This is a genomic window from Nostoc sp. FACHB-110, from assembly GCF_014697425.1.
Classification (GTDB): Bacteria; Cyanobacteriota; Cyanobacteriia; order Cyanobacteriales; family Nostocaceae; genus Nostoc_B.
This window is the reverse complement of record NZ_JACJRU010000003.1, coordinates 115,344-173,014: the sequence shown is the minus strand read 5'-3', so window position 1 is coordinate 173,014 and position 57,671 is coordinate 115,344. Positions and strand designations below refer to the sequence as shown.

The following is a 57,671-nucleotide window of genomic DNA, read 5'->3' as shown; positions in this document are numbered from 1 at the left end:
ATTCCAATTCTTTATGCTAGATGTGCTAACCGCGAAACTATACAGAGTGCTTGGAATCGAGGTATTGAGCTTGCTCGTGCGCCATACTTGACATTTCTTGGTGTTGATGAAACTATATTGCCTGAGTGTTTGGAAATTTTGGCAGCAGAACTCGATGCAGATCCAACTTTAGATTGGGTACAAGCTAATAGTTTAGTTACTAATGTTGACGAAAACGGCTCATGGGTAAACGATATTATGATTTATGACCGCAAAGGTTATAAACAAGACCTTGTTTACTTAGAAACCTGTTACTTGTCGTGGGTTGGCGCGCTTTATCGCCGTTCTATCCATGACAGATTTGGCTTTTACGATGCTACCTTTAAAGCCGCAGGAGATACAGAATTTAAGAGTCGTATATTGCCGTTTATTAAAACAAAAGCTATTCCCCAAACTTTAGGGGTTTTTCGTAATTACCCAGATGAACGTACAACACAACATCCTAGAGCAGAAATAGAAGATTTACGAGCTTGGTATTTGCATCGGACTTTAGCGGGGGTTGAGTATGCTTTTGCTACCCGCGATCCTAAAGAAGCTGAAGGATTATTTTATAACTGTTTACGATATCGTAAGTCTTATTGTCAACACTGGAGTACAGATATAGAGTATGCCTATAATATTGGCTGTTTTTTACAACAAAAAGTACCAAATTCACTGGCTTTAAAATTCTTACCAGGAATTAAGAAGTTGCTTGATACTTATAGAAGTTTAGATTGGATACCTCAAATATCTAAGCTTTCACCTGTTGCTGCTGTTAATCATACAAATCGTACTATCAAAGAAATTGAACAAGAACATAGAGCTATCAATAGTCAATTGATTGAACCTATTTATAAAATTTTTAATGATAATCGTCATGAACAACACTCATATTTATGGTTTACTAATGTTTGAGGATAAAGTATAGCTTTTTCCAAGCAACTGAAGTATAATTAAACCTTTTATTTCAGAACAAGCAGCTTTAAAAATGTACCTCACTCGATTAAGAAACGCTATAATTTCCAAACATTTAGGGGTACAAGGAACTGCTAATTACAAATTAGTACTAAATAGAATTTTAGACAGATAATTTTTTCCTATGAAGATTGTAAAAAACTGGCTTAAGTTCCAACTTCGTAAAACCCTAGCTATTCCAGTATTAGAAGATTCTGTAAATCTGCTCCGTAGTAAAATTCCTAGGGATGATCAAGGGTTATTTGGTATTTCGTACTGGTATGAAGGTAATTTATGGGAGCCTCCCGTACAAATTGCATTACGAGACCTTTGTAAACCAGGTGATGTAGTTTTTGACGTAGGTGCTAACTTTGGTGGACTTACAACTGTTATGTCCCGAATGGTAGGGCCAAGAGGTGTTGTCTGTGCTTTTGAGGCAAGTCCCAGAATTATAGATAAGTGTCAACGGAATATAGTCCTGAGTGGATGTAATAATGTCCAGGTTTATCACGTTGCCATTTATAGTAAATCTCATGAGAAAGTACCAATTTATTTAGGTAGTCATCTTAATGACAGTATTTATGCCAGCAACAGCAATACAGATATCCCAGCTTTTAACATATCAACCCTGGCTCTCGATGATTTCATAAATTTTACAGGTTTAGTACCAAACTTGGTAAAGATGGATATTGAAGGAGCAGAGTTTGATGCCATCAAAGGTATGTTGAATACTATTGTTACTGCTAAACCTCACTTAATATTAGAAACGCAACCACAAGATACTCAGTGTCTTGATTTGTTAAGGGAAAAAGGTTATATCGCTATAGATTTAAATACATATCATGAAATTAAAAGTTTTCATGATTATCCTCAAGGTGTTGCTATAAGGAATAACCTTTATATTCATCAAGATAGATTATCAGAGACTCCCTATAAACCTTCCTTTACTTTTAATGAAATAACTACTTTAAATCCGGAAAATTTCACTAAGACTGATGGTAGTTTAATTAGCTTAAAATCTCCTCTCAGGCTAGGTAAAGGTCGATATTTAATAGATATGGATTTTACGGCTCAAGGCACAGAAAATGAAATGATGTGCGGAGTAAAGGTAGGGGAAACTGTGATTTTTAGATATCATGCTTACACAAAATTGCTTGCTCAGAGTTATCGGGATTGGGTAATTAACTTAGAAGACACTTCAGACATCAATCTTTACTTTGAGTTTTTGAATGGTACATATGATCAAACATTTTTAATAAAACAGGTAAAAATATGCAGAATTGCGGAGTTTGATAACTTAATTACCTCTCTGTATATTTAATTGTATTTTATGTAGTTAACAATAAATAATAAATATGGATATCAAAAATTGGTTGAAAATTAAAATCCGTAAAGCATTAAACTTACCAGAACTTGAAGAATATGTTCGCCAGATTCGTTTAGATACTTTGACTTTACGCAGTTCAATCCATAATTTACGCAATTCAAATAATTTAGTACCAAATAATGATGAACAGCTTGCAGATACAATGCGTGCATTTTTACTAGAGTTGATGGATACTAGTAGACCAGGTTCGGTATTTACTTGCCAAATCAATGGGATGAGCCTATTAGCACCTGTGGAACTGTTGCGTTTATATCCGCATTGCTTACATCCTCAAGCAGCGCAAAAACTAACTTATTGGGTTGAGTCTCAGCAGTCTGACTGGTTATGTTCTCATTTAGAACCTGGTGATGTTGCTCTTGATATTGGTGCAGCTTTTGGAGTTATAACTATAGCTTTGTCGAAAGCAGTTGGAGAAGAAGGTTCTGTTCATGCTTTTGAACCGTCTCGGACAGCACACAATGGGTTAGTAAAATTAGTAGAACTAAATGAAGTGCAAAATGTAACTATAGTGAAATCTGCTATAGCAGATTTATCTGGTTCTACAGAGTTTATTGAATATACAGCAGATGGTGATTTATCTTGGGCTTCTGATGCTTCTACCTTAGCATCACCCAGCATCAATCCAAGCATGAATCATGTGCGCTATGTAGTTGATGTAACTACTCTTGATGAATACGTTACTGCTACAGGTATACAGCCTAAAGTTATCAAAATAGATATTGAAGGTTTTGAACTGTATGCTTTATATGGTGGCAAAAACACACTAGAAAAATTCTTACCATACCTTTGTATTGATATTCACAAGGATGTGAAAACAGGAGAATCTGCTTTACTGGGAGTTCAGCCTTATTTATCTAATCTAGGTTACAAAATGAAAATGGAAGGTCATGCCCTTTACTGCACACCTAAATAAAGGTACAAAAACTTAATTTGATTAATAAATATCTTTAAGAAAGGAATATAGTAAACAGCAATAATTTAAAGATGTACTTATCTTCGGACAAGTCAAATATAGCCTTATATACAATTAAAAAAAACTCATTTCACAATTGTCAAGATAAGAATACTTAATTATAAAAAATAATTTTATCAAGTAATAGGTGCATATTTAATGTATTGTCGTGTCTGTGATTCAACGAACTTAGAACTTGCCATTGACCTGGGTTCTCAACCTTGGTGCAATCACTTTTTAAAAGCGGAAGAAATTGGCAAGGAACCTTTTTATCCTTTGCGCGTTTTATATTGTCACGATTGTGGTACTGTTCAGCTAGACTACACTGTTAAAAAAGAAATTATGTTTGGCGACCACACCTATTTATCAGGTGTAACTCGTTCTTTGAGTGAACATTTCAAAAATGTAGCCGAGGAAGTAGACAATAACTTTTTTAAAGATACTCTAGGTAAATCAGTGCTTGATATTGGTTCTAATGATGGAACTCAACTCAAGCATTTTCAAGCTCTTGGTTATGAGGTTTTGGGGGTTGAATCTTCAAAAACTACGGCAAAGATAGCTAATGATGCAGGTATTACAACTTTAAATGAGTTTTTTAATCTAGATGTAGTTAACCGTCTGCAGCGCAAATTTCATGTGATTAATGCGGCGGGGGTGTTTTTTCATTTAGAAGAACTGCATTCTGTCACTGAGGGTATTAGAGAAGCTTTGCGGGATGATGGGGTTTTTGTGGTGCAGTTTCTCTATATGAAACGGATTGTAGAGAATCTAGCGTTTGACCAGATTTATCATGAGCATTTATTGTATTACAATCTCAATACTATTGAAGTGCTATTAAATCGACATGGTTTATCCATGTTTGATGCTTACTTGTCTCCAATTCATGGTGGTTCTATTATTGGGTTTGTAACACATAAAGGTAAAAAAGAACAGAGCGATCGCCTGCAAAATCTCCGTCAATCAGAAGTCGAGCAAAAAAGCAATGAATTATCAACCTATTTAGAATTCGCCCAAAGAATTCAACAAATGAAAACTGAAAATCTTACCTATCTAAAACAAGCTAAACAGCAAGGTAAGAAAATTTTTGGTTTTGGCGCACCCGTAAAAGGTAATACAATGTTGAATTACTTTGGTGTGGGGACTAACTATATTGATTGCTTGGTGGAAAAAAATGAACTGCGTCGTGGGCTTTATTCCCCAGGAATGCACATTCCCCTTGTGATTGAAAAAGAAATTCAAGAACTACCAGATATTTATTACGTCTTAGCGTGGAACTTTAAAAAAGAAATTTTATCGAATAATCAACACTTAATTGCAAAAGGAGTTGAATTCTACTTTCCTGTAAATCCTCAGGACGTTTAATCATGAAAATCCTAGTTACTGGTGCTACAGGTTTTTTAGGCACAATACTTTGCTCTGCGTTAGAAGGTCAAGGTCATGAACTGGTTCGCTTGAATTCTCAAAATTGCGATCTAACTCAGCCAGATGCCTTACTGAAATTTAATCATGATTACGACCAAATATATCATCTAGCTGCGTGGACTCAAGCTGGTGACTTTTGTTTATATCACCCTGGTGAACAGTGGATTATTAATCAGCAGATGAACACTAATGTTCTGGCTTGGTGGCAAAAATATCAACCACAAGCAAAGCTGATTAGTATGGGGACTAGTTGTGCTTACGCCCCTGATTTAGAACTAACAGAAGAGAATTATCTGACAGGATTACCTATTGAAAGCCTGTTTACTTATGCTATGACTAAGCGAATGCTTTATGCAGGGCAATTAGCATTAAATAAACAGTATGGCTTGAAATACCTGTGTTTGGTTCCTTCTACTCTTTACGGCCCTGGCTACCACACTGATGGGCGGCAGATGCACTTTATTTTCGACCTCATGCGGAAGATTATTCGCGGTAAACTTTATGGCGAGCCTGTCATCCTGTGGGGAGATGGTTATCAATCCCGCGAACTTGTGTTTGTCGATGATTTTGTCAAAGTGGCGATTCAACTAGCAACCAATATAGATAACGAACTAATAAATATTGGTGCGGGAGAAGAGTTTACTATCAGACACTTTGCTAAACTGATTTGTGAAAAAGTAGACTACGATTTTAATTTAATTCAATTTGACACTGGGCGCTATGTTGGTGCTAAATCTAAGTGTTTAGCAGTAGACAAACTCAAACAATATGTTCCTGATTTAACTTTGACTTCTTTAGAAGTTGGTTTAACTCGAACAATTGAATGGTTTGAAACGCAAAAAGAAAAACTGTTACCCAAAAATAAGTGAGGAAGAACTTTGGATTACTGGGTGCTAGATAAACTCAAAAGCTTAGAAGCTGCCTTTACGGCAGAGTATTGCCAGGCGATAGATCAAGTGGTTAGTCTGCTGGTCAATGCTTTTCGGCAGGGGAACACCTTATTTATTTGTGGAAATGGTGGTTCTGCCTCGGATGCACAGCACATAGCGGCTGAGTTTATTGGGCGCTTCTTAATCAATCGTCAAGGATTGCCCGCGATCGCACTTTCCACTAATCCTGCTACCCTTACAGCATGGACAAATGACCACGAATTTGAAACTATTTTTGCCCGACAGGTGGAATCTCTCGGTAAACCGGGAGATATCCTCTGGGGAATTTCTACATCCGGTAAATCCCAAAATGTGATTCGTGCTTTAAAAACCGCTCAACAAAGAGGCCTTTTGACTATAGGAATGGCAGGTAACAATGGAGGAATGCTGCCAAATTTTGTGGATTATCCTTTATTTGTCAGCGAACAACACACCCCCATAGTTCAAGAAATTCATGTTATTACCTATCATCGCATCTGCGAACAAGTAGAATCTCAACTATTCATCAAAACAACTAGCTAAAATTAATTTTTGTAAATATCTAGTTTAGCTGTTTTTTCAATATTTAATATGCACAGTGTGAATAGTCAAGATACTAATCTAGCCCAGTCGCGTAAAGCCTTATTTCTTGATCGAGACGGTGTTTTAATAGAATACATCCCATATCTCAGCCATCCTCATCAAGTTGCGTTGCCTTTAGGTGCGGCTGAAACTTTTAAACAGTGGCAAGATGCCGGATATTTACTAATAGTAATTACCAATCAATCTGGTATTGCCAGAGGCTATTTTACTGCCAATGATGTTGATGCTGTGCATACTAAAATGCGCCAAGCTTATGCGAGTTTTGGCGTATATTTTCAAGATATCTTTATCTGTTCACATCAACCATCTGATAATTGCGGTTGTCGCAAGCCGTCGCCCTATATGCTCAAGGAAGCTGCAAAAAAATATTCCTTAAACCTGAGAGAATGTTTTTTTATTGGAGATGCAGTCAGCGATATGGAGTGTGCTGTTAATGCTGGTTGTAATCCTATATTTCTCCTGACAAATAGAACTTTAGCTGAAGCTAGTACATTAGCCCAAAAACATTCTGCACTGCGTATGATTAATCAACTGTCTGAAACAATTAACTTTATTGAAGACAGATATATTTTAAAGCAATTATGAATACAGATGATATGCAAACTCCTCCGATTTTAGTTTCTGTTATTCCCAATCTTATGGGCGGAGAAGGTCATATTATTCCTTATCATAATGCTGTAAATAAAGCAGCTAAATGTCTTGATTGGCAACATATTGTCGTCTTTTCACCAGACGCAAAATTTACTGATATACCTCCTACTTGGCTTCCTTCCTTAAGTCCAGAAGATTTAGAGGCCACGCTTCATCCAATAGTAAGAATCTTTAAATTTACAGATATATTAAAACTAAGCTTTAGTATTTCTAATACGTTAAAAAAAGATATTTTTCCTAAATCCAAAACATCCATTCTTTTTTTAGAAAGATTTATCCATGTGCAACTTTTAGCGTTGCTTATAGCCTTATGTATAACTCCGCGCAAAAATGTCTCAGTTTGGCTACTTTATCGCAGAGATACACACAAAGATAAAACACGCTGGATTTATAAACTGCTAAATAAATCTATTAAAAAAATTTTAGCACCCGGTAAATTTCATTTGCTGACAGATAGTGAAATTTTAAGCAAATCTATCTCAAATTATTTTCATGAACCTGTAGCAGTCATGCCCATACCTCATACAGAATTTATGGGTATTGGGGCTACGCACCACTCAACACAAGAAATTATCTGTTGGTGGCCTGGAACTCCGCGCCCAGAAAAAGGATGGGATGTTGTTAAATCTCTTATAAATGATATTTCTGAAAATGCTAGACAGATTTGTATTGTTGCGGCGCAAAGTTCAGAACTTATACCTACAATTAATAGTGCTAAAGTTAAGCTGGTTTCTAATTATTTAACGGAATTAGAATATTTAAATTGGCTGAAAGAGTCTGATATTATCCTACTGCCATACGATGCTGTTGCTTATCAAGAACGGACTTCAGGAATTTTCACCGAATGTATCATGGCAGGTAAGATTCCCCTTGTTACCGCAGGTACTTGGATGGCAACAGAGCTTGCTAAATATGATCTGACAGAATTAATTATAGAAGATTGGAGTCAGTCAACAATAATTGTAAATTTAATTATTAATTCAGCTAAATCTTTATCTTTAAAAGCAAAAATTAAATTTATGCAGACTTCTTATCATAATTTTCATTGTGTAGAAAGTTATGCTAAACACATGTATAGATTATTTGAGAATTCATATAATTAACTTTAATGTTGACAATCGCTATTGATACAACTTGCTTAACTTCGCAACCTAGTGGTATTGGGTTATATGTTTATAATTTAGTTCACGCTTTATATTCACTTCAAGCAAGCCAAAATTTTCAATTAAGAACTATACGACAAACTAGGTTAAAAAATATTTTTAAACGTGATGTAGATCAGCTTGATTACTTGAATTTAAATATTCCAGTATCTACTATCCCTATTCCCGTAAGTGTTATAAACACTTTAGTTAAATTTCCTAATCCTCTAATTCCTTATTACGAGCAATTTTTAGGCTCTCCTAATATCGTTCATGGTACAGATTATTTTGTTTATCCTTGCGCTAAAAGTCTTAATATCATGAGTCTTCATGATTTAACTTTTATTAAATATCCCAGTTTTACAAATTTTATCGTTAGAACATATACGAGTCGCATTCAACAGTCATTAAAATGGACAGATTTAGTAATAACAATTTCAGAAAATACTAAAAAAGATATTATAAACTATTTGAATATTCCTGAAGAAAAAGTATATGTAACTCCTTTGGCTAGTCGCTATAATGCTAGTTCCTTTACACTAGAATTGAGTGAAAAATTAGCAAAAAGTAAACTTTATGATTTTAGCAAACCGTACTTACTTTTTGTCAGCACTATCGAACCAAGAAAAAATATTAATACACTAATTACTGCATTTAATTACTTAAAAGAAACTTATAAAATCGCACATCAGCTTATACTAATTGGTAAAAAAGGCTGGAGCTACGAGCCAATATTTGCAGCTATTAAAAATTCTCCGTGGAGAAACGAAATTCATCATCTTGATTACTTATCTGATGATTTAGTAGCATTTTTTTATTCCAAAGCTGATGTGTTTGTTTATCCATCTTATTATGAAGGATTTGGTATGCCTGTGTTGGAAGCGATGACATTAGGCGCACCCGTAGTAACTTCTAATAGTTCTTCAATTCCTGAAGTTACAGGCGATGCTGCTATATTAATTGACCCTAATGAGCCAATGCAATTAGCAGAAGCAATTTTGCAAGTCATTAGTGATTCCCAATTGCGACAAGAGTTAATTGCTCAAGGTAAAGAAAGAGCTAAACTATTTTCTTGGGAAAAAACAGCAAAATTAACTTTAGAGGCTTACAGAAGCATTGTTTAATGAAACAAAATTCTTTAATTGTTAATTTATCGATACTGTTATCTCAACCCACAGGTATCAGTAACTATGCTTATAATATTTTTCCTTATTTAAAAGTTCTTGAACCGACTTTACTAACTGCTCAAAAATATCAGAATTTTAACTGTTATTTGATACCTGATAATCTTACACCTGCTTATGGTACAAAAGGGCATTTTAACCGTCTGATATGGACGCAATTGCAATTACCTAAAATTTATCAGGAATTAAAATCGCCACTTTTATTCTCACCTTTACCAGAAGCACCACTGTATAGTAACTGTCGGTTTGTCGTGATGTCTCATGACTTGATACCGTTGCGCTTTCCTAAACGTTTCTCGCCGCTAACGCCATATCATCGGTACTATGTTCCACAAGTTTTGCAGCAAGCGCAGCACGTTGTCTGTAACTCTCAAGCTACGGCTGACGATATTATTGATTTTTACCAAATTCCCGCTAATAAAATTACGCCTATTCCTTTAGCGCACGATCGCACCCACTTTCTTCATCTCAATCTACCAACTCGCAACTACTTTCTCTACATCGGCAGGCAAGACCCTTATAAAAATTTACAATGCCTGATTAGTGCCTTTGCTCTACTCTCTCAAGAATATGAACTCTGGTTAGCAGGCCCAACAGATAAACGCTATACTCCAATTTTACAAATGCAAGTGGCAGAATTGGGAATTTCTCACCGGGTAAAGTTTCTCAATTATGTAGATTATCAAGAACTACCTACTATTATTAATCAAGCGATCGCCCTTGTGTTTCCCAGTCTTTGGGAAGGCTTTGGTTTTCCTGTTTTAGAAGCAATGGCTTGCGGAACACCAGCCATCACTTCTAACCTGTCTTCTTTACCCGAAGTTGCTGGGGATGCGGCTATTTTGGTTAATCCCTACAACACTGAGGAAATTACCGCAGCTATGAAGATGATAGCGTCAGATGCTCAATTGCGATCGCAACTTCGAGAGCAAGGTCTCGCCAGAGCGAATTTATTTAGTTGGGAAAAAACAGGAAAAGCTACTGCTGAAGTTTTATCACACTATTTGTAAATAGCATTAAAATTTGGTTCTTCACTACTAACAGCAGCGGCTCGAATATATTCTCTGGTTTCTAAATATTTGATAACTTTAGTAATACTCTCGGCAATACTTTCTTGTTGAGTATCACAAACAATTTCTGGATTTACAGGTTCTTCATAAGGACTATCAATCCCTGTAAATTCTGGGATTTTTCCGGCTCTAGCTAAAGCATATAATCTTTTGACATCTCTTTGTTCGCATACTTCCAAAGATGCTTTGACATAAACTTCCACAAAATTTTTGTGCATTTGTCGAACTTGTTCTCGCGCATCTTGAAAAGGACTAATTGCTGCCACAATAGTAATTACTTGATTCCGACTCAATAAACTAGCGACAAAACCAATCCGACAGACATTTATATCTCGGTCTTGTTTGCTAAAACCCAAACCTTGAGATAGATTCGTTCTAACTACATCCCCATCTAATATTTCAACACGATAACCTCTTACTTTTAACTGTGAAGCTACGCCTTTTGAAATTGTGGTTTTGCCAGCACCAGAAAGTCCGGTAAACCATAAAGTCAATCCTGAATTTTCCATTTTCACGCTGCAAGAGAGTTACAAAATAAGTTTTTAAACTGCGAAAAATGTAATCATTACAATTTTTTTAGCAGTTTATCAACATGATTACTTCTTACTTAAGGCGTAGAACGTAACTGATTATCATGTAATTGACCAAGGTAATAGGGATAAGTGTTACCTATTACCTTTATCTGTTAGTTACTCCGCCGCCTTATTTGCGGCACGATGAGCGCGTGCTTCGGCCGAACTCATTACTTCATTCATGTTTTCTAACACTTCACCAGGAAAATTTTCTAAAATTCTTGTAGAAAGTGCTACTCTACCTTTGCCTTCATCCAAATCAATAATTACAGCTTTAATTGTTTGCCCGACTTGGAAGACTTTTTCGAGAGATTCAATAAATTTTTGGCTGATTTGCTTAATATGTAACAAAGCACTTGTGCCATTTAAATCAACAAACACGCCAAATGGTTTAATGCCAGTGATTTTACCTTCAACTAACTGACCAATTTCTAACAAACTGAAGTTACTAGAACGCGTTGCTAAACGTTGAGAAAGGATTAATTTTTTATTGTTAGGGTCTACTTCCAAAAAGCCAGCAGTTACACTTTTTCCTTTAAGTGCTTCTAAGTTATCACGTTCTGCTAAATGCGATCGCGGAATAAACCCCCGCAAAGATTGAAAATCAACGGTGACACCACCCTTATTCACACCTGTCACCCGCACTTCTACCGTTTGGGAATTTTCCTGCATTTGCGCTACTCTTGCCCAAATATGCTGAATTTCTAACTGCCGTCGTGAAAGAGTTACTTGACCCTCTGCATCCTGTTCCCGGATAATCAAAAACTCTAAATCTTCATGCAACGGTAGCACTTCCGATAAATCGGTTACTGCTCTCAAAGAAGCCTCATCGCGGGGAATGTAAGCAGACGACTTGCCACCGATATCGACATAAGCACCATCCGGGTCAAGTTGGAACACTTTGCCGTGAACCACCTGTCCCTTTTGAAACTGGTAGTCGTGTTTTTCTAAGGCTTTGGCAAAATCATCCATCGTAAAAGACGAATTGGCTTTTTGAGATAAATTCGATTCGGAATTCATGACTAATGAAAATTAATTGTTATTTAGCTAAGACCACTGGATGTTTAATGGTCATCAGTAATTTGTCCTTGGTAATTAAGAATGACCAAGGACAAATAATGTTCAGCTTAACTGACTAAACAATTGTTGTACCTGAACCCAAGCATCAGCAGCAGCTTCTGGATTATAGCTGGCACGCTGATCGCAAAAAAATCCGTGGTCAGCTCCATCGTAGCGGAAGACACGATGCGGAATTTTATATTTTTCTAACTCTGCTTCAATCTGGTTAGTCTGTTCTAAGGGAATGCTGGCATCTTTCATACCAAAGAAAATGTAGAGTTGGCCTTGAATTTGGGGAGTCAGTGTGACAGTCGCTTCTCCACCTCCAGGTCTGGTGGTAGTGATTCTCGCACCATAAAAAGACGCAGTAGCTTTGATATCTGGTAAAGACGCGGCAAGATAAGCAACATGACCACCAAAGCAAAAGCCAATACAACCAATGGCATTGGCTTTGGCTTGAGGCAAAGTTTTGAGATAATCAACTGCTGATTGAATATCGCTGAGTAATTCTGGTGCTTGAGTTTGTTCCCAAGCATATTTTCGACCAACTTCAATATCTGCTGGAGTGTAGCCAGTTTCAAATCCAGGTGCGACACGTTCAAATAATGCTGGTGCTATGACTACATAACCTAGCTTGGCAATGCGTTCTGTCACATCTCGAATGTGGCTATTCACACCAAAAATCTCTTGTAAGACCACAACCCCTGGGTAACTACCTGGTTGTTGCGGCTGTGCTAGATATGCTGAGATTTGTAAATCGTTTTGCGAAATCTTAACCCATGAAGTGTCAATTGCTAGCTCTGTCATAATAGTTTTTACCAATGCTGTGTGATTGTTTGATATAACTATGCCAGTATGTTTAGGCTATTTTTCAGGCAGGAATCAACTACCAAAAGTGAGTAAGCGAGAAACTGCTTAACGAAGAGTATTGTAAAAAGTCAAAAAAATACAAGTAGTCAATTTAGCTGGTTGCTTGTCGCTACTTGATTCAGGAGTTTTGGTGATGATTCAATTTCGTATTCAGCCAGACAGTGAAATTCCCGCATCTACCCAGTTATTTAATCAAATTCGGTTTGCGATCGCATCTCGCCAGTATCCCCCTGCTTATAAGTTGCCTAGCACACGGGCGCTGGCTATGCAAACAGGATTACATCGTAATACCATTAGCAAAGTTTATCGACAACTAGAAGATGAAGGCTTGGTAGAAAGTTTGGCAGGTTCGGGAATTTATGTCCGCGCCCAAGGCCATGAAGGCGGAAGCAGATTGCCATCACCAATTATGCAAGAACACCCGCAAGCCTACAAAGTTGTGCAGCAAGCCCTCGACCAACTTTTAGCTCAAGGCTGCTCTTTAAATCAAGCGCGGGAGTTATTTTTAGCCGAAATGGATTGGCGCTTGCGTTGTAGTTCTCAAGTGCTGGTAGCCGTCCCTTCACAAGATATTGGGGCTGGAGAATTGATGGTGTATGAATTAGAACAATGCCTCAAAATCCCCATTCAGTTGATTCCAATGGAAGAATTAGCAGCTGTCTTAGATAAAACCAACTCGGCCACAGTTGTCACCAGCCGCTATTTTATCGGTGAAGTCGAACAAATTGCGGCCCCCAAAGCTGTCAGAGTAATTCCTTTGGATATTTATGATTACAGTAAAGAATTAAATTTAGTTAAGAATTTGCCCAAAGATAATTGTATAGGTATAGTCAGCCTGAGTACAGGAATTGCCCGGGCGGCGGAAGTTATTCTCCACGGTTTACGCGGTGATGAACTATTAGTGATGACAGCACAACCCCAAGATAATTACAAACTTCAGGCGATTGTCAAGCGCGCTGAAGTCATAGTTAGTGATGCAGCTAGTTTTAAAGCAGTGCAAACAGCAGTACAAACCGCCGCCGAAGATATCATCCGCTTACCAAAACTGATTAAAGTAGAAAATTACATTGGCTTAAATTCAATTAACTTACTCAAACGAGAATTAGGTTTAATTTAAAGCTTTGGGGAAGGGTGTAGGGGTGTAGGTCTTGAAAACCCATTCATCCCTACACCCATTTTTAACAGACAATCTTGGTTTATATTGAGTATTTGCGTTTACGATTCATCGACAATGCGATCGCACCGACAACAACTATACCACCAACACTTAAGGGTTCAGGTACGACAACTCTAGTCGCTGCAAAACTAAAATCTATTCCATATCTCCCTTGAGAATCCTGCTCCGAATATCCAGGGAAACCCAAAGTAGAATTTGAGTACAAATTCACAGACTCATCACCTTCTACTTTGTACGAAAAGCCACTGATACTCAGCAAAGGCTCGCCAGCATATAACAAATTATCGCTACCACCAAATTCAAACGCTGGAAGCAAACCGACAATTTGTTGGGTAACGTCACCAACTGTTCTTGTGCCAGTAATGCTGGTAATTGTATAAGTATTATTGATTGGATCTAAATCACTAGTAATTAAAGTTCCACTAGCTACTACTGGTACAGAACTATTTCCAGAATATTGAAAATTCCATAACTGTGCGGCTTGTGCCATAGAAGGTAAACCAATATTAGCTAAACCTACTATTAAACTCACAATAGTAAACTGCCAGTTTGGGGTTAATTTCAGCATAAAACTTTTCATGATGGTAAATAAATAATCACAAAGTAAACATTAGTACTTTCAATGTTTTGGCAAGCCACTCTGATCATTTTTTGATTGCTATTAACAGGACTTACGCCTGCTAAGTCAATTCACCTTTTTCACGCGTAAGTCCTATTTATTCAACCTAAGGCACGCAGGCTGCGGCTGGATCTACAACAGTATCCACGCAACGTCCAACAACATCGACAACTCTAGTCTTGATGCTATCGGGCAGAGGTGCGTATCCTCTAGCTGTAGCTATAGTGTTGGGGCTAGGAGTTGCAGGTACAGGTGGTACTCCTACCGCCCAGCGAATAAAGCCTTTAATTCCATTAGCTACACTCACGTTTGCATATCTGTCATAAAACAACAGATATGTTGCCGTGACGATGGGATAAGCAGTGGTAGCAGTGGGATTTGTGACTTCGATTTTAATTCTTCGATCAGAAGAATCTGTATCAACTACACCAGTGAAAGCGGCTGTAATTGAAGCGGGTGAAGGGCTAACGTATTGACCGGAACGATTTCTTAACACAGCCGCAGGCAGATTCTTAGATAAGCGGGTAGCACTATCAACATAACCGATAGTACCAGGGGTAGCGTTAATCAAGTCAGCTACAGCACCTCCTCCTGAGGCTTTGAGGAAGCGAGTTGGCCAGCAGACTGTGTTAGCCGGTGTGGGTGGACACGCAGGTAAAGGCGCACTGTTAGGGCCAACTCCCCGAGTCCAGACAGAAGCAGCAGGAACAGTAGGAGATTGGCAGATGGTATTAAGATGGTTGCTTAATGCAAAAGTACTGCCACTAGAATCTTCCCGACGGACAACGTTCAAAGGCTGGTTGGCAGCAATGACCACACCACCGTTATCGTTTCTGATTCTGCTATCGTTCCAGTTTGTGATGTTGCCATTGAGAATTGCACAGTAAGTGCTTTGTGAAAGTCTAATTCCTGCTGCGGGTACAGTTAAGCCAGTGGAATTGTAAGCTAGGGTGATTGCACCACCAGCGACAGGTACTTGGATGAATGGGCCACCATTGGGGCCACCTGTAACTACTTCTGTACCTATTAAAGGATCATCAGTAGCACCAAAAGAAACAGGCGCAGGGATGGTAGTAGTACCAGGTGGTGGGGTTTGAGTTAAGAAAGCAGTTACGCCTCTACCGCTACCAACTGCTGCATATCGGAATGTGACAGTTGAGTTGATGGGGCCGGGAGGATTTAAGCTGCTAGGATTACCAACACCGTAAGTATTGAACCATGAGCCTTTAGGAGCAAATGCAGGTAAGCCAGCAGGAACACCTACATATAAAGGAGCTGCAAAGGAGGAACCTGCACCGTTGATGGAAGTTACTTGAGCGAGAGATTTTTGTGTAGTAGCTTGAGCCAAGGTTAAACCAGCGGCGATGGCAACTACAGATATAGAACTCGTCAAAGAATTTAAGTGACGCTGAAGATTAAAAGCCACGTCAAACTCCTTTAATTAAAAGTTAAAAGTTCAACACTTTAACCACGCTAAATTCAGCAAAAACTCGCCATAGAAGTTTTTGCTTTACCCTCAAGAATGTATAGTGAATCTCAATGCAAACAATATAAAATTTTGCTAATATTAAGGCTAGTTAGAAAAGTGCTAATCAACCTTAATTGCCAAGTTGCACTGCGGTATTTACATTCTTCAAGTAGGTCGCACTAGATAAATTTGCTATCAACAATTAAGTGATAGAGATGCCAAAAACGCTTATTTAATAAGCAATTGTGGCTACTAGTCTATGTCCTTCGCTACTAGCAGCCTATATGTAATTTACACACCTACAAGCTGGAGATAATTAATAGCCGTTAATTAGTGTTGACGCAATTAGATTATGGTATGCAAGTAAAGATTCAGCAATGATTTGATTATGAGTTCATTAAAATAACAATCAATTTAATTAATCAAAAACTCAAAAATCAAATATTTTTCAATACGATTAAAAATTAACCTCAACTTATACCAACCTTAAACAAGAGCATTTTGCTAAAAAATCTTTTGCCTTATTATGAGCATCGGGATTATCTATGTGTGCTGGTGTAGGTCGAATTATCCCAGCAAACAAATCATCTAAACCATAAGGTGTAAAAAATTCCCATTCTCCTTGGGGGTTTAGCCTCACACCAACAGCTGTTGCTGTGTGCAACCAATCTTGTACACCATCCTCTGTACTAGCGTAAGGGCGCTTACCAGGCCGCCATCGAGCAAAACTCGCTTGGTTTTTGACATCAAATAGCTGGTCAGGAAATTTGTCTGTGAGTTGCGCTTTCGCTGTCAATTCTTGGTTACGGTCTCCATTGAGGTCAAAAAAGGCAATATCAAAATCTTTAATCACTAAAGAGCAAGTTTCGCCAAATAAGGCACGCCAAACGCTATTCCGCACTGCACCCCCAGCCAGCCACCAGTTGGGGAGATTGAGTTGCGCGATCGCTGGTAGTACAGTACCAATAGATGTGTCTGCTAAAACTGTTTGTAAACGTGCATTACTATTCATCCATCTATCACCCAGCTAAGAAAATTTGGATGGAACTAAAAATTAACCAGGAAAGATTTAAATTTAATCACAATTTAATTGCTGTGAAATTCTGACTTGTGACACCAATTCCCTAAAATAATCAAACAGATTTAAACCTCCAAAGCCTTGATTAATTAGGTTTTCTTAATTGCGTTAGCGCAGCGTCCGCCGCGAATTGCGAATTGCCTTGCTCAATCAGTGACCATAGTCTTAATTACTTAGTCTACCACCCCGATTTTGCCTACCTTTCATCATCTGTGTATTGTTCTCCGGCTATCTACGGATAAGTGTGCATAGGTTCAGTAATTTACTCAAAACACTCAAAATTACACCTGCTGATTCACCGTGTATTTCCCGATTACAACTATGCTATGCCTGAGTGTAGTCTTAAATTGACAGATCAGGTTCATCAACTTTTTGATGCAGTAAAGAGTAATTTGTTTATTCTTTTCGTATAAAAAATATAGTCGCAATTGTGCTAGACTTGACGAAATTACTGACTAATCAGGGTTATTTAAAAAAAACGTGCAAATGCTCCACATCAACCTCAATAAAATTGCGGGTAATCACGTAGAGCAGAGCTTCCTTACTGATAATTTAAACCAGTATCAATTGCGATCGCTCACCGATGAGAAAATTCCCTCATTGATTCTTCAAATCAAGCATAACCACATAGTAACTATGCATAGGTTATCTGACAATCAACCAGAGAATTTAGGCGAGCAATGTATAAAAATTAGCTGTCAACCCAATAAAAAACATCTACTATCCTCATTGACAACTGTTGCACAATTACACTAGTTTTCTAGTGCAGTACAAACCTAGGTGATCCGGGCGCAATGCAGATGCCTCAAAAAACTTTTAGCCTATCTCGCAGTTATCTCAACAGCAAGGACATATATAATGTTACAAATTTTGTTGTTAATAACTACAGTCGAAGTTAACAGTTGTGATCTGGGCAATTCAGGAGCAATAGATGAAGTTAAAAATCAGTTTTGTCATGAAAAACTTGAGCGGAGATTCTAGAATACTCATGAGTTAACTCAAAGTTAAGAATTGATTAACCAAGTCTTAATAATTCATAACAAAATGAATACATAATATACTTTTGACACATAATTATTATTAAATGAATAATTATTTGGCTGAGAATTACCAGACTCTTCCAAAAGTAAAACTAAATTTTTTGAGAAAAAACTAAGGAACCTGACAGATGTCTAGACAGGGTTATCGCGCAAGCATCATTCGTAAAATTGACAATCATCCCGCCGAAAAATCATCCCAAAAACCAAAAAATATATTTGAATTCTGGGCTAATAAATTAATAGAATCAGTGCCGTTTTTACTGGCTTGTGCCGTATTTTTGAGTGTCATCAGCCTCAAAAGTCCTGTCTTACTTTTTTGTTTAGTATTTGGCAGTTTAATTGCTGTAGTTGTTCATCAAATCGGGCAACAAGTCAACATTCCTCAACGTTGGCGGATAGCTTTTCAAATATTGGCTCCCGTGGTGATATTGAGTTTATTTTGGCTCGATTATCTCGCTACCCCTGCCCAGGCACAATTTTTTAAAAGAGCCGAAGACTTTTTCAAAAATAACCTCTCCCAAGGTGCAAATAGTAACACTGCTGGTACACAAACAGCAGTTAGTTTAATATTTAATGTCTTGCGCGGCATTTACTTGCTTTATATTGCAGTTTCTTTGATTGGGGTAATTAATGCAGTACGTAAAGATGAAGATTGGCAAAGTATAGCCAGAACACCTTTGTTAGTTGTTTTAGCTGTAACTATTGCGGATGTTCTCACAGGCTTTGTGATTGGTAATGGCGGGCAGTAATTAGTTAAATTGATTGTATGTCTGAAGAACGAGAGCAAGATTTTCGTCCAGTCAATCAAATTTTAGGCACACAACCGTCATTAGGGCCAGTTCCTGCTGACCAAATTTTTCCTTGGTTAGTCATTGCCCTAACCTCATATTTTGTGATTAACGGGGTGTTTGGCGGTTTATTTGCCGATGATTTTCAAAAATGGTTGTGGACTATCTTAATAGCAGGTTGGGGAATTGCAACTTGGTGGATATTATCTGGTGGTAGGAGTTGGCGTTTTTTAAGTAAATTTATCGGAGTTCCCACTTGGACTAGAGGCTTTGCTCGTTATCAAAGCTTGCTGGAAATAAATCATGAAGCAAAAAATCGGAAAGAAAAGCATCGGTACGCCAGGAAACGAAAGTAGATTAACGCCATTTGAAGATGCTTTACACTTAGCGACAATGCTACGCATCGCAGTGGACGGGCGTGATGTTGGCGCTTATATTTTAACTAAAGGCACTCAAAAAGATAGATTTTGTTTTGTCTTTGGTTTCGAGTGTAGAGGTATTCATACCACATTAAGAACAGAACAAATTAATACTATTTTTAATAACATTGAATCTGGGTTAAAAGATATCCCTGAAGGCGAAAGAATGACCTTGCACATGGGGTCTTTTAGTTCTGATAAACAGCGTCAACAAGAACTAGGCGACTTAATCAAAAAGTCGCCATCGCGGGATATTAAATATTTAGTTATGGCAGAACGCGCCAGAATCAGAGAATTGACTGCTTCTGGTATTCGTAAGCCCAAATTTTTAAGAATTTATGCAACTTATACTATTGAGCCTAATGCTACCCATGCCGATGATTGGATTGAAAAAATCTTGGCAAGGACAGAATCTTGGTGGTTAAAATTTAAAGGCGAACTAGAAGAAGTTGAAAATCACCGCATCGAAACTGTGATTTCTAACGCATACCAACAGGGTTTTTGCCGTTGGGAACAGTTATTATCTAACAAAATGGGGTTAGATATTAAGCCTTTAAATGCTGAAGAACTTTGGGAAGAAGTCTGGTTGAGATTTAATGAGACAACCCCCATAGAAATTCCCCAATTACTCACATTCGATGAAACCGGACTCCACGAACTAGTTAATTCTGATTTAGCTAGTAGCAAATTGCTGGTAGAAAACATCCACAGCACAACTTTGCTGATGGAATCGAGTGTACCTTGTGCCGATCGCCGCTGGGTAAATATTAATAATCATTACATTGGGGCGATGTCTTTTCTGGAAAAACCAGGTGGTTGGCCGAATAAATTTGCCCAACTGCGGTATTTATGGGAACTGCTAGCCAGAGAAACAGTAGTTGATACAGAAATTTTTTGTCAGTTAACAGCAGCGAACCCGGCGATAGTTAAAACGACTTTGCAACGAGTATTGAAACAATCAAATGTCTCAGCACTACTAGCACAAGAAAAAAGTAAAACAATTGACGTTAATGCTCAATTAAAATTGAAAAAATCGGTAGCAGCCCAAGAACAATTGTACGAAGGAGCCGTCCCGATTTACACAGGAATTGCTATTTTTGTGCATCGTCCCTCACCAGAAAAATTAGATGAAGCTACCAGATATATCGAAAACTGTTTTCAACGCCCAGCCCAGGTAATTCGAGAAACTGAATATGCTTGGAAAATTTGGCTGCAATCTTTACCCATCGTTTGGGAAGGATTATTAGTTAAACCATTTAACCGCAGACAACTTTATTTAACAAGTGAAGTACCGGGATTAATGCCTTTAGTAATGACCAAAGCCGGAGATAAATATGGCTTTGAGTTAGTCGCAGAAGAAGGCGGTACACCGCTACATTTAGACTTGTTTAATCAACACAAAAACTTGGCACTATTCGCTACTACCCGTGCGGGTAAATCGGTGTTAGTGTCAGGAATTTTAACTCAAGCCTTGGCACACAATATTCCCGTTGTTGCCCTAGACTTCCCCAAACCAGACGGGACATCTACCTTCACCGACTACACCGAATTTATGGAGGGGAACGGGGCTTATTTTGATATTTCCAAACAATCGAATAACTTATTTGAACAGCCAGATTTGCGATCGCTCTCAACAGAAGAACAACGCGATCGTTTACTTGATTACGTCGCCTTTTTAGAGTCAGCCTTAATGACAATGGTATTAGGCTCCTCTACGGAAAATCAACTACTTGCCCAAACCGTCCGTTCTCTACTCAACTTGGCTTTAGGAGCCTTCTTTGCCGATGAAGGCATTCAAGAACGCTATCGCCAGGCGATGAATGGCGGTTTTGGCAGCCCCGAATGGGAAAAAACCCCAACACTCAAAGACTTCCTTTACTTTTGTTCGCCAGAACATTTGCGCCTCGATTCGGTCAGTGGCCGAGTTGAAGATGCCCTTAGCCAAATACAATTGCGATTGCGGTTTTGGCTTTCCAGCCGCGTTGGCCAAGCAATTTCAGCACCATCAAGCTTTCCCACCGATGCCCAACTTTTAGTCTTTGCCTTGCGGAACCTTGCCGATAACGAAGACGCAGCTGTTTTATCTTTAAGTGCCTATTCTGCCGCCTTGCGCCGGGCGTTGAGTAGTCCAGCTTCGATCTTCTTTATTGATGAAGCTCCAATTTTGTTTGAATTCGACCAAATTTCCGATTTAGTCGGGAGAATTTGCGCTAACGGTGCTAAAGCCGGGATTAGAGTCATTCTCTCTGCCCAAGACCCCGACACCATTGCTAAATCTAGAGCCTCATCGAAAATTTTGCAAAACTTGTCAACCCGATTAATCGGTCGTATTCAACCTGTTGCTGTGGATAGCTTTGTCAGTATTTTGAAATATCCCCGCGACATTATTTCGCGCAACGCTTCCGAAAGCTTTTTCCCGCGCAAAGAAGGAGTATACAGCCAATGGTTATTAGATGATAACGGCATTTATACCTTCTGCCGTTACTATCCAGGATACGAACAATTAGCTGTAGTTGCTAATAACCCCCACGAACAAACTGCACGTACCAAAGCTATGCAGGAATATCCAGATAAATACGAAGCTATTTCTATATTTGCCCGTCAGTTATTAGCTTCCCTGCGAGGTAGTTAAGATAATTTCTTCACACAATCTCCGGTAACAACTTATGCGAAAAACTACATTACTGACAATCGCCTTTTCCAGCTTATTAGTCTTACCTGCAATGGCACAACTAGGGCAAGTTTGGGATGATTTTCAATTCTATTCTGTAGATTTACAAAATTATCTCAGAGATAATGTTAACGATACTTTTAGACCATTAGATATTAGAACTCAAGGCGCACTGAGCAGTAACAGTGGAGAATTAAATATTCCTGACCCACTGGCCGCAGGTAAACAAGTACGTAATGATATTATTATTAATTCCCTATCGAATAAATTTGAAAATAACGCCGCCGTTAATGGTGCAATCATCAGTAATGAAATTAATCGCCTAGCAACTCGGAGTGCCGTATCTGGTGTGTTTGGCACAAATGGACAAATCAGAATAAAAAGTAAATTACAAGCTACAGAAACCAGCATTGAAAATATTGATAAATACGTTCAAGATGCTGATAAAAGTAGTTTTGCCGATTCAATCATAGATCAGGCGTGTCAGGCTTTGACATCCACTGCTTCAGGAGGTACAAACACTGTAAATCCAAGCGTATGCCAAGCAAATATCCAACTACAATCAATTAAAATCCTGGCTGAACAAGCAAAAATTAACGCAGAAAATCTTTCTCAAACACTCCAAAACAACCAAGCTTTGCAATATTCCAACTTAAACTTAGCCAATATTTCTCAACAAGTTGAAGAAGCCAACCGCGCGCGTCGGGTTGATTCATCAGCTGAAGCTGCTAGACTTTTACGCACCACTTCCCAAATTGATTTATTTGGTAGAAAAGAGGGAAATTAATTTAGCAAAATGTGAAGGAAAATGCAGCTTTATTTTTTACAAGCATATCCTGGCGTTCCTGGCATTACTGAGACTATTACAGATGGTGCTGTCACAGCTAGAAGTATTGCTGAAGCTTGGGACAACCAATGGATAGATTTATTACAAAATAATACTAGTAATAACTTATATGGCGCACTTACCAATTTAGGAGTATTTTTTGCTGTTGGCACGCTGTTATTTTTTATGGTGCAATGGCTCAAAGATGTAATTTATAGTGAATATTCTCGCCCAATATCAGGATTAATTTGGCCTTTTGTTGTTGTCTTGTTATTAAGCAATCCCGGTGATGGTAGTGTTCTTTCATCATTAACTTTAGGGGTGAGAAATTTTATTAATGGTGTGAATCAACAAGTAGTCGCCACAGCAGATGCAGAACAAAATTATCAGCAAGCTATTAATATAAGTGTGGCAGAAGAAGTAGCTGGTTCTTTATTGCGTCCTTGTCAAGCATTGACTGGCGAACAACAAAATGAATGCTTGAAAAAAGCCAATGATCAAATTGATGATCTCTGGCAGCAATATAGAAATTTATATGGGAATAAAACTTGGATAGATAGATTAGAAACTCAAGTTAATCAAATTCGTTTTGGCACAGGCATTATTACTGATAATGCCTTTAATTCGCTATTGGGAAATACCGGACAAACAGCGATTAAAAACTTTTTAATTTCGTTACAATATGCTTTTCAAAATCTGCTCGAAGCTACAATGTTGCTGATAGCAGCTTTGGGGCCTTTAGCGGTGGGTGCTTCCTTGCTACCTGTGGCTGGTAAGCCAATTTTTGCCTGGTTGACAGGATTTTTAGCGGCGGGAATTGCGAAGATTTCGTTTAATATTATTGCGTCATTGACCGCAACAGTAATTTTGAATGTGGTCAATAGACCAGTACAAGATATCAACACTAATCCTGATTTAATGTGGTTCATCATTTTTTTAGGAATCTTAGCACCTTTGTTATCTTTGTTATTGGCAGCCGCAGGAGCTTTTGCCGTTTTCAGTGCAATTAGTAATACAGAAACTTTAGTCAGAGATAGAATTTAAACTGAGTCTTATTGCAAATTGGATAGGGGGTGATTCAATGGTAAATCTGCTCAAGAAAAGACAACAAAAGCCAACAAGTAGCGTATTGACAATATTTGCGATCGCCACTTTTAGTTTACAAATTTTAGTATTACTTTTATTTATCATTCAAGGCTTAAATATTCGCCAGTTAAGTCTGAGAAAACCCCCTAACTTTGTACAATTAATCGATGGTCAATCCGTTGGGGAAATTGATGATTTAGCCAGAGACCCCGAAACTATTCGTCGCTTTGTCTCCAAAACGATGGTAGCGATGTTTAATTGGTCAGGAAATCTGCCACCCCAATCAATTGAAGAAGTCGCCAAACCCAAATCAGATTCAGGAATTCCAGTCAGAACTGTACAAGGTGGCAATCGCAGTGTTACTACCAGCACATGGATAGCGAGTTTTGCCGTTGCGGAAGATTTTCGTAAAGGTTTGTTAAGTGCGATCGCAGAACTCACCCCCCCAGAAGTTTTTACCAACAACTCCAGTCAAAGCATTACAGGGCAATTAATTATCAAACGCCTTTATCCTCCAGAAAAAATCGGCCCCGGAAAATGGCGTATTGGAATGGTAGCTGATTTAATTCAAACAAAACGTTCAGACAATCGTCGAAGAGTTACACCATTTAATAAAGATTTATTAGTCCGTGCTGTTGATTATTTTCCTTATCCCTTATCAGAAAACAGCACCGACCTGCAAAAAGCAATTTATAACACTCGCGCCGACAAACTAGAAATTTATGAAATTCGGAATTTATGCTTATTAGATGAATATGGTAATCAAACAAATCAAACAATTCAATGTCTCAATAGAAAACCAAGCGGCAATTTTCTGAGATAAGTTGCTCAAAATTATTCTTTCTGCCTTTTAATCATGCAAATACTGAAAACTGAAAATAAAAAAAGCAACATCTTACCTTTATTTGCCGTCGCCACATTTGGGATAAATGTGCTTGCCTTACTATTGTTAATGTTTCATGGGTCGATGTTGGCAGCCCTCAAAAAACAATTAACACCGCAAAGTTTAGTGCAACTGATTGACGGTCAAGCCATTACTGTAGACCCCAAACCCAGCTTTGAGCGTCATCCTGAGACAATTCGCCGTTTTGTCGGTGAAACCATGAGCTTAATGCTCACTTGGTCAGAAAAACAACCACCCAAAGTAGTCTGGGATATTAGTTCTCAGATGTTGTCTAATAATATCCAGCAAAAACTACTATTAGAACTGACAAATTTAAAAGCAGGCTCGCAATTTGAAACTATTAATCGAGGCTCTGAGTATGTTTTAGTAATTGATAGTATTTCCCAGCCCACTAAAATTGCGGAAGGTACATGGAAAGTAGAATTATTCGCTCATCAATTAAGTTTTACCAACTATGACAAATTAGGAGAATCAAATTCTTTTAATAAACAAATTTTTATTAAAGCCGTAGATGAGTCAGCCATATCCTTACCAGAAAAGCCACTACCTTGGCACTTAGCAGGATATCGTCTTGGCGAAGCTAGACTAGAAATTTACAATATATGTGACATAAAAGACAAAAATTGTTCTTGAAATAATTACCAACCTATATACTATGACTTCATATTCCATCTCATCAGAAGTTCCACCGCAGAGTCTGGTCAACCGCAGCACAGATACGCCAAAACAAGTAGAATCTTCCGACTGGGAATCAAAAATAGCAAGATTAGTTGGCTTTGAAGATGAATCCCATACTGTCAATGTCGAAGCGACTGAAGAACTAGACATTCCCGAAGCTCTGACTTCGGAACCACAAGAACTCAAAGCCAATCAACCCCTTTCGAGTAATCCTTTTGCCAAATTAACTTTAGTCGCTTCTGCAACCCTTGTGGTCGTAATGTTAGCTGGCGGATTTTTATCACAACTGATGAGTGGAAGTGGTCAAAAAGCAAAAACCAATATTGCGACTATTGCCCCTCCAACTACAACTGCTGCACCTCGCCAACAAGATTTAGAACAACAAATCGAAACCTTAAAAACAAAATTAGCTATTGCTGAACAAGCACAGGATGTCACAGCCGCTCAACAAAGTCTGAGAAATGGAACCAGACCAATAGCGCAGTTAAATGCTACAGCCAACACTAACCGCGACAATTTTGCCAGAAGAGCAGTTCCAGCACCAATACAAACAGTTTATCTTCCTCGGCCAGTTACAGCTAATCCTGCACCCGTAAGACCCCTTCCTTTTCCCACCACCGTTATGCTAAATCCTCCGCAAGTTCCTCCTGCAACACCACAACCAGTTGTCACCGTTACTGCCGCACCAACTCCCCCCGATCCCCTGCAAGAGTGGTCAAAGTTAGCTAAATTAGGCAGTTACGGTATGGTATCTACCACTGGCACATCTGGTGTTAACGTTAGCCAAGCTTTGCCTGAAAATAACAACGGCACGATGCCAGCACCGGGGATGTCAGAATCCCAAAATCAAACTCAATCACAACCCCAGCCAACTCCTAGCATTACCACTGCTCAAGTACAAGGGCCAAGGTCTGTGTCTGTTGGAACTAGCGTCAAAGCCGTGGTAGCGACGGCAATCTTCGGTGAAACTACTAGATCAAGAAATAATGATAAAGATGACGAAGATAAAAACACCTTTGTCATTCAATTAAAGCAACCTTTAAAATCTGTAGATAATCAAATTGTCATTCCTGCGAAAACAGAATTATTAGCAGAAATTAAATCACTTTCCGAACAAGGTTTGTTGCAGTTAAATGTGGTGAAAATCGTCAGCCACGATAACGGTACTGTTTCCGAAAGAAGCTTGCCTAATAATGCGATTATTATTCGCGGTGTCAAAGGCAGACCATTAATTGCCAATAAATTTCCCAATAGCAGCGGTTCAATTGCTAGTATGGATTTAGGACTATTTGTCTTGGGTGGGATTGGCAAAGCCGCAGAGTTATATAACAGAACAGATTCAGTTGTTACTTCTTTAAATGGCGGTACAACTATTAGTAGTAGTAATACCAAACGGAACATTGCCGCAGGTGTTTTAGAAGGTGGCTTTAACTCTGTAATTCCGCAAATTTCCCAACGTAACCAACAGGCGATCGCGCAATTAACGCAACAAACTAACGTATGGTTTATCCCTGCTGGTAAAGAAGTCGAAGTATATGTCAACCAATTATTGCAGCTTTAAAAATAAAAATTTAAACATTGGTAGTCAGAAATCAAATTCCGCCAAATTTGGCATCTATTCTCGCTTTTGAATTCTGACTGCTCAATTCTTGGAAATACTGCATTCTGTCCCTATTAATTTTGGCGTTTACAGCCATGAAACCAGTCAAACTACCAGCAAAAATTTTTAGTTCTTCCCATTTCTTGCATCTAACATCCTGCTTTTTCTCAGCAGGAATTTTATTGTTGGCCGGTCGTGCATTAGCTCAGAATGCTGTTTTACGTTCTATGCTTTCATGTCAAGCACAGGGTTTAAGTGGCATAGTCCCAACTATTACAGTTTCTTATGTGCAAGGGACAAATTTAAGTTTTTTACCAGCCGGAGAAACAATTAAAAAAGTTTGGTTAAACGATCCATCACAAGTAACCATAGATTTTGATGGGCCAGTATGTACGCAGTTTGGTCAAGATCGTAATTTTAATTCTGGAGATTGTAAAAATTCAGCCGCCAATGTCATTCAACTTAGACGTATTCCTAAACTCAAAATTCCCGGACTACCAAACACAAATAAAACACTGTTAACAGTTGTGACTGAAGCACAAGGAAAAAGCAAACTCTATACTTTTCAAGTTCTTTATACAGACTCTGACCCTGGCTATCATACCCTAGCAATTTATGGTGATGAAACTACCGCAGATAATCAGTCTCCTTGCTTAAAACATCCTAGATAAAATAGCCAACACGCCGCGCTGATGCCGATGTATAGCAAAGTGCTGTTAGCGGTAGCGGGGCGTTCAACCCGTGCTGAGTCAATGCGGTTCGGATAAGAGAAATTTATTCGTGTTCGCGTAGCGTCTCCTTTAGGAGAAGGCAGATAGGGGAGTGCTTGTGCAGCAAGAAATGACACTAACCTCTCCCCTGCGGTCTATATTTAAGCCGACCTACTTACTCACTTTTGTTTGGCTCTGAAACAGGAGCCGCCGGTGCAGACTCAGTTTGTGGGCGAGAACGGCGTAGCGCATTTCGTAACCTATTAGCACTATCAGACGTTGTTGCTGAATCTGGACGACGGCGACGACGCTGCACTGTGGGAGCATTGTTTTCACCACTGGATGTGGTGGGACGACTAGGTGATACATTGCTGTTAACAGGCTGACGCAAGCGCTGACGAGGTGCAGAATTTTCTGATGCAGCTGGCACTCTTCTATTTCTAACTTCTGGGGTAACATCTACAATAGTTCCGGAAGTTAAACTTCGTCTGCGTCTAGGAGACTCATTAGTGGAATTTTGATTAGCCGTAGCTGTTTGTTGTTGCTGTTCTGCTTCTCGGGCTTGTCTTTGGCGTTTGCGTTCTTGGGCTTCTCTGTATCGCCGTGAACCGCGAATAGCATAATCGGTAGAAATTGCTACGCCTTGTCTGCCGCCTTCATTCGGCTTGAGTTTCCATTCCCGAGCTTGTCTAAGATGTGCTTCATCTAAATCTCGGTTGCCACTAGAACGGGTTAGCCTGACGTTAGTAACATTACCATTAGCATCAGTATCCACCGCTACTTCCACTTTACCTTCAATACCTCGTCGTCTTGCTTGTTCGGGATACTTACTATCGCATTGACTACAAGCTGCACGACCATTGCTATTACCTCGATTGGTCGGTGCTTCGATTTTTCGTGGTTGTGGGGCTACAGCTACTGGATTGCTATTGCCAGTACCAGTGCCGTTACCATTGCCAGTGCCACTACCGTTACCATTGCCAGTGCCAGTGCCACTACCGTTGCCAATACCAGCGCCAGTGCCACTACCACTACCTGTACCAGTACCACTGCCAATACCGCTACCGTTGCCATTACCAATACCAGTGCCACTACCAGTGCCACTACCGACACCGATACCAGTACCACTGCCTGTTAAAATTCCCGTGCTGCCACTAAAACCTGAACTGCCACCACCACCAGGGGTAGTTACTTTAGAGGTAGCTTGAGAGGGTGAACTACTAGCACTGTTAGTTGATGTCTGCGTTGTTGAGGGACTAGTAGTAACTGGATTACGTCTGGCTGCTGGTTGTGAAGTAGTGACAGGTTTTTCAGCAGCTGCCGCAAACTGTTTTTGAGGAATAATAGGTGACTTTAATTTTGGTTGCGGTTGGGGTACAAAGGCAACATCGTTTTTTATAGGAACAACAGTATTGTTCAGAGGTTGACTCGGCGATCGCTCTTGTTCTTGTATAGGTTGTATAGGAATTTTTTCTGGTTCTGGCGCATCTACAATTGTTACCTCTATTGGATCTTCTTCCACAGGCACTCTAGCTAAAAAGTTACCTAAACCCGTAGCCAATACAGCTATGTGCAGTGCAAGGGAACCCGCCAAACTGCAACCCAAAAATAACCTCAGAGCTTGAGCTTCTTTAGAACGCTGCTCAACAGCAATGCTGGAAAAGCTCATAGTTATTGCCACCTATTATCACTAAACTCTGTCATCTTATAATGCTCCATTACAAATATCAAGCAATAAATTTCAGAAATTTTGAGAATGCTGCGGCTCGAATACTATCCATAGCGAGAAAAAAACAACTTCCTAACTACTGCTAGAGGCATTGGTGCAGGAATAGCTAATTTTTTGCAAAATCATCTGAGTTAATTTGTCAGTTTTTGAGAAGTTATATCATTAACTAGGCGATCGCTCTAGCAAGCCGAAACATCAAGGGACTAGCAAGGACTGAGATAACATTTTTACAGTTATACATCAAGTACAGCCAATATCCGTGATTCTCCTGAAAGTTTTTGTAGTCTCAACTGAAGCTTGAACAAAATTTAGGTAAATTTATCAAATCTCAGTCAAAAAATTACTAAATCTTTGAAAAATTGATTGATACTGTTGGTAGTCAAAGGTAAGCTGAGAGTACATAAATTTATACACTGCATTGGTCTTGATACTTTCTATGACCACCCATAGTTTATATACGGATTTTGAAGAACAAGATATTGTTAAGTCTACTCTTCCACTGTTAAATATCCAAGCTGGACAAGAAAAAATCTACAACTTTTTGATGGAACTTGTTAATCAAAGTCCAGCAGAAGAAGTATTAAGAGAATTTAAGCGGTTATTTCTCGATTTTTTAGAATCCGGTAGTTTAAATACAGTGCCAGTCATGCGAAGAATATTACTGGCAAATAATGAACAGGAATTTCGCAATACTATCAAACGTTGTTTTTATATCATCGTTAACAACTGGGCATCTAAAAGAAAATATGAATATATTCAACAATTAATTAATTTATTAGCTAACTATAATGATATTAGCTGCAAAAAGAGCAATTATCAAAGCTTGCATATCTATAAAAGCTGGCTAGACAATTTTGTTAACAGCGATGACTATGAAGAGTTAAAATTATTTGCTAATAGACACGAAGGTAAAAGCAAAGTTCATTGGACAAGTCGTTATACTGCTTATCTATTAGTCGCTCAATCTTTAGATGCCAATAACCCTAAAGAACAACAAGAAGCTGCAAGTAAACTTTCTAAACAAATAAAAGATAAGTTTAAATTTGACTTGGCAATGTATATTGCTCGTTCTCAGTCTTCCGCTTCAAGCAATACACGCTACAAAAATCCCAGCATTTTAGGCGATCATGTCTTGCGCTTAATCAAAATGATTATCATCAAAAAGGGCGTATTTAGTTATGAGAATTTAGCAAATATATTTATTAAGCAAACTGAAAATCAGACTTTTAAGGATTTTAAAAAAAGTATTCGTAAATACTTATTCTTTTCTGTAAAAAATCAGGAATTAGTTATACTTTTAAACAAGCATATCAAAGAAAATTTATCTGCTTGGAAAGTAGAAGATGATGAAGAAATTTTAGATAAAAATCTCTTTTTAAGAAGCTGTAACCGCATGATAGATTGCTTCACTACAGAAAATGGACGAGAGCCTTCAGCATTGTTTTTACTGTTACTTGCTCAGGGACATCCACTAACTTTAGTGATCATCCTACTCAAGATTATTTTAATTTGCAAAAATTCTCGCAGCCACTTAGAAATGAGAATTGCTCATTTAATTCGCTATTATGAAAAATTATCAGAAGATGATTGTAAATGGGTAATTAATTTTCTAGAAGTTTTTAATATTACTTTTGCTATCTACGCCGAAAATATTGAATATAACTTGATTAAAGTTCCCGAAAATTCCAGCAAATATAAGGCACAATCATTTATTGATGATTATCATGTTTTTTCACAAATTAAGGAAAATGTATTTTTATAAAAAAGAAGTATAGCAGGGAATCAGAGATGTCGCTGTTCCCTGCTGTGATAACGATGTTTTGAGAAAATAAGCCAAGACTTACTTGTTATACCAAGTTTTTCGCCACTGTTTCATTTGGTTAATCTCGGTATCTTGTGCTTTGATAATTTCTTGGGCCAATTTCTTAATTTCTGGACGCTGAGATTTTTGCGCAGCATCTTTAGCCATTACTACTGCGGCTTTATGGTGAGGAATCATCGCATTAATAAAGCGCAAATCAAATTGAGTATCAGCCGCACCCAAGTCCATATTCATCATCATACCTTGCATTTGCTCAGGCAACATTTTGACTGTTTTTTTCTGTTGAGGATCATAAGCCACAGCATCAGATCCGGCTTTGGGATACCAAGCTGTGCGCCATTGTTTCATTTGGTTAATTTCTTGGTTTTGGGCTTTGATGATGTCATCTGCCAATTTTTTAATTTCTGGGCGTTGAGACTTTTGTTGTGCTTCCTTGGCCATTTCTACTGCACCTTGATGGTGGGGAATCATCGCGTCAATAAAGCGTAAATCGTAGTTAGCATCAGCCGCACCCAAATTCATTGCCATGTTGTGATTCATCGCACCATGATTCATCATCTGACTGTTATGATTCATGGATTCGTGAGTACTTGTATCTGTGGCTGTTGTAGCAGTGTTTGGTTCTTGGGTAGAATTTTGGGCAGTATTAGTAGAACAAGCCGTCAACAAGCTACTTGAAAAAGAAGCCAGCAATGCTAATACCAAAAAGCTATTTTTCAAAGTTGGGAATTGCATATGTAATAATCAATTTTTTAATTTATTTTAGTTGGCTCACAACTAAATTATTTAAGTATAAACATTACTTAAATAATTTGAGGTGTGTAGACTGAATTCTGTATTTATTACATAGCATAGCAACTGAAATTGAAATTAAGATGGCATTAAATCTTTAACTACTAGTTTTAACCCGACGTTCATCGAGCCATGCTAAAGCAGCACCAGATGTTTCGGCTAAGATACTAATCAGGCGATATAGCGCGATCGCACTAATCACAATCGCTGCGGGAAAGCGAGATTGCAACAACGCGATCGCGGTTGCTTCAAATACACCCAACCCCCCAGGCGCACCGGGAACCACTAGCCCCAATAACCAAGCAAAACTAAAAGCTCCCAACAACAAAGGAATTTGGTTGAGACTTAGAGGACTAATCGCCAATATAGTTAAAATAAATCCGCAACTCCGTAGAGTTAAAAAGCCTAATTCTCCTAATAATGGGCGCAAAGGGTAACGTTCTAAACGCAAATTCACCTTTTGTTGATTTTTATCCGGAGATTTTCTATTTTTTAATTTATATAAAAAGCGAATTACTGGGTTTAAAAAGTTGGGATGGACTGCACAAAGAACTAAAAGCAAAATGGCAATTTGGAATATTGTGATCAACCCATTACTCTGATAAGCCGTAAATTGACCACTAAATAAAATAAAAATTATAAAAGCTGCTGCGGCCATGAGTAATGGCTCTAGCAAAACACTTAAAGTAGCCGCACCCGTCGAGACGTTAGCATTTTTCGCTGCAACAATTCGCCCGTAATAATGCCAAACATTACCCGGTAAATATTTGGCTAAGTTGGTTTTTAAGTATACCTGGATGAATTTTACAACTGGTACAGGTTGATTTAAATCTTGCAAAACCCAAGTCCAAATCCAGCCAGCCCATGTATGTGCTAGCAAAGTTACGCCCGTGGCGATCGCTAAAATTGCCCATCCTGCTGCATCAATTTCGAGAGTTGTCACCCCAACCCAATTATCTTTTAAGGCTTTGGCGACAAAAAATAGCGTTCCACCTAAAATTATCCAGCGTAAAAATTGCTTCATCACTTTGGTCATTTAATATGTTCAGCAGCCAGGGTTAAATGTCTTAAATCTTATGGTACATCAGTCATATTCTCAAGCATTTAAAAAAGCAGTCTCTAATTTTGCTGAAAGCGTAGGTAATCCTTTTGACAAATCATGTATAACTTCACCGAGGTAATTAAATTTTTGGAAAATAATTATGAGATTTCAACATCATTCTAATTAATTTTTGGGCAATTTTTTATATTAATTTAAACAGTTACAAATCCCTCTTAAGACTGAAATAAAAAAGATTGGTATTTTTTAAATCAAATTTAATTATTAGATTAATTTCAATGAATAAAAAGCTGAAAAAACTAGTTTTATCTAACTACAGAGAGATAAAAACAGAATATTTTTAGCCAATATAATGTAGCTTAAGCCAGATGTAAAAATATATTTTTAGGAATTAAATTAAAGACTGTTGGTTCAATAATACTTACCTCAAACAAGGAACCAAGCTTGCTTATTGTCATGAATTATAAGCAAAAAACTTGTTGATGGTGAAAAGGAGGTATCCATGAAAAAACTCACAGATTTATTGAAAAAACTACGAGTTCGCCAAATTGTATCTGTATTTTTTGCAGGTTTATTATTGATAGTTAGTACTGCTTGCACAAGCGGCGATGTGACAGGGGCAAATCCTCATAATCCTGCTGTTCAAGCTGGTGGTGCTAACAATCCTTACAAAAACGGTGGAGATAAATATACGAGAAACGTTTCTGCCTTACCTGCTGATTTATTAATTGCTACAAATTCTGAATCAGAAATCCTCTATCCCGGTGCGGAAACACCCCAAGGCAGAGTAGAAAAAGAAAAAGAATTGCCAATAATTACCAAAGAAAACTTTCAACAACCTGAGCCAGGTGGTTTAGTTCAAAATCAATCAGATATAGGCAACCGAGTTTCTGATCGTTTAGAAATTGTCAAAGAACAATTTCAAGAAGCTGGCAGCTTTATCAAAGACAAAGCATCAGAAGCCAGTGCTAGACCTGAGCTACAAAAAAATCCAGCAGTAGGCAGATAGAATTCTGAATTCATTCCCAGGTAGGAGAATAAAAATTTATCGCAAATTTTATCTCCAAAATAATCTTTTACTTAGTTAGATAAACTCAAGGAGTAACCCAATGAAAAAAGTGATTAATTGGTTGAAAAATGTTCGTCCTTTCAAAGTTTTAAGCGTTTTTTTAGCAGGGATGTTTCTTATCCTGACACAAGCTTGTAGCGGTGCTAATGCAACTCAACCATCCCAACAGCCTGGTGCAGAATCAGCTTATACTAAGCGTTACGACCCCACCAAAGAGTACAACCTCAATACTCCTGAAGGTGGAATGAACAACTTTAGTGATAATGATCCTCGAGCCAAAAACTTTGAAAAAGCAGCCCAAAATCGAGCCGAAGATTTGAGTAGAAACGCCGAAAGAAACATCAATGAAAAAGGCATTGATTCTCCAGAACAATATGCTCGTAATTATCGCCAAGGTACTCCCTTTCCTGAAAGAGTGAAAAACTTAGGTGAAGATATTGGTAGTTCTGCTCAAGAAACCGCCGAAGGTGTAGCAAAGGGAACCAAACGTGGGCTTGAAAACCTCAAAGACAACACCTCTGATGCTGCTCAAAACTTGGGTAAAACTGCCCAACGTACAGTTGAAGAAGATAACAACGCTATCAACAGAACATTAAACAAATAAGGATGAAATTCAGCTACCTATCAAGTAATGAGTGAGAAATGAATCAAAACTAAATTTTTCTCCTCATTCATGGGGATGCTTCTACACACTTTCGCTTCATCATTTATATGTTCTGAAGTCAGCTTTAAGTAGAGAGTACAGACTCCAAGAGTCAGAATGTAAAATTATTCTGGCTCTGGATTCTTTTTTTTCGTTACTCAGTACTTTTTATGAGTACCAACTCTCAAGGGCAAGTCGATGAATTTCTCGCCAAGGCAGATTGTGTTTGCGTGCTAATTCGGCACAATCTTCATATTCTGGCTGCACATTGGTAATGGATTTTTCGGCTGCTTCTCCTTGCCATGCTACTTTAATGCGGACTGTGCCATATTGAGTTTCTACTTGTTGAATTTCTCGTTGTAGGATGGCGCGTTGCTGGGTAGTGCGGCGAATTCCTAAAGTAGTGGTTTCTCGGAATAAAACTGCTTCACAACTGGCTAAATTTTCTGGATGGCAAATAACAGTGAGTAAAATACCTGGACGAGATTTTTTCATACCTATTGCTTGGGTGAAGACATCCACCGCACCAACAGCAAACAACGCTTCAAACACATAACCTATTGCTTGCGGATTTAAATCATCGATTTGAGTTTCCAGTACTGAGATTGTTTCTAAAGTTGGGCTATCTTCCTGAGATTTGGTGATATCACGCTGTAAACTGGTGCTTTCACCCAACCAGAGGCGTAGTATATTGGGAATAGGAAGATTGATGGTTCCCGCGCCTAATCCCACTTGTTTAAGTGTCATCGCTGGCGGATTACCAAATTCTCTCACTAAAGTAGTGGCGATCGCCGCACCCGTTGGTGTCACCAGTTCCTTTTCAATGCCATTACTATAAACTGGACAACCCCTCATTTCCCATAATTTCAACACAGCTGGCACTGGTACTGCCATTTGTCCGTGTGCTGCCCGTACAGTACCGCCACCTGTCGGAAATGGCGAGCAGTATAGTAAGGGGAATCCTGCACCATCGCTATCAATTCCTAACCAATCTAACCCTAAACAAGTACCGACAATATCGACAATCGCATCCACAGCACCCACTTCATGAAAGTGAACTTTTTCAGGTGCAATTCCATGTACTGCCCCTTCTGCTACGGCTAATTGCCGGAATACTGCTAAACTCCAAGCTTCTGCTCTGGCTGGCAACCCCGCTTGTAAAATCATCCGCTCAATTTCTGGCAGATGGCGAGCATGATGATGTTCCTGGTCATGGTGATGATGGTGTTGTACTAAATCCACATCTACCTTAGTTGCCTGCTGCCCGTTGCGTTGCACCAGTTCTGCCCGTAAATTATATTCCTGTGCTATTCCCAAGCCATTCAATTTTGTGACTAAATACTCTACAGGCACACCCAGACTGACTAAGGTTCCGAGGCACATATCACCAGAAATTCCCGTCGGGCATTGGAGATAAGCTATTTTACTCATAGGGGTAAGTCAATGGTTAATCGTTAATTGTTCTGAGTTATTTTCTCACCTACACCCTTGCACCCCTGTACCCATGCTCTCAACTCCCGTGGTCTATGGCAAAAATTTTTACAATACATCCGGATAATCCCCAAAGTCGCCGAATAGAAGAAATAAAGTCTGCGCTATCAAATGGCGCGGTGATGCTTTACCCAACTGATACGGTTTATGCCATCGGTTGTGATTTAAATGCTAAGTCGGCGGTAGAAAAAGTGCGAAAAATCAAGCAGTTAGCAAACGATAAACCATTAACATTTTTATGTCCTTCATTGTCAAATGTAGCGACTTATGCCTTTGTTAGTGATACAGCTTATCGGATGATGAAGCGGCTAATTCCTGGCCCTTATACATTTTTGCTACCTGCGACTAAATTAGTCCCGCGACTTGTCCAAAATCCGAAACGCAAAACTACAGGTATCCGCGTCCCAAACCATACAGTTTGTCTGGCATTGCTAGAAGCTTTGGGAAATCCCATTATTTCGACTTCAGCACATTTACCACTTGACAAAACTGATAACGGCAAGTTTGGCACATACACTCAGCTATCACTGGTAGAACTATTTGATTCTGTAGATAACTTAGTGGATGTGATTGTAGATACGGGTGAAGAACCAACCTATGAGGTATCAACGATTGTGGACTTAACCGGAGATGAACCCATGATTACCAGAAAGGGCTTAGGCTGGGAAGCCGTAGCAGCAAGGGTATAAACCGCTATACTCCACAAGCTGAAATAGCTGTTTCGGAATTATGTAATAAAAATGCTCCAGTTTTGGGATTGGCATACTGAGAATGACTAGGAGTAGTAGAAGCAACCAGAAGTAAAAGTTTATGTAGTAAGCGTTTGAAGCATTTGCGGACGTAATCGATATCTATGTGCTGCTAGCAGATTAGTTACGCATGAGAAAAGCGACACACTAGTTTCCCTGTAACTTTTGGAAATCTCATACAGTCATAGATATGAACGGTGCTGGGAATGAATCTTGTATGGATAAATACTTAATAAGTTTCCAGACAAGACCGTTATCAGGTGCTATCTTTGCGTTGTAGTTACGGTGCTATACTCTACCCCTAAGAAAATTCATGAAAGCCAACCTTGTAAATCTACCAACCTCTAAAACCTCTTTTACTGTTAATCATGCTGCTGCTGAAGCATCCCAAGCTACAGATGCTTTAGTGCAACTGTTGTGTCAAGAATTACAATCACAAGTTAAGGCTGGGCCTGGATGTGTACAAGCTGTAGCACAACGCATAGCCAAAGAAGTCAACCGGATTTGTGAGAAAAGTTCTCGCATCCAAACCTCTGGTCAAGTCCAATCTTGGCAGTTAACTTTAGCCAAGCATCGTTTACATAAATGTCTGCATTACTACCAACTAGGTTCGCGCCGGGGACGGGTAGAATTACACAGCAGTCTTGGTGCGATGGTTTATCGTCATGTTACCCCTTCAGGCGCGGAGTATGGTTTTGATGCTCGTTACAATTTGATTGAAGATTTTCTGCAAGCTTTTTATATTGAAGCTATTAAAGCTTTCCGTCGGGAAAATGACTTGGCGGAAGATTATCAACCACGTACTCAGCTGCAATTAGCTGAATATATGGCATTTACAGAACAGTATGCCAAACGCCGCATCAGTTTAGCTGGTGGGAATAATCAACAATTAATTATCTTACGCGCTCAAGGTTTTGCTCGTCGTCAACCGCAAGAAACTGCTGTCGATATTGAAATGGCAGTTGATTCTGCTAAAAGTGAAGAGGCAGAATCTTATCAACGCAATCCTGCGGTACAGCAAATTCGCGCCAAAATGGTGTCCCAAAATAATTTTGATTTATCGGAAGAGTCAGAACGCGATCGCGTCATTTCCGAATTAGTCAAATATTTGGAATCTCAAGGTCAGTCTGATTGTGTCGATTACCTCACCTTAAAACTGCAAGATTTATCAGCCCCAGAAATCGACCAAATTCTCGGTTTAACTAGCCGTCAACGCGATTATTTACAACAACGCTTCAAATATCACGTTGAGAAGTTTGCCAAGCAACATCAATGGCAATTAGTTCACCAATGGTTAGGCGCAGGTTTAGAGCAAAAATTAGGTTTGTCTTCGCAGCAGTGGGAAACTTTTATTCAAGCACTTTCTCCGCAACAGCAACAAATTTTGCAGTTGAAAGCTGCTAGACATAGTGACCAAGCGATCGCTAAAGCCTTAAAATGTACTCCCAAGCAATTACAAAAACGCTGGACTCAATTACTAGAAACTGCTTGGACAATTCGTAATGGTAATAGCGAAGTGCAAACAGGTTGAGTTTAAACGCAGAGTGTCGCTGAGGTAAACGCGAAGTTACGCGGAGTGTTCATTCACATTTATCGGTAATTAATGATTTTTTAGTACACAAGTACCAAAATGCTCGCTGTTTTTTCAGCTTTGAAAATTCATATTAAGTAACTGTTTCTATTTCCCTGATTCCATGAAATTCTAGAATAGATGGGAAGTGTGACGGAGGGCTTGAGAATGACTATGACTCAAGGCAGACGGGCAAATCAGGCAGGGAGAATTTTAGAAAGTAATGTCGAAGCCATATTAAATGGACATCATTATTTTCAAATAGGAAACCACGTCACTAAGGAATATCTTTTAACTGCTAATTTATTGTCAAAACGTTATGCTAAACAAGTTTATATTGGTGCGGGAATTTATAATACTGCTTTAAAAGTAGATTTTTATGTTGTCGGTTTACCTGTGATCCCAGACGGTTTAATTATTGAATGTAAGTGGCAAGAAAGCGGCGGTTCTGTAGATGAAAAGTTTCCTTATTTGAGTATGAATATTCAGGAATATTACCCAGCCCCCACCATTGTTGTCATTGGTGGTGAAGGCATGAGGGAAGGGGCGATTCAATGGCTGAGGCAACAAGTTACGTTAAATCATAACTTGTTAGGGGTTTACAGTTTAGATAGATTTATTGCCTGGGCTAATAAAAATTTTTAATAAGAAGTGATTAATAGTTCGTTGATTATTCCTCGTTTTTGGATATTAGAATTGATAGAACGCGATGCGGCGATCGCATAAATTTTAAAACCGATTTCTGCGTATATATTTCTAATAAATTCACAATCAGAATTACAAACCATAACTTTGACACCCCGACTTGCTAGTTCTGCACAAACATCGCGCAAGCGGATTTGGTCTGTTTCACCAAAAGAATTGCCGTTATAACCTGTAAAATAACTTGTACTACTAATAGGATGATAAGGCGGATCGCAAAAGACAAAATCATCACTATCAGTCGCAGAAGCTAATAAATATGTAAAGTCTGCTTTTTTTATCTCACAAGATGAAAGAGCTTTAGATGCAGCTATAAGTAATTTTTCTTGACAAATAGTAGGATTTTTATAATTACCCAAAGGAACGTTAAATCTACCTTGAGAATTAACTCTATATAAACCGTTATAACAAGTTTTATTCAAATAAATTAATCTTGCTGCTTGTTCTAATTCATTTTCACAGCGATGAGAACGGACACTGTAATAATATTCACGATTATGTTTAGCTTTATGCTCTTGTAATAGAGAAATCAAATCTTCAACATGATCTCTCACACAAAGATAGGTCGTAATTAATTCAGCATTAATATCTGTTAAAATTGCGGTGGTTGGTTGTAAATAAAAAAATACCGCCCCACCACCTAAAAAAGGTTCGTAGTAAGTCTGATAAAATTTAGGAAAATAAGGAATATATTGTTGAATTAACCTACTTTTACCTCCAGCCCATTTTAAAAAAGGACGAGGTGAGGTTTCTGGAAGCATTTGAATAACCATTTACCAATAAGTTAACTAGTTTAAGCAATTAAATATAACAAGTTAGCACTAACGAAGCATATTCTATATTAAGTGAGTAATTTTCATCTGTATAGATTACAATTAGGTAGATAAAGCATATCAAAACAAACGTCAGTTCATAACAAGGCAGTTTAAATTTCCATGTTTGACGGATTTTGGGATAACGTTTTTCGCTACCCCCGCTACCTAATTACTATCCTCGTTGGGCTTTTGGTAAATACATTTGAGCCATTACTGCCCCTGCTAAAGCGTCCAGTTACCTTAATTGCCGTTGTCGGTTTATTGCTGGGCGGTCTTACCTTCATTACCCTTACTCTACGCGCCATGCTCGGCTTAAGTACGATTTAACCTAGAGTTATAGATTGGGGCTGTGGCTTTGGAATAATATTTGCTCAATGGCACAAGTCCCCAGATTTATCTACAGGAGTAATCTAAAATTCACAACTGTTTGGCGTTGTTAGCGTCAAACATAGTTTTTTCCCCATTTCCACTATTGATGTTTTATAACCTCTGTGAGGAGGAAAAAGTGTTATGGCTACAAATCGCCGCGTTTCCCGTGTTGCTGAGTTAATTAGACGGGAAGTTAGCCAAATGTTACTCAACGGAATTAAAGATGACCGTGTGGGTTCTGGTATGGTTAGTGTTACTGATGTAGACGTTTCTGGCGATTTGCAGCACGCCAAAATTTACGTCAGTATTTATGGTACAGAAGAAGCAAAAGCCGAAACAATGGCAGGCTTAAAATCGGCAACAGGTTATGTCCGTAGCGAACTTGGTGCGAGAGTAAGGCTGCGTCGCACACCAGAGGTAATTTTTATCGAAGACCGTTCGATAGAAAGGGGTACTAAAGTATTATCGCTGTTAAACCGACTCCAAGATCAGCGATCGCAGCAGCACACTGCCGATGACGAAGAAGATATTGGCGCAGAAGAAGAATGGGAATAAGTCTAGTAGGTAACAGGTGACAGAGTTAAAGATGTGTAAGGGTTCTGGATATATACACCCTACACCCCCACATACTTACACCCTTTCCCCTTACCTTACATTTTTAGGGGCGAAAGCATTTTCGCCCCTGTTTAGTATATTTTGTCAATTCTCAAACCTCAAAAACCACGGCAATTGCAGCTGATCATCTGTCCCCTCTATCCTGTTCCCTGTCACTTAGTGTGGGGCTAGCTTTAGCTGCTGGTTTTTCAGTTTTGGGTGTTGTTTGATTGTTGGGCTTCTCGCCGTGAGGAAAAGCCTGCTTTTCGATATTGTCTGCTGCTTCTTTAAATAAAGGCTCAAATTTCTTGCGCCAGTACTCGGTATCGGGCAACTTTTCAGGATGATTTCGATAATCTAAAACCTTGTCCCATTTGCCATCATCTAAAGCTTTGTTGATGTCATTAAACAGTGCATCAGCCTTAGACCAATCTTGCTGCCATTGGTTGATCATCTTACCTGTTTCTTGAATACTAGCAGAAGCATTAGCAGGAATAGACCGTAATAATGCGATCGCACCAACTAAATCACCTGAGTCATACTTCTTCTTGGCTTGTTCTATCACCTTGGCACTGTCTTCATTAGGTTGTGCTGCTTCGGGTTTTGGCGTCTCTGATGGTTTTGGTGCAGGCACAACAACCTTAGTAGCTTTGGGTTTGAGTGTTGGCAGTGGACGAGATGCAATCAGTGTATTATCATCAACCGTCTTAATCGCAATACCCTTGTCTCGCAGACAAGCTTTCCATTGGTCATTATTGGTAATAACCTCTGCATAAGCCCAAGCTAAACGGCCGGAATTGAGTTTCACTTGTATCCAATTACGTTTTGTCCGCAGGCCAGTCACCTCAAATGCTGTATCCTCACCTATAGTTTTGAGAACATTATCAGAATTAATTGAACTGGGTTCAGAACGGATATTAGAATTGCCTGTCACCATCGCCAAGCATTTATTACCAGTAGTTTGACTTTGACCTGTAAAATTAGCCGCTATATTTCTGATATTGGGGTATAAATTTGTGACTAAAGCCGCCGCACTCCCAGCTAAAAGAAAGCCAATTACTAAAGGTAAGGGATCGGGTTTACTTGAAGTTCTGCGCGTGGGTTTGCTAGTCCCAGGATTTGCTGGTGCAACTGCCAAAGTCGGCTGGAAAGATGAGGATTTTGCAGATGCGTAACTAGGACTTTTTAAAGTTTCTGGTATTGCTGCGGGTGTGAGAACAGCATTTGTCACACTCATACACGCTTGCAAAGCTTCTGCCGCAGTTTGGTAGCGGTCTTTGAAGTGATAATGCACCATCTTGGTCAAAATACCCGCCAACCGATAGCTAACCGAGACTAAATGCTGCCAACGAATTTCGCCTGTATCTGGGTCTTCTTGTAATTCGGCTGCGCTGACTCCGGTCAAAGCTTGAATTGCAATAATACCTAAAGCATAAATATCACTATTTGGGCGTGGTCTGCCTTGACTTTGTTCAGTCGGCATATACCCAGGCGTACCAATAGCTACTGTAGCCGTGGGTTGTCCCCCTACTGTCACCATTGAAGAACTTAACTGTTTAACTGCGCCAAAGTCTACTAAAACTAACTTATTATCTATAACACGACGAATAATATTATCTGGTTTAATATCACGGTGAATAACACCTTGCTGATGTACAAACTCTAAAATAGTTAAAACTTCCTGTAACATTTGCAGAACTTGGCTTTCACTCCAAGGCTGACCAGGAATTAATTCATCCGTCAGGGGATGCCCTTCAACGTACTCCTGTACCAAAAAGAATTCTTGATTTTCGTCAAAATAAGCCAAAAGCCGAGGAATCTGGTCATGATATCCCAACCGTTCCAAGGTTTCTGCTTCGTTGTGAAACAGGCGTTTAGCAGTGTCAAAAAATTTGGGGTCAGAACTGGTAGGCTTGAGGTGTTTGACAACGCAGATAGGATTTCCTGGCCGTCTAGTATCTTGGGCTATGTAGGTTTGACCAAACCCACCCTTAGCCAGCACTTGAATTACTTGGTAACGATTATCCAGTAGCTTGCCTATCATATTCCCTCCCCAGAGTTATTACCTAATTTTCCAGCTGGTAATAAATATCTCCAAATTTTTTTCCATGAAATCCGCTATCTTGAAAAAAGATTTGAAATAAATACGTAGCTTTTTTATAAACCCTGTTTATTAAATGTGCCAATTTTAGATTTTCCGGCGGAATGCAGCCAAAATCTAAAATCGTCACCTCCGTACTTTCCTAGTCAGAATCAATTTAAAATTCAAAATCGTTTGACGACCGATGCCACCTAAAATAACCAATCAAGTTGCATGGCAACAGGCTGAACTCCTCATGCAACCAGCTTTCATTAGAGTTATAGATAACATTCGTAAACAACTCGATGCATCTGCTTGGACAGGAACCTACCAAGATGTACTGATATGGCCGCCCAGTACCACTGACGAAACGAAAGCTTTAGTAACAAGACTGTTGCAAGACATGGAAAGTGCCACACCAGAACAAGCAGACACAATTCGTGATACTTTAGCCCGTTTGCCAATGCCCCATCCAGGATATCATTTGCAATTGCAACGTCAAGAGCAAAAAGTCAGTATTGATTTGTGGGATCTTTGTTATCAAGTATGTTTTGCAAATTACACCCCGGAAGATGATGCTGTTGATATTGATACTAGTTTAATTGATGAACTAGGTGAAGTCGATTGGCAGCGTCTAGAAAATAAAACTAAAGATTTAGTAGCACAAGTGTTTGCTAATTTACCAGAATAGTTAATTAAATTAAGATCAAACGCGATCGCCCTTCCAATTTCATCCCAGGTTAAAAAAGCGATCGCACATTTGAATATTTTTCCTGCTTACTACCTGATATCTTTATCTGCAACAACAGCTGGCCCTGCTGTCACCACAACAATTTTATTGGGGTTGAGTAAGTCACGCGCAGCTTGATTAACTTCCGCAAGACTGACTTGTTTGATTTTATCAGTGAAAGAATGTAGTTCATTAACATCCAGCCCTCGTACCTGATTCATGAGTATTTGATGTACTAATTCTTCAGGGTGAGCGAGGGAAACGTTATAGTTACTAATTAGGCTATTTTTAGCAGCTTCTACATCATTGATCGTTACGCCCTGTTGATGAATTTCTGCTAATAATTTGCGGGTACTTGCGATCGCTTTATGGCTATCTTCAGGACTAGTTTGCATTTCAATCCAAAATGTCCCGACATCTTTTTGTGCTTGTAAGTAGCTATAAATACCATAGGTTAAACCTTGGCGATCGCGCACTTCCGCGCCTAGATAACTGGATAAGGTATCGCCTCCTAAAATTTGATTCAATACCAAAGCCGCATAATATCGTGGGTCTTGTCGGGTAATGCCTGTATTTCCCATAAAAGTAATCGCTTGTGATTTACCCGGAATCACTGGATTCACACATACCATATCATTTGGCTGTGAAACAACGGGATATTTTTGCTGTGGTGCTTGACCGTTGACTTTCCAAGAACCTAATTCTTGTTGTAATAGCGATCGCACTTTTGTAGAATCAAAATCTCCGACAATGACTAACACTGTTGTATCTGGACGATAATATTTGCTCTTAAAAGCAACTACATCCTCTCGCTTAATTTTTTGCAGACTTTTTTGAGTGGGAAAGGAGTGTAAAGGATGTTGTTTTGGGTAAATTGATTGTACAAAAATGCGTTTTGCTACTTCAGCCGGATCATCTAGTTCTTGTTTTAAATCGGTCAAAGCTTGCTGGCGACTCAATTCTAATTCTTTTTTAGGAAATGTACTGTTTTTGACCACATCTGCAAAAGTGTGAATGAGAATTGGTAAATCTTCCGCTAAACTATCACCCTCAATTCTCACACCTTCACGGTAAGCCGCAAAATCTAGGTCTGCGCCTCTTTCTTCTAAGGCTTTTGCCAAAGTTAAAGCATTTTTTGTGGTTGTTCCATTCATCAAGTTATCGGCCACAACAGCTGCAAGTCCGGCTTGATTTTCGGGATCAAATTCGGTTCCTGCCTTAATATGTCCACTTAAAGTAATTGTGGGTGTGCTTTTATCTGGTAAAAGTAATACTTGCAGACCGTTAGCTAAGGTAAATTGTTGTGGTAAAGATGGGGTCGAAGTGGAATTAGTGTCATGATGAGACAGTTGTTTGACCACATCTGTAGTTTCGTTGGTTGGTAGGTACTTGGCCAAATCGGCTGGTACTACATCTGTACTCGCTGATAAATTTTCTGTTGTTTGTTTGAATGAGGGTTTTTTGCCAATTTCGGCTGTAGTTGTCTGTGTGGGTTGAAATAGTCCAACTACACGCACTTCTGGGTTTAAATATTTTTTGACTACATTCACAATATCTGCTGCTGTCACTTGGTTAACAGCTTCTAAATAGCGGTTTGTATAGCGATAATCCCCAGCCGTAATTTCATCGTTACCTAACTGCATAGCCTGACTGGTGATGTCACGATTACTCAAAATTACCGCCGCTTCTACCTGCATCTTAGCTCTAGCTATTTCTTCTGCTGTTACCCCTGTTTGCGCTAGATTAGCGATCGCACGCTGCAATACTGTTTCTATTTTTTTTAAGTCACGCTCATCATCTGCTGTGACTAATAATTCATACCACCCTGCATCCCGCAAGCTAGAAACCGAAGCACTGACTTCCGAAGCTAAACCCGATTCTACTAAAGCTTGATAAAGGCGAGAATTTCGTCCCTCGGTCAAAATGTAATCCATCACTTCCAAAGCTGGGATATCTGGGTGATTTAAATTTGGTAGGGGATACACAGCTTGATACATCGCTGCGGCTCCCGGTTCTTTGAGAACTAGAGGAGCGCTGAGGAGCCTCTGTGTTGCGGAAGGATCTTCTGTTTTAGTCAGTGGCGTTGCTGAGTTTTGACTTTTTGGTAATTTGCCAAATAATTCTTTAACGGTTTCTAAAGTTTTATTGGTGGGAAAATCCCCCACAATTACTAAGACAGCATTATCAGGAGTGTAAAATTTGCGGTAATATTCCTGTACCTGTTCCACTTGAAACTTTTCTACATCAGCTTTAGTACCGCCGACTGGTAAACCGTAAGCATGATGAGGAAATAGCGATCGCATTACAGCACGGTTAAGGCGATACTCTGGGCTATTTTCATAGCCTTGTAATTCCGAAATTACTACTCGTTTTTCACTTGCTAATTGCTCTGTATCAATCAGCGCATTTTGCATTCTATCGGCTTCTAAAATTAACAGTGCTTTTAACTTGCTGCTTTCTACAGTATTGTAATAAGCTGTTTGGTCATAGCTGGTAAAAGCGTTGGAGTCGCTACCTAAGGCACTAAACAACCTGCCAAATTGAACTGGCCGGTTTTTTGTCCCTTTAAACATCATATGTTCTAGTTGATGGGCAATCCCATTGACTCCTGGTTCTTCGTTCCGCGAACCGACTTTATACCACATTTGCACACTAACAACTGGTGCTGTATGGACTTCTTTAGTTAAAACAGTCAGACCATTTTCTAATACTGTTTTCCGCACGTTTTCTGTGATTTTTGAATGGTTTGTATGAGATGCAATCAATGTTGTTAAAATATTATCTTGTTTTGAAGTAGCTGTGTATTTGCCGCTAGCTGGTTGATCACCAAGACAAAATACTGTAATTATCCAAAGACTTAAAAGTAATAACGGCCAACGATATCTATACCCAATAAAAAATAATGGCATTTTTTTAGTAGATGTATTTAAACTGAATTACATATTTATAAGCATGATTATTAACAGTCTATCTTTCTCTGATATTGCTGCAATCAGAAACACCACCAAAGAAAAAATAGGCTAATAAAAAAAGTATATAAAGAGACAGGTCACTTAACTCAATTTGGTTAAAGTCCGAATAAATTCCAGAGGTAAGCCGTCGCTATCCGCAATAAAAGTAACTTCCCAGATGCTATTGCCTATTTGCTGTTGTGTTGGTTCTAAAAGGATTTTTAAAGGTAATAATTGTTCTTGCTGGTTATTTGCTGCCAGTTCAAATCGGGCTTTTAAATCTGTTAACCAGCTAGGTAAATCTGAGGTTATTTCAGTTAAATCAAAAGATAAATGATAATACCCGACATAATGTTCATCATTAAAGGCATCGGCAGCAGGTTTTGGTTGGGGAATTTGAATCAGTTCAATTCTCCCACCTAGTCCTTCCATCCAACAAGCCAGGGTATAGCCTGTAGTGAAGCGTTCACAAACTGTAAACCCCAACAATTCATAAAAAGCGATCGCGCGGTGAATATTCGCAGTGCGGATAGAAGCGTGGTGCATAATCAATAGGGGTTGGAGGTTAGAAACTAGAAGCTAGTGGACAGAAAAAGTTAACTAGTAATAACTTTATTTTCTCTAATCCCTAGCCCCTAATTCCTAATTCCTAGTCTTATTCAAACAACCTAAAATAAGGGTAGCGCACAGGCACACCCGGCTCTTTTTCCAGATCAAAATTAATCACATCCCAACAGGGTTCTTCGCCAGCATCGGGACTAAATTCTACTGGTAAGCCGTATAACCGCGCCGAGGTAGTTTCTGGCTGTCCAGACCGCCAAGGCGTACTGCGTTCTAAATAACCACTCATCAATTCCTGATAACGTCTGGCAATTATGACGCGTGTTGCTCGATAGCCTTGAGTATAAAGTTTATCTAAGGCTTCGTGAATTTCAAACCGTATCCCATCAGGATGAGTGTGTTGTCTATACCATTCACCATTCCATCGTCGCCAATGACGACCTGATTGTAAATGAATCAACTCCTCGGTTTTCGGGTTGGCTTCAAATGCGCCATGACGAGGACAAAGATAGGTATCTGTAAGTGTCAAAGCCGGAATAGTTTGCCGACAGTGGGGACACTGAATTTCGGGGCCAAATATTGGGTACTGCAAACCTGGATTCATCATGAAGTGCGTACAAACATAATTTCTTCTTTACCAGCACCATTAGGTTCGATTTTACACTTCGGCTCCTCCACTTTGGGGAAATTGCTTACAACTGCACGGAAACGGATGAGCAGCCAAAACAATTGTAAACCGTGTCTTCCTCAGTGTAGAGGCCTAACGACATGATATTCTGGTTGTGCAACCAGCCTCAAAGGTTGGAGTTTCTCCAGTGTTCCTGGGTACCATATTTATATTCTATCGTGTCTACTGCTTCTTACTGGCCATCTCCTGATTTTTCTCAAGCAGCCTTTGTGGCAAACAACGCTGTTGTTATCGGTTCAGTAAATATCCAAGCCGGAGCAAGTATTTGGTACGGAGCCGTTGTGAGGGGGGATGTCGAACGAATTGAAATTGGTGAATGCACCAACATTCAGGATGGAGCCATTCTTCATGGTGATCCTGGCTTGCCCACCATTTTAGAGGATCATGTGACTGTAGGACACCGTGCTGTGATACATTCTGCCTACATTGAGCGTGGCAGTTTAATTGGCATTGGGGCTGTTGTTTTAGATGGAGTAAGAGTAGGATATGGCAGCATTATTGGTGCAGGCGCAGTAGTCACCAAAGATGTACCGCCTTTGTCCCTGGTTGTGGGCGTTCCTGGCAAAGTCTTGCGTCAAATGAGCCAAACCGAAGCCGCAGAACTAATTGAACACGCCCAACGTTACAAAAAGTTAGCTTTAGTTCATGCAGGCAAAGGCAATGATATTGGTTTTTACCCACAGGGGAGCAAACACCAATGACAAATGACTATTGACCAATCTGTAATCTTTCTTTACATAGAAGGTTGGAAAAAATGCCCACTTCAGCTAAAAATAAAAATGAGAAGAGTTGATAAAACTTTAATTTTTACTGGAGAGAGGGGTTCTAAATTATGGATATCGATTTTCGTGTAGCGATCGTTTTAGCACCTATTGCTGTTGCGGGTGGCTGGGCTTTATTTAATATCGGTGCTGCGGCTTTGAGACAAGTTCAAAACTTTTTGAACAGAGAAGCATAAACATAAATTTACATTATCACCCTCAAACCGACTGTTTCTGGTCACTCAGGGCAGTCGGTTTTGTTGATAGAAGGCAGCAGGCAGCAGGCAGAAGGTTAAAAAATAAAATTTCACACTTCACACTTCACACTTCACACTTCATACTTCACACTTCATACTTCATTCGTGGATATTAATTCTGTACTTCAACCTTTGCAACATTTTGGTGTGAATCTAGGACTTTCACGCATTGTGAAACTGTTGGCGAATCTAGGCAACCCCCATGAGCGCATTTCCGTGATTCACGTTGCTGGTACAAATGGTAAAGGTTCTGTCTGCGCTTATCTCTCTTCAGTGCTAACCGAAACTGGTTATCGCACAGGACGTTACATTTCTCCCCATTTGATTGATTGGACGGAACGTATTTGTATCAACGAACAGCCAATCTCTGCTGAGGAATTGAATCAACTATTGCAAAGAGTCCAAGCGGCTGTGTCTGTTGATGATGAGTATCCGACTCAGTTTGAAATTATTACAGCTGCGGCTTGGTTGTATTTTGCCCAGCAACAGGTTGATGTCGCAGTTATAGAAGTTGGGCTAGGGGGACGTTTGGATGCGACTAATGTGTGTTCTCAACCATTGGTGACGGTTGTGACATCAATTAGCCGGGAACATTGGCAACAATTAGGCCCAACAGTAGCTGACATAGCCAGAGAAAAAGCCGGGATTTTCAAACCTGGGTGTCCGGCGGTGGTTGGCCCTTTACCAACTGAGGCTGAAAAAGTTGTGCGATCGCGTGCCGAAGAATTACAATGCCCAATATTTACACCTCAACCTGCACGTCCCATCTCTTCAGGCTGGGCAGAATATCATTCACTGCAAAATCCCCAAAATGCAATTCAATATCCCTTACCTTTACAAGGACAAATTCAATTAACTAATTCAGCTTTAGCATTAGCCACATTAGAAATTTTGCAACATCAAGGCTTCAAAATTTCTGAATCAGCCATCATTAATGGTATGGCAAAAACCAAATGGCCAGGACGAATGCAATGGCTTAATTGGAACAACCATAAATTATTAATTGATGGCGCACATAACCCTGCGGCTGCTCAAGTATTACGTGATTATGTTGATAGTTTAAATTATCAAAATGTAACTTGGATTATGGGGATGCTCTCGACAAAAGAGCATAGCGATATTTTTCAAGCTTTGCTCAAAACTGGCGATAAACTACATTTAGTCCCAGTACCAGATCCTAATTCAGCCAATCCCAATGAGTTAGCACAATTAGCTAATAATATTTGTCCTGACTTATCTTTTTGCCAAACATACCCAGATTTAGCACCAGCACTAGCATCAGCTTTTTATAATACAAATAATTTAGTAGTTTTGTGTGGCTCTTTATACTTAATCGGTCATTTTTTAGACATATTTAACTATAAATCAATCATCTAGAAACGTTGCAATGCAACGTCTCTAGATTTACCGATTATTCCACTGTTGCGCCGCCTCTTCTACTGCTTGATCTACAGTTTTCTGCCCTAGCATAGCTGCTTGTAAATTTTCATAAATTGCTTTTTGCAATTTATTAAAGTCTTTGAGAGTGGGAGTTAAAACCTCTGCTTGTTGTAATTGTGTAGCACTAATAACTCTAGCTTTTTCTACTGTAGAGGCAGTAGCTGGCACATCTTTAAAGTAACTGTCAGACAAAGCTTTAATCGTAGACGGTAAGACATTAGCGGCTTTAGCAAAGGCTAATTGATTTTCGTCATTAGTCACAAACAAAGCAAATTTAGTAGCCGCATCAGGATGTTTGCTAGCGCGGGGAATAATGATATTCATCACAGCGACATTCTTCTTACCTGTTTCACCAGTAATTTGCGGTGCGATCGCTGAAGTTTGAGCAATTTTTGGTGCATTATTAGCTATAGTCTTGAGAAATTCTGGCCCTGAAGCTAAAAATACCGTTTCACCTGATTGATACAAATCAATAGCATGACGATGACCTTGGGTTAAGGCCTCTTTTGGCAAGAGTCCTTTTTTATATAAATCTACCCAATATTGAAATGCGGCTTTACCTTGAGGCGTGTTGAAAGCTGCTTTACCCTCCGCGTCTACTAAATTCACGCCCATCTGTACCAAAGATTCCATCACCTCACCGGAATCTTGCGGTACAAAAGTAATAAAGAACGCATACTTGCCCGTTTTATCTTTAATTTGTTGGGCTGCTTGTGCTAATTCTGCGTAGGTGCTTGGTGGTTTACTAATACCTACCTGTTTCAATAATTCAGTGTTATAAATAGTTAGCCGCGTTGTGAGATACCACGGAATTCCAAAACTTTTACCATTGAGCGTACTGGCTTTCCAAATGTTGGGTAAATAGGTCGAACGCACTTGTTGGGGAATATTGGTATCTAAGTCTAACCAAGCATTTCGTCCTGCTAGTTGGGAGGCGAAATCTGGGTTGAGGTTAACAACATCAGGTGGCGTTTTTGCAGAGACAGCTGTTAAAATTTTGTTCTCCATAGCTGCCCAAGGCACATCAACCCAGTTAACTTTTACACCTGGGTTTTGTGACTCAAAATTAGAGATTAGTTTTTGAAAGTAGTCGGTAAATTGAGGTTGGAGTTGCATTGTCCAAAATTCAATGTTTGCTCCTGCTGTTGCCGACTGTTGTTTACTTGTGTCTACATTTGCTGTACTGCAACTAACAATCCAACTGGTTAATATACCAATTATTGCCCAGGCAGCTAGTTGTTGAAATTTTCGTAATCGAATCATTTTACCAGTATTTTCACCCTTGATATAAATGAAAAGCTTATGCAGAATTAACGAGATTATAGGCTAAATCAATTACCCGTAGAGACGCAATATATTGCCTCTACAATTTAAATTTTCAATTTTTAGTAGTCCGGCGGAACTGTGGTGAAAAGCTTCAATAGTCTGTTTGGCAAATCTAATAAAGGGGTTGGCATCGAACTTGCACCAGAACGGGTGAATATAGTTCAGTTACGCAAGCAGCGCCAAGGCTTGAAATTGGAATCTTTGACATCTGTACCAGTTCCAGAAGGTGTGGTGACAGATGGTCAAATCACTGACCCCCCAGCAATGGCGCAAATCATCCAGCAAGGGCTGGCTGAAAGTAAAATCAAGGCTTCTCGTGTTGCGACTGGTGTACCTGGACGAGATTCTATTGTACGTCTCATACCAGTGCCATCTGAATTGGATGACAAAGAATTGCGGGAAATGGTGTTAAACCATGAAGCCGGATTGTACTTACCATACCCCCGGGAAGAAGCTGATGTAGATTATCAAAAACTTGGGTACTTTGTAGATGAAGATGGCATTGAAAAAGTACAGGTATTATTAGTTGCAACTCGGAAGGAAGTAACAGATACCTATATTAGTACTTTTGAGCAAGCAGGTTTACAAATTGATGTTTTAGAGATTAATAGTTTTGCGCTGATTCGGACAATTCGTGACCAATTGCGACAATTCGGGCCACAAGAAGCGGTGGTACTGGTAGATATTGAGTTCGACAGTACAGAAATCGCCATTATTGTGAACGGAGTACCGCAATTCTCGCGCACTGTACCTATCGGTACTTATCAATTGCAAATGGCAGTAGCTAGAGCAATGAGTTTACCCGCATCACGGGATATGGAACTGTTGCAGGGAATGACTATTCCCGCTACGCCTATGGATGGTGGACAAACTGGGGTGACGGGAATTAACCCTGGGATGGCAGCAATGATGAGAGTTTTGGGTGAACTCACAGATGAATTGCGTCGTTCTATCGATTTTTATCTCAATCAAAGTGAAAATTTGGAGATAGCGCAGATTTTATTAGCTGGGCCAGGGGGTGGACTGCAACAGCTAGATGAGTTTTTCACGCAACGCTTAAGCTTACCAACTATCCAAATAGATCCTGTAGGGGCTTTGTCTCTAGAAATCGATGAACAAAAATACCCAGGTATACAACGCTCTGGCCTAGGAATTATCCTCGGCTTGGGGATGCGGGAGGTATAACAGTATGTATAGTCTAGATATTAACTTTCTTAAAGACCGCCCAATTTATCAAAATAAGAGTGAAAAAAAAGGTGGTAATAAACTTCAACCTGGTGATACCAGACCAATTATTTTAGGAGCAGGCTTAGGCTTATGCTTACCTATTGCAGCTGGGGCTGGTTGGTGGATGCTGCAAATGAAAAATGGCGAACTAGAGCAGACAGTATCACAACTAGAACAACAGGTCAAGCAATTAGATACAGAAATTGGCAACATTGACAAAATTAAGGATGAAACGAACGCAGTTAAAGCAGAAACCCAAAGTTTGGTGACTGTATTTGACGAGATTCGTCCTTGGTCAGCAATGTTACAAGATTTGCGCGATCGCATTCCAGGCTCAGTTCAAATTGAGAACGTTGAACAATTACCGCCTACGCCAGGACTACAAGGAAAACCCTCACCTAATCCAGCTGGTGGGATCAAAATTAGTGGATTAGCTCGCTCGTTTAACGATGTCAATGATTTTTTATTAAGTCTGCAACAGTCTCAATTTTTAAAGTCTTCCGAAAGCAAGATTATTTCAGCAAACTTAGTAGATGTCCCACTACCGCCGTCTGCATCTACATCTCAAGTTATCGTTAAACCGCCACAAGTAGTTAAATACACTATCCAATCGAGTTTAAGTGATGTTCCCGCTTCTGAATTAACTCGGGAGTTAGAGCAAAAAGGCACGGTAGGACTAGTAGCTCGAATTCGCACTATGCAACAAACAGGAGTCATCCCAAAATGACGCTGAGTGAAGATATCAATTTTGCAGACCAAGGTGGGGAATTTGATTCAGGCGCGTCACCCTATCCTGTGATTTTTGGCATTAGCTTTACCCCAAAAATCATTGGATTAATAGCTGGAGTAGTAGGACTGGGGGGAGCTTTGTTTATCGTTCTCAACCTGGTGATGCCTGCTTGGGAAAACTATCAACAGCAGCAAGCAAAAACTTCAGATTTGCAAGGTCAAATTGACCAAAAAAAAGCCATCATCAAACAGGTAGATAAAGTAAAACAAGACTTAGCCCAGGCAAAACAACAAAAAGTTCAAGTTTTGGGTTTATTTGCTGATGAAAAGACTTTAAATACTTTGTTATTGGATTTAAATCGCTTAGTTGAGTCTGGTAATACTCAAGTTCCGCCGAATGCTGTCAAAGCCAAACTCCAGAAGTTTACCCCAGCGACAGAGACAGCCGAACCAGTGATAGATGGCTCTTTAGGTACAGGAGTGAATGGCAAGCTCAAAAGTCTAAACATTAATGTCGAAATTGTCGGCACTTATGAACAAACACAATCTATTCTGCGTAATATAGAGCGTTTACAGCCTTTATTAATAGTTAAAGATTATCGATCTGTATTGTCTCCTGTACAAAATAGTAACCCAGCAGGTAAATTAGTACGCCGAAGAGGGCCTGCACCAATTACTACATCCTTTCAACTACAAGCTTTAATCCCAATGACACCAGAAGAAATCGCGGCGGTGGCTGCTAAAGCGGCTCCGAAGAAGTAGTGAAAGTACGGAGTGAAATCTCAAATAGTGTTGCTTAAAAATGTTGATAAAGTGAGGAATGAACGTGAAACAGCTTCACGGTAATAGCTTAATATTGGGTGCTGCTTTGACATTTTTAGCAGCTCAACCAGTGTGGGCGCAGGTTACTCAAGTTAATGAAGTCAAGCTAAATCCTGTTGATGGTGGTATTAGTGTTGTTTTAAAAACATCTTCAGGTTCTCGCCCCCAAGTATTCACCACGAAACGAGGGAAAGCTTTAGTTTCGGATATTATTAACGCCCAACTGCGCCTGCCTCAAGGTAAGAGTTTTCGGCAAGACAACCCAGCACCAGGAATTGCGTCTGTTGAGGTTACTCAGTTGGATGCTAATAGTATTCGGGTCATAGTCACAGGTAGTAACAATGCACCCAGTGGTCAACCTGTGGCGCGCAAAGATGACAGAATTACTCTGGCTTTTACACCATCGGCAGGTACTACAGCATCAGTCCCAACGCCGACAACACCAGCTGCGCCATCTACAAATGTGCCAGTGCCAGTTCAACCCAATCAAAAGCCAGATGTTCTCGTTCCTAACCCGGAAATTACTATTGATGGTAGACCTGCTCAAGTTGCTGGCCCTGGTCAACCAGCAAACCAAGCTCCGCCTTTTTTACCAAGAGCGGTTGCCCCGCCAGTAGGAGATATTGCAGTTTCGACTACAGATGCATCGCCGAGTGTAATTGATTTAGGAACACAAGAACGTGTTCCTAGACTGGTGTTAAGAGATGCACCAGTACGCGAGGTTTTGTCTTTGTTGGCGCGTGCGGCTAATTTGAACTTGGCTTATATCAGTTCAGACCCATCAGGTCAGCAAGCTCCTGCTAATGGACAGGCAGGCCAAACAATTTCTTTGGATATAGAAAACGAGCCAGTGCAAGATGTGTTTAACTATGTCTTGCGTTTGAGTGGTTTAGAAGCTAACCGTAATGGCCGTACAGTTTTTGTTGGGCCGAAGCTACCGAATTCTACCCGCGATGTTGTTGTGCGTAGTCTGCGACTTAATCAGGTCAATGTGGGTGTGGCGTTGAACTTTTTAGTGGGGATGGGTGCGGAAAGTGCAGTCAGCCGAGAAAGGCAGGTGACTAACGTAACTGCTATACCTGTAGGGAATGGTGCTACCCCAGTGACTCAAAGTCAGACAACTACAGAAACTAAAATTGAACGTCTATCACTGGAAGAGTCTAAATACACAACACCTTTACTACGAGGTCTACAGGCCTTAGGAGATGAACGTACTAATTCTATAACTTTGATTGGCCCGGCGAAACAGATTGATATGGCGATCGCACAACTAACTCAGTTAGATGTTCGTCGTCGTCAAGTGGCAGTTAACGTCAAGATTATCGATGTTAACCTTTTAAACACACATAACAGTAATACTAGTTTTTCCTTTGGTGTTGGCAACAACTTTTTTGTGAATGATGGTGGTGCGGCATCTTTTAACTTTGGTGGTTCTCGTCCAGCTACCAGTTCTGAAGCGGCAAGTAGTGTCACCAGTACACCAGTAATTAAAAACCCAATTACAGGAACACCATTTTTAGATCCTAATAATACTGTATCTATTCCCGGAACTAGCCCAGGTACGATAGTCGTAGATACCAACGGTAACATTACTAGAATTGCCAATCCTGGTTCGGCTACTTTCTATCAACCTATTGCACCTAGTGGAAATCCTTTACAACCGGGTTTTACTAGTATTACACCAGCAACAGACACAGTTATCACCAGAAACTCCGATGGCTCATCTACTGTTACCCAAGGTACTCTGGGTACAGCGACTACCTCTTTGCCGACTTTATACCAGTTTCCTAAACGTTTTCTAGCTAGTTTGCAAGCTCAAGTCACAAGTGGGAACGCCAAGATTTTGACTGACCCGACTTTAATTGTCCAAGAAGGTCAACAAGCTCTTGTCAACTTAACCCAAGAAGTAGTAGGAAACATTACTATCCAAACTACTGACAATGCAGGTGGTTCGAGAACCGAAAGACAAGTGGATAAACAAAAAGTTGGCTTAACTTTAAACGTCAAAATTGAGCGAATTGACGATAATGGATTTGTCTCTTTATCGGTTGCGCCTACTGTCAGTTCACCCTCAGGTTCTGCAGATACAGGAAATGGACAAATTATTTTAGTTTCTGAACGCTCTCTTACTTCTGGCTTGATTCGTTTGCGTGATGGTCAAACATTAATTCTCTCAGGTATTATTCAAGACCAAGATAGAGTTAGCGTCTCTAAAATTCCTATCTTAGGTGATTTACCACTGATTGGTTCGCTGTTTAGAAAAACCAACAAGAGTAATCAACGTAATGAGGTAATTGTGTTGCTCACACCTCAAGTGATGGATGATTCGGAAAATTCTTCTTACGGCTATAACTATACTCCTAGCCCAGAGGTACGGCAAATTCTTGAGCGCCGTGGCTTAAGTTTACCTAAGCGATAAGTTTTGTGTTTTCCAGTGTGTAGAATCAATTTACTTTTTAGGGACGCAGTAACGCTGTGTCCCTATTTATTTGAATAATTAAGCTGCAATCGAGGCTCTATCTCGTTGACGGGCATCGACGACTAAAATTAAGCATAAAGCTGCGATCGCAGCTTTTTGCCATTCATTTCTTACCTTTGTATCTTCTACCCCATCAAATAACTCTACTAAACTAGGAACAGAAGCTTCTAAAGCCGGACGAGGTACTGAGACTACAACTGGGTATGAACTATTATCTACACCTTGCGCCTTGGGGAGTCGCATCAGGATAAAATGTAACAATTGCCTTATCTTTCCTGACAAAAACTGTAGGAAAAGTTACTTTTGTGTCTTGGTCAAGGACATTATAAATACAGGCTCCTTCTTTATTGCCTTGACGC

General features: G+C 39.5%; 56 protein-coding genes and 1 pseudogene (2 of these 57 cut by a window edge). 38 read left to right on the top strand and 19 right to left on the bottom strand.

The features are described from left to right. From H6G69_RS04915 to H6G69_RS04870, 10 genes are all read left to right on the top strand, one after another. Positions 1–933 carry the 3' portion of a glycosyltransferase gene (locus tag H6G69_RS04915; RefSeq protein WP_190682470.1) on the top strand. 2,052 nt of this gene lie to the left of the window's left edge, so only the last 933 of its 2,985 coding nucleotides appear in the window; its start codon lies off the left edge, out of view; the stop codon is at positions 931–933. Positions 934–1,117: 184 nt separating this feature from the next. Then, positions 1,118–2,293 (top strand): FkbM family methyltransferase, encoded by a 1,176-nt coding sequence (locus tag H6G69_RS04910; RefSeq protein WP_190682467.1) that lies wholly within the window; start codon positions 1,118–1,120, stop codon positions 2,291–2,293. A 34-nt stretch (positions 2,294–2,327) separates the two neighbouring features. Then, positions 2,328–3,272, top strand: coding sequence for an FkbM family methyltransferase (locus H6G69_RS04905; protein WP_199335735.1), 945 nt, complete (start codon positions 2,328–2,330; stop codon positions 3,270–3,272). Positions 3,273–3,470: 198 nt separating this feature from the next. Then, positions 3,471–4,673: a class I SAM-dependent methyltransferase gene (locus H6G69_RS04900; RefSeq protein WP_190682464.1), complete on the top strand. Its 1,203-nt coding sequence runs from the start codon at positions 3,471–3,473 to the stop codon at positions 4,671–4,673. Between the two features lie 2 nt (positions 4,674–4,675). After that, positions 4,676–5,602: an NAD-dependent epimerase/dehydratase family protein gene (locus tag H6G69_RS04895; protein WP_190682462.1), complete on the top strand. Its 927-nt coding sequence runs from the start codon at positions 4,676–4,678 to the stop codon at positions 5,600–5,602. Between the two features lie 9 nt (positions 5,603–5,611). Continuing rightward, the gene (gmhA, locus tag H6G69_RS04890) at positions 5,612–6,184 is read left to right on the top strand and encodes a D-sedoheptulose 7-phosphate isomerase (protein ID WP_190682459.1); all 573 of its coding nucleotides are present in this window, start codon (positions 5,612–5,614) and stop codon (positions 6,182–6,184) included. Positions 6,185–6,241: 57 nt separating this feature from the next. Further along, entirely contained in the window at positions 6,242–6,829 is a 588-nt protein-coding gene (locus H6G69_RS04885) for an HAD-IIIA family hydrolase (RefSeq protein ID WP_199335734.1), read from the top strand. Continuing rightward, positions 6,826–7,998, top strand: a complete 1,173-nt coding sequence (locus H6G69_RS04880; protein ID WP_190682453.1) for a glycosyltransferase family 1 protein — start codon at positions 6,826–6,828, stop codon at positions 7,996–7,998. The genes H6G69_RS04885 and H6G69_RS04880 overlap by 4 nt, the downstream gene beginning before the upstream one ends. A 5-nt stretch (positions 7,999–8,003) precedes the next feature. Further along, positions 8,004–9,161 carry a glycosyltransferase family 1 protein gene (locus H6G69_RS04875; RefSeq protein ID WP_190682450.1) on the top strand — a complete coding sequence of 386 codons (1,158 nt, stop codon included), beginning with the start codon at positions 8,004–8,006 and terminating at the stop codon, positions 9,159–9,161. Then, a complete protein-coding gene (locus H6G69_RS04870; protein WP_190682447.1) occupies positions 9,161–10,231 on the top strand; it encodes a glycosyltransferase family 1 protein in 1,071 nt (356 codons plus the stop codon). The genes H6G69_RS04875 and H6G69_RS04870 overlap by 1 nt, the downstream gene beginning before the upstream one ends. On the opposite strand, the gene cysC is transcribed toward H6G69_RS04870, so the two are convergent. The 3 genes from cysC to H6G69_RS04855 form a co-directional block, all read right to left on the bottom strand. Then, a complete protein-coding gene (cysC, locus tag H6G69_RS04865; protein ID WP_190682443.1) occupies positions 10,222–10,800 on the bottom strand; it encodes an adenylyl-sulfate kinase in 579 nt (192 codons plus the stop codon). The genes H6G69_RS04870 and cysC overlap by 10 nt on opposite strands. Before the next feature lie 180 nt (positions 10,801–10,980). Further along, a complete protein-coding gene (locus tag H6G69_RS04860; protein ID WP_190682440.1) occupies positions 10,981–11,883 on the bottom strand; it encodes a S1 RNA-binding domain-containing protein in 903 nt (300 codons plus the stop codon). A 102-nt stretch (positions 11,884–11,985) separates the two neighbouring features. Next, complete coding sequence (locus H6G69_RS04855) at positions 11,986–12,729, bottom strand: dienelactone hydrolase family protein (RefSeq protein WP_190682437.1); 744 nt, start codon at positions 12,727–12,729, stop codon at positions 11,986–11,988. A 196-nt stretch (positions 12,730–12,925) separates the two neighbouring features. On the opposite strand from H6G69_RS04855, the gene H6G69_RS04850 reads away from it, so the two are divergent. Next, entirely contained in the window at positions 12,926–13,909 is a 984-nt protein-coding gene (locus H6G69_RS04850) for a GntR family transcriptional regulator (RefSeq protein ID WP_190682434.1), read from the top strand. 79 nt (positions 13,910–13,988) lie between these two features. Here H6G69_RS04850 and H6G69_RS04845 read toward each other — a convergent pair whose 3' ends face one another. The 3 genes from H6G69_RS04845 to H6G69_RS04835 form a co-directional block, all read right to left on the bottom strand. Next, positions 13,989–14,537, bottom strand: a complete 549-nt coding sequence (locus tag H6G69_RS04845) for a PEP-CTERM sorting domain-containing protein (protein ID WP_190682431.1) — start codon at positions 14,535–14,537, stop codon at positions 13,989–13,991. 157 nt (positions 14,538–14,694) lie between these two features. Next, positions 14,695–16,014 (bottom strand): substrate-binding domain-containing protein, encoded by a 1,320-nt coding sequence (locus H6G69_RS04840; RefSeq protein ID WP_190682429.1) that lies wholly within the window; start codon positions 16,012–16,014, stop codon positions 14,695–14,697. Positions 16,015–16,531: 517 nt separating this feature from the next. Further along, positions 16,532–17,068, bottom strand: a complete 537-nt coding sequence (locus H6G69_RS04835) for a nucleotidyltransferase family protein (protein WP_190682425.1) — start codon at positions 17,066–17,068, stop codon at positions 16,532–16,534. 360 nt (positions 17,069–17,428) lie between these two features. Between H6G69_RS04835 and H6G69_RS34755 the strand changes: the two are divergent. The 11 genes and pseudogenes from H6G69_RS34755 to H6G69_RS04785 form a co-directional block, all read left to right on the top strand. Then, positions 17,429–17,485, top strand: a pseudogene (locus H6G69_RS34755) (DUF2905 family protein); the annotation flags it as partial. Positions 17,486–17,620: 135 nt separating this feature from the next. Further along, positions 17,621–17,890 (top strand): hypothetical protein, encoded by a 270-nt coding sequence (locus H6G69_RS04830; RefSeq protein ID WP_190682422.1) that lies wholly within the window; start codon positions 17,621–17,623, stop codon positions 17,888–17,890. Between the two features lie 412 nt (positions 17,891–18,302). After that, the gene (locus tag H6G69_RS04825; protein ID WP_190682419.1) at positions 18,303–18,923 is read left to right on the top strand and encodes a hypothetical protein; all 621 of its coding nucleotides are present in this window, start codon (positions 18,303–18,305) and stop codon (positions 18,921–18,923) included. Positions 18,924–18,940: 17 nt separating this feature from the next. Next, positions 18,941–19,318, top strand: coding sequence for a hypothetical protein (locus tag H6G69_RS04820; protein WP_190682416.1), 378 nt, complete (start codon positions 18,941–18,943; stop codon positions 19,316–19,318). Then, entirely contained in the window at positions 19,266–22,013 is a 2,748-nt protein-coding gene (locus H6G69_RS04815) for a hypothetical protein (RefSeq protein WP_190682413.1), read from the top strand. Before H6G69_RS04820 ends, H6G69_RS04815 begins: the two co-directional genes overlap by 53 nt. A 34-nt stretch (positions 22,014–22,047) precedes the next feature. After that, positions 22,048–22,839, top strand: coding sequence for a hypothetical protein (locus H6G69_RS04810; protein ID WP_190682410.1), 792 nt, complete (start codon positions 22,048–22,050; stop codon positions 22,837–22,839). Positions 22,840–22,860: 21 nt separating this feature from the next. Further along, on the top strand, positions 22,861–23,922 hold the full coding sequence (locus H6G69_RS04805) for a hypothetical protein (protein WP_190682407.1): 1,062 nt from the start codon (positions 22,861–22,863) through the stop codon (positions 23,920–23,922). Positions 23,923–23,959: 37 nt separating this feature from the next. Further along, a complete protein-coding gene (locus tag H6G69_RS04800; protein ID WP_190682405.1) occupies positions 23,960–24,787 on the top strand; it encodes a hypothetical protein in 828 nt (275 codons plus the stop codon). Positions 24,788–24,820: 33 nt separating this feature from the next. Next, complete coding sequence (locus H6G69_RS04795; protein ID WP_190682402.1) at positions 24,821–25,501, top strand: hypothetical protein; 681 nt, start codon at positions 24,821–24,823, stop codon at positions 25,499–25,501. A gap of 22 nt (positions 25,502–25,523) precedes the next feature. Continuing rightward, positions 25,524–27,107, top strand: coding sequence for a TrbI/VirB10 family protein (locus H6G69_RS04790; RefSeq protein ID WP_190682399.1), 1,584 nt, complete (start codon positions 25,524–25,526; stop codon positions 27,105–27,107). A 134-nt stretch (positions 27,108–27,241) separates the two neighbouring features. Then, a complete protein-coding gene (locus H6G69_RS04785; protein WP_190682397.1) occupies positions 27,242–27,817 on the top strand; it encodes a hypothetical protein in 576 nt (191 codons plus the stop codon). Here H6G69_RS04785 and H6G69_RS33630 read toward each other — a convergent pair. Together H6G69_RS33630 and H6G69_RS04780 are read right to left on the bottom strand one after the other, a co-directional pair. Beyond that, the gene (locus H6G69_RS33630) at positions 27,787–27,993 is read right to left on the bottom strand and encodes a hypothetical protein (protein ID WP_206757635.1); all 207 of its coding nucleotides are present in this window, start codon (positions 27,991–27,993) and stop codon (positions 27,787–27,789) included. The two genes, H6G69_RS04785 and H6G69_RS33630, sit on opposite strands and share 31 nt — an antisense overlap. Before the next feature lie 38 nt (positions 27,994–28,031). Next, positions 28,032–29,525, bottom strand: a complete 1,494-nt coding sequence (locus H6G69_RS04780) for an energy transducer TonB (RefSeq protein ID WP_190682394.1) — start codon at positions 29,523–29,525, stop codon at positions 28,032–28,034. A gap of 496 nt (positions 29,526–30,021) precedes the next feature. Between H6G69_RS04780 and H6G69_RS04775 the strand changes: the two genes are divergently transcribed. Further along, the gene (locus H6G69_RS04775) at positions 30,022–31,347 is read left to right on the top strand and encodes a hypothetical protein (RefSeq protein ID WP_190682391.1); all 1,326 of its coding nucleotides are present in this window, start codon (positions 30,022–30,024) and stop codon (positions 31,345–31,347) included. Between the two features lie 78 nt (positions 31,348–31,425). Here the strand turns inward: H6G69_RS04775 and H6G69_RS04770 are convergent, their stop codons facing one another. Together H6G69_RS04770 and H6G69_RS04765 are read right to left on the bottom strand one after the other, a co-directional pair. Next, positions 31,426–32,142, bottom strand: a complete 717-nt coding sequence (locus H6G69_RS04770; RefSeq protein ID WP_190682389.1) for a DUF305 domain-containing protein — start codon at positions 32,140–32,142, stop codon at positions 31,426–31,428. 154 nt (positions 32,143–32,296) lie between these two features. Further along, positions 32,297–33,223 (bottom strand): lysylphosphatidylglycerol synthase domain-containing protein, encoded by a 927-nt coding sequence (locus tag H6G69_RS04765; RefSeq protein WP_190682384.1) that lies wholly within the window; start codon positions 33,221–33,223, stop codon positions 32,297–32,299. A gap of 538 nt (positions 33,224–33,761) precedes the next feature. Here H6G69_RS04765 and H6G69_RS04760 point away from each other — a divergent pair. Continuing rightward, a complete protein-coding gene (locus H6G69_RS04760; protein WP_190682381.1) occupies positions 33,762–34,268 on the top strand; it encodes a DUF6658 family protein in 507 nt (168 codons plus the stop codon). Positions 34,269–34,368: 100 nt separating this feature from the next. Continuing rightward, a complete protein-coding gene (locus tag H6G69_RS04755; protein ID WP_190682379.1) occupies positions 34,369–34,932 on the top strand; it encodes a DUF6658 family protein in 564 nt (187 codons plus the stop codon). Between the two features lie 207 nt (positions 34,933–35,139). Here the strand turns inward: H6G69_RS04755 and larC are convergent, their stop codons facing one another. After that, positions 35,140–36,402 (bottom strand): nickel pincer cofactor biosynthesis protein LarC, encoded by a 1,263-nt coding sequence (gene larC / locus H6G69_RS04750; RefSeq protein WP_190682376.1) that lies wholly within the window; start codon positions 36,400–36,402, stop codon positions 35,140–35,142. 95 nt (positions 36,403–36,497) lie between these two features. On the opposite strand from larC, the gene H6G69_RS04745 reads away from it, so the two are divergent. The 3 genes from H6G69_RS04745 to H6G69_RS04735 all read left to right on the top strand — a co-directional run bounded on the left by H6G69_RS04745 (position 36,498) and on the right by H6G69_RS04735 (position 39,426). Then, positions 36,498–37,151 (top strand): L-threonylcarbamoyladenylate synthase, encoded by a 654-nt coding sequence (locus H6G69_RS04745; protein ID WP_190682373.1) that lies wholly within the window; start codon positions 36,498–36,500, stop codon positions 37,149–37,151. A gap of 373 nt (positions 37,152–37,524) precedes the next feature. Beyond that, the gene (locus H6G69_RS04740; protein WP_190682370.1) at positions 37,525–38,742 is read left to right on the top strand and encodes a HetZ-related protein; all 1,218 of its coding nucleotides are present in this window, start codon (positions 37,525–37,527) and stop codon (positions 38,740–38,742) included. A 207-nt stretch (positions 38,743–38,949) separates the two neighbouring features. Then, on the top strand, positions 38,950–39,426 hold the full coding sequence (locus tag H6G69_RS04735) for a PD-(D/E)XK nuclease superfamily protein (protein ID WP_190682366.1): 477 nt from the start codon (positions 38,950–38,952) through the stop codon (positions 39,424–39,426). Here H6G69_RS04735 and H6G69_RS04730 read toward each other — a convergent pair. After that, positions 39,423–40,256: a DNA adenine methylase gene (locus H6G69_RS04730; protein ID WP_190682363.1), complete on the bottom strand. Its 834-nt coding sequence runs from the start codon at positions 40,254–40,256 to the stop codon at positions 39,423–39,425. The two genes, H6G69_RS04735 and H6G69_RS04730, sit on opposite strands and share 4 nt — an antisense overlap. Before the next feature lie 162 nt (positions 40,257–40,418). Between H6G69_RS04730 and H6G69_RS04725 the strand changes: the two genes are divergently transcribed. Together H6G69_RS04725 and rbfA are read left to right on the top strand one after the other, a co-directional pair. After that, positions 40,419–40,625, top strand: a complete 207-nt coding sequence (locus H6G69_RS04725) for a DUF751 family protein (protein ID WP_190682358.1) — start codon at positions 40,419–40,421, stop codon at positions 40,623–40,625. 183 nt (positions 40,626–40,808) lie between these two features. Continuing rightward, positions 40,809–41,222 carry a 30S ribosome-binding factor RbfA gene (gene rbfA, locus H6G69_RS04720; RefSeq protein WP_190682355.1) on the top strand — a complete coding sequence of 138 codons (414 nt, stop codon included), beginning with the start codon at positions 40,809–40,811 and terminating at the stop codon, positions 41,220–41,222. Between the two features lie 184 nt (positions 41,223–41,406). Here rbfA and H6G69_RS04715 read toward each other — a convergent pair whose 3' ends face one another. Next, positions 41,407–43,305, bottom strand: a complete 1,899-nt coding sequence (locus tag H6G69_RS04715; RefSeq protein ID WP_190682352.1) for a serine/threonine protein kinase — start codon at positions 43,303–43,305, stop codon at positions 41,407–41,409. A gap of 241 nt (positions 43,306–43,546) precedes the next feature. Here H6G69_RS04715 and H6G69_RS04710 point away from each other — a divergent pair, with 241 nt between their 5' ends. Beyond that, complete coding sequence (locus H6G69_RS04710; protein ID WP_190682349.1) at positions 43,547–44,032, top strand: hypothetical protein; 486 nt, start codon at positions 43,547–43,549, stop codon at positions 44,030–44,032. An 89-nt stretch (positions 44,033–44,121) separates the two neighbouring features. Here the strand turns inward: H6G69_RS04710 and H6G69_RS04705 are convergent, their stop codons facing one another. The 3 genes from H6G69_RS04705 to H6G69_RS04695 all read right to left on the bottom strand — a co-directional run bounded on the left by H6G69_RS04705 (position 44,122) and on the right by H6G69_RS04695 (position 48,190). Beyond that, positions 44,122–46,980: a pitrilysin family protein gene (locus H6G69_RS04705; RefSeq protein WP_190682347.1), complete on the bottom strand. Its 2,859-nt coding sequence runs from the start codon at positions 46,978–46,980 to the stop codon at positions 44,122–44,124. A 144-nt stretch (positions 46,981–47,124) separates the two neighbouring features. Then, a complete protein-coding gene (locus H6G69_RS04700) occupies positions 47,125–47,568 on the bottom strand; it encodes a VOC family protein (protein WP_190682344.1) in 444 nt (147 codons plus the stop codon). Between the two features lie 109 nt (positions 47,569–47,677). After that, the gene (locus tag H6G69_RS04695) at positions 47,678–48,190 is read right to left on the bottom strand and encodes a TIGR02652 family protein (RefSeq protein ID WP_199335731.1); all 513 of its coding nucleotides are present in this window, start codon (positions 48,188–48,190) and stop codon (positions 47,678–47,680) included. 239 nt (positions 48,191–48,429) lie between these two features. Between H6G69_RS04695 and H6G69_RS04690 the strand changes: the two genes are divergently transcribed. The 3 genes from H6G69_RS04690 to H6G69_RS04680 all read left to right on the top strand — a co-directional run bounded on the left by H6G69_RS04690 (position 48,430) and on the right by H6G69_RS04680 (position 50,666). Continuing rightward, on the top strand, positions 48,430–48,972 hold the full coding sequence (locus H6G69_RS04690; protein WP_190682341.1) for a gamma carbonic anhydrase family protein: 543 nt from the start codon (positions 48,430–48,432) through the stop codon (positions 48,970–48,972). Positions 48,973–49,103: 131 nt separating this feature from the next. Then, complete coding sequence (locus tag H6G69_RS04685) at positions 49,104–49,229, top strand: photosystem II protein Y (RefSeq protein WP_190682337.1); 126 nt, start codon at positions 49,104–49,106, stop codon at positions 49,227–49,229. Positions 49,230–49,394: 165 nt separating this feature from the next. Next, the gene (locus H6G69_RS04680; protein WP_190682332.1) at positions 49,395–50,666 is read left to right on the top strand and encodes a glutamate ligase domain-containing protein; all 1,272 of its coding nucleotides are present in this window, start codon (positions 49,395–49,397) and stop codon (positions 50,664–50,666) included. A gap of 27 nt (positions 50,667–50,693) precedes the next feature. Here the strand turns inward: H6G69_RS04680 and H6G69_RS04675 are convergent, their stop codons facing one another. Further along, the gene (locus H6G69_RS04675) at positions 50,694–51,992 is read right to left on the bottom strand and encodes a sugar ABC transporter substrate-binding protein (RefSeq protein WP_190682330.1); all 1,299 of its coding nucleotides are present in this window, start codon (positions 51,990–51,992) and stop codon (positions 50,694–50,696) included. A gap of 141 nt (positions 51,993–52,133) precedes the next feature. Here H6G69_RS04675 and pilM point away from each other — a divergent pair, with 141 nt between their 5' ends. The 4 genes from pilM to H6G69_RS04655 all read left to right on the top strand — a co-directional run bounded on the left by pilM (position 52,134) and on the right by H6G69_RS04655 (position 57,252). Then, positions 52,134–53,240 carry a type IV pilus assembly protein PilM gene (pilM, locus tag H6G69_RS04670; protein ID WP_190682327.1) on the top strand — a complete coding sequence of 369 codons (1,107 nt, stop codon included), beginning with the start codon at positions 52,134–52,136 and terminating at the stop codon, positions 53,238–53,240. Positions 53,241–53,244: 4 nt separating this feature from the next. Next, positions 53,245–54,009: a PilN domain-containing protein gene (locus H6G69_RS04665; protein ID WP_190682325.1), complete on the top strand. Its 765-nt coding sequence runs from the start codon at positions 53,245–53,247 to the stop codon at positions 54,007–54,009. Beyond that, the gene (locus H6G69_RS04660) at positions 54,006–54,773 is read left to right on the top strand and encodes a pilus assembly protein PilO (RefSeq protein WP_190682322.1); all 768 of its coding nucleotides are present in this window, start codon (positions 54,006–54,008) and stop codon (positions 54,771–54,773) included. The genes H6G69_RS04665 and H6G69_RS04660 overlap by 4 nt, the downstream gene beginning before the upstream one ends. Positions 54,774–54,837: 64 nt before the next feature. Continuing rightward, a complete protein-coding gene (locus tag H6G69_RS04655; RefSeq protein ID WP_190682318.1) occupies positions 54,838–57,252 on the top strand; it encodes an AMIN domain-containing protein in 2,415 nt (804 codons plus the stop codon). Positions 57,253–57,330: 78 nt separating this feature from the next. On the opposite strand, the gene H6G69_RS04650 is transcribed toward H6G69_RS04655, so the two are convergent. Both H6G69_RS04650 and H6G69_RS04645 read right to left on the bottom strand, forming a co-directional pair. Next, a complete protein-coding gene (locus H6G69_RS04650; protein ID WP_190682991.1) occupies positions 57,331–57,555 on the bottom strand; it encodes a hypothetical protein in 225 nt (74 codons plus the stop codon). Further along, positions 57,524–57,671 carry the 3' end of an EndoU domain-containing protein gene (locus H6G69_RS04645; RefSeq protein WP_190682316.1) on the bottom strand. Its footprint extends 674 nt past the window's final position, so only the last 148 of its 822 coding nucleotides appear in the window; its start codon lies beyond the right edge, outside the window; its stop codon occupies positions 57,524–57,526. Before H6G69_RS04645 ends, H6G69_RS04650 begins: the two co-directional genes overlap by 32 nt.

What these genes read in the sequence shown, in the direction of transcription:
- H6G69_RS04755 (WP_190682379.1), top strand. Translation starts at nt 34,369, where the DNA reads ATGAAAAAAGTGATTAATTGGTTGAAAAATGTTCGTCCTTTCAAAGTT.
- H6G69_RS04875 (WP_190682450.1), top strand. Translation starts at nt 8,004, where the DNA reads ATGTTGACAATCGCTATTGATACAACTTGCTTAACTTCGCAACCTAGT.
- H6G69_RS04845 (WP_190682431.1), bottom strand. Translation starts at nt 14,537, where the DNA reads ATGCTGAAATTAACCCCAAACTGGCAGTTTACTATTGTGAGTTTAATA.
- H6G69_RS04700 (WP_190682344.1), bottom strand. Translation starts at nt 47,568, where the DNA reads ATGCACCACGCTTCTATCCGCACTGCGAATATTCACCGCGCGATCGCT.
- H6G69_RS04665 (WP_190682325.1), top strand. Translation starts at nt 53,245, where the DNA reads ATGTATAGTCTAGATATTAACTTTCTTAAAGACCGCCCAATTTATCAA.
- H6G69_RS04880 (WP_190682453.1), top strand. Translation starts at nt 6,826, where the DNA reads ATGAATACAGATGATATGCAAACTCCTCCGATTTTAGTTTCTGTTATT.
- H6G69_RS04790 (WP_190682399.1), top strand. Translation starts at nt 25,524, where the DNA reads ATGACTTCATATTCCATCTCATCAGAAGTTCCACCGCAGAGTCTGGTC.
- H6G69_RS04830 (WP_190682422.1), top strand. Translation starts at nt 17,621, where the DNA reads ATGCTCCACATCAACCTCAATAAAATTGCGGGTAATCACGTAGAGCAG.
- H6G69_RS04800 (WP_190682405.1), top strand. Translation starts at nt 23,960, where the DNA reads ATGGTAAATCTGCTCAAGAAAAGACAACAAAAGCCAACAAGTAGCGTA.
- H6G69_RS04855 (WP_190682437.1), bottom strand. Translation starts at nt 12,729, where the DNA reads ATGACAGAGCTAGCAATTGACACTTCATGGGTTAAGATTTCGCAAAAC.
- H6G69_RS04795 (WP_190682402.1), top strand. Translation starts at nt 24,821, where the DNA reads ATGCAAATACTGAAAACTGAAAATAAAAAAAGCAACATCTTACCTTTA.
- H6G69_RS04835 (WP_190682425.1), bottom strand. Translation starts at nt 17,068, where the DNA reads ATGAATAGTAATGCACGTTTACAAACAGTTTTAGCAGACACATCTATT.
- H6G69_RS04805 (WP_190682407.1), top strand. Translation starts at nt 22,861, where the DNA reads ATGCAGCTTTATTTTTTACAAGCATATCCTGGCGTTCCTGGCATTACT.
- H6G69_RS04895 (WP_190682462.1), top strand. Translation starts at nt 4,676, where the DNA reads ATGAAAATCCTAGTTACTGGTGCTACAGGTTTTTTAGGCACAATACTT.
- H6G69_RS04685 (WP_190682337.1), top strand. Translation starts at nt 49,104, where the DNA reads ATGGATATCGATTTTCGTGTAGCGATCGTTTTAGCACCTATTGCTGTT.
- H6G69_RS04675 (WP_190682330.1), bottom strand. Translation starts at nt 51,992, where the DNA reads ATGATTCGATTACGAAAATTTCAACAACTAGCTGCCTGGGCAATAATT.
- H6G69_RS04810 (WP_190682410.1), top strand. Translation starts at nt 22,048, where the DNA reads ATGCGAAAAACTACATTACTGACAATCGCCTTTTCCAGCTTATTAGTC.
- H6G69_RS04850 (WP_190682434.1), top strand. Translation starts at nt 12,926, where the DNA reads ATGATTCAATTTCGTATTCAGCCAGACAGTGAAATTCCCGCATCTACC.
- H6G69_RS04775 (WP_190682391.1), top strand. Translation starts at nt 30,022, where the DNA reads ATGACCACCCATAGTTTATATACGGATTTTGAAGAACAAGATATTGTT.
- H6G69_RS04695 (WP_199335731.1), bottom strand. Translation starts at nt 48,190, where the DNA reads ATGATGAATCCAGGTTTGCAGTACCCAATATTTGGCCCCGAAATTCAG.
- H6G69_RS04910 (WP_190682467.1), top strand. Translation starts at nt 1,118, where the DNA reads ATGAAGATTGTAAAAAACTGGCTTAAGTTCCAACTTCGTAAAACCCTA.
- H6G69_RS04900 (WP_190682464.1), top strand. Translation starts at nt 3,471, where the DNA reads ATGTATTGTCGTGTCTGTGATTCAACGAACTTAGAACTTGCCATTGAC.
- H6G69_RS04730 (WP_190682363.1), bottom strand. Translation starts at nt 40,256, where the DNA reads ATGGTTATTCAAATGCTTCCAGAAACCTCACCTCGTCCTTTTTTAAAA.
- H6G69_RS04870 (WP_190682447.1), top strand. Translation starts at nt 9,161, where the DNA reads ATGAAACAAAATTCTTTAATTGTTAATTTATCGATACTGTTATCTCAA.
- larC (WP_190682376.1), bottom strand. Translation starts at nt 36,402, where the DNA reads ATGAGTAAAATAGCTTATCTCCAATGCCCGACGGGAATTTCTGGTGAT.
- H6G69_RS04740 (WP_190682370.1), top strand. Translation starts at nt 37,525, where the DNA reads ATGAAAGCCAACCTTGTAAATCTACCAACCTCTAAAACCTCTTTTACT.
- H6G69_RS04760 (WP_190682381.1), top strand. Translation starts at nt 33,762, where the DNA reads ATGAAAAAACTCACAGATTTATTGAAAAAACTACGAGTTCGCCAAATT.
- H6G69_RS04770 (WP_190682389.1), bottom strand. Translation starts at nt 32,142, where the DNA reads ATGCAATTCCCAACTTTGAAAAATAGCTTTTTGGTATTAGCATTGCTG.
- H6G69_RS04710 (WP_190682349.1), top strand. Translation starts at nt 43,547, where the DNA reads ATGCCACCTAAAATAACCAATCAAGTTGCATGGCAACAGGCTGAACTC.
- cysC (WP_190682443.1), bottom strand. Translation starts at nt 10,800, where the DNA reads ATGGAAAATTCAGGATTGACTTTATGGTTTACCGGACTTTCTGGTGCT.
- H6G69_RS04815 (WP_190682413.1), top strand. Translation starts at nt 19,266, where the DNA reads ATGAAGCAAAAAATCGGAAAGAAAAGCATCGGTACGCCAGGAAACGAA.
- H6G69_RS04660 (WP_190682322.1), top strand. Translation starts at nt 54,006, where the DNA reads ATGACGCTGAGTGAAGATATCAATTTTGCAGACCAAGGTGGGGAATTT.
- H6G69_RS04860 (WP_190682440.1), bottom strand. Translation starts at nt 11,883, where the DNA reads ATGAATTCCGAATCGAATTTATCTCAAAAAGCCAATTCGTCTTTTACG.
- H6G69_RS04745 (WP_190682373.1), top strand. Translation starts at nt 36,498, where the DNA reads ATGGCAAAAATTTTTACAATACATCCGGATAATCCCCAAAGTCGCCGA.
- H6G69_RS04905 (WP_199335735.1), top strand. Translation starts at nt 2,328, where the DNA reads ATGGATATCAAAAATTGGTTGAAAATTAAAATCCGTAAAGCATTAAAC.
- H6G69_RS04825 (WP_190682419.1), top strand. Translation starts at nt 18,303, where the DNA reads ATGTCTAGACAGGGTTATCGCGCAAGCATCATTCGTAAAATTGACAAT.
- H6G69_RS04715 (WP_190682352.1), bottom strand. Translation starts at nt 43,305, where the DNA reads ATGATAGGCAAGCTACTGGATAATCGTTACCAAGTAATTCAAGTGCTG.
- H6G69_RS04765 (WP_190682384.1), bottom strand. Translation starts at nt 33,223, where the DNA reads ATGAAGCAATTTTTACGCTGGATAATTTTAGGTGGAACGCTATTTTTT.
- H6G69_RS04735 (WP_190682366.1), top strand. Translation starts at nt 38,950, where the DNA reads ATGACTATGACTCAAGGCAGACGGGCAAATCAGGCAGGGAGAATTTTA.
- H6G69_RS04820 (WP_190682416.1), top strand. Translation starts at nt 18,941, where the DNA reads ATGTCTGAAGAACGAGAGCAAGATTTTCGTCCAGTCAATCAAATTTTA.
- H6G69_RS04725 (WP_190682358.1), top strand. Translation starts at nt 40,419, where the DNA reads ATGTTTGACGGATTTTGGGATAACGTTTTTCGCTACCCCCGCTACCTA.
- H6G69_RS04650 (WP_190682991.1), bottom strand. Translation starts at nt 57,555, where the DNA reads ATGCGACTCCCCAAGGCGCAAGGTGTAGATAATAGTTCATACCCAGTT.
- H6G69_RS04705 (WP_190682347.1), bottom strand. Translation starts at nt 46,980, where the DNA reads ATGCCATTATTTTTTATTGGGTATAGATATCGTTGGCCGTTATTACTT.
- H6G69_RS04780 (WP_190682394.1), bottom strand. Translation starts at nt 29,525, where the DNA reads ATGAGCTTTTCCAGCATTGCTGTTGAGCAGCGTTCTAAAGAAGCTCAA.
- H6G69_RS04785 (WP_190682397.1), top strand. Translation starts at nt 27,242, where the DNA reads ATGAAACCAGTCAAACTACCAGCAAAAATTTTTAGTTCTTCCCATTTC.
- rbfA (WP_190682355.1), top strand. Translation starts at nt 40,809, where the DNA reads ATGGCTACAAATCGCCGCGTTTCCCGTGTTGCTGAGTTAATTAGACGG.